Genomic DNA, 57,671 nt, shown 5'->3' with positions numbered 1-57,671 from the left:
CCGCCGTGATGTGTCTGACGACGCTTTTGACGGCATCGAGGTTTACCAGTGCCCTGGTATCCCTGAGAACGCGCTCATCGAACATGGTACCGATCTTCTTGGTTGGATATAAGTTTCTTCAGTCTCTGTATGTAATGAGGTATACGCCGTTATCCGCGGTACCCGCCCACACGGAGAGTCCGGGGCCGGGGGAGAGGCAGGTAAACGCGCCCTCCAGGGGGGCGTCGCCGTAAAAAGCGATATCGACGGCGGCGGCGCCCGCGTCTCCGATATAGAGGCCGTTATCCGCCGCCACGTAGAGACGTCCCTCGTCGACCATGATGTCGTTGATCCGCCCGGGGTGAAGCGACCGGAAGATCTCGGGTGAAAGATATATGCGGGTGACGCCCGTCCGGTCGATGTGGAGAAGTTCGCCGTCTCTCGTTCCGACATACAGCGTGTCAGGGGTCAAGAAAAGCGAGGTGATCTCGTGATCCGAGCATTCCGGCACCCATCCAATCCTCCCGAACAGCTCTCCGCCGAGTATGACAAGGCCCGGCTTCCTGCTCTCGGTATCGGTCGTCGCAAGGGCCAGCGTTCCATCCGGTGCGAAGGTCATGGCGGTGACGGGGCCGGAGTTTGTCAATACCGGGTGGTAGGAGTCCTCCGTGTCCGACGTATAGAAAAGGCCCGTGTCCGTCGCGATGAAGAGAGACCCGTCAAAAGATGTCATTGAGGTGACCTTTGTCGTTTCCTCCGGCTGTGTGATGCGCTCGGCGTACCACATGTCGTCATCCGTCCTGACCCGGTAGAGAGACGCCTCATCTATGAGCGCCCAGAGGGTGCTCCCTGAGCCGCCGGTGATCATGAGCGCATCCATTCGCTGAAAGATGGGCAGGTAGACGTAATCCGAAAAGACGTGAAGGCCGCCGTTCGTGGCGATGAAAATCCCGAATCCCACATCCGGGGCGAGGCCGTAGACGCGGTTTCCCGCAAGCCCCGAGTCGGTGTTCAGCAGTGTCAACACCTCCGCTTCTCCGGCCAGGGATACGGGGGCGATACATATCATAATGACGGCGAAAAGCGCCGCGAAGCGGATATATCGAAGAAAGGTCGTATGCTTCATGTGACAGCCGTGCGATGAATGTTTTGTGGATGCGCCCGTTCGATGTGCCGGTGCGGTCGGTGTGTCCGTCATAATCGAAAAAGCGTATGTAATCAACACATTTATAGCGTCATTTAAACGGTTTGTAAAGGATAAAGCCGGAGTTTCTGTACCGATCGTCTTCCATCGAAGATCCCTCACGGTCCGTGATGAGGGATCGGAAAGCGTCTCGGGTGGATCGGTGACGGTTCAAAGGCGGGTCGATCCGGTCGTGAAACCGTAATCCTTCCGTCTTCGCCTCTGCGGATGAGCCTCTCCAATAGTCTTGACATTTTCATTACAAGTTGGTATTGTTCCCATTTATGTCATAATGTTATTGTCAAAAAATGCCGACGAGGAGCGAAGAAAAGTGACACTGACATTTCAGGAGTTGATTCTGGCTCTGGAGCGCTACTGGGCGGAGCGGGGATGTATTATCCAGCAGCCCTATGATATTGAAGTGGGCGCGGGGACCTTCAACCCGGCCACGTTTCTCAGGGTGCTGGGTCCTGAGCCCTGGAATGTGGCGTATGTGGAGCCGAGCCGCCGCCCCACGGACGGGCGCTACGGCGAAAATCCGAATCGCCTGTGCCATTACTACCAATACCAGGTGATTCTGAAACCCTCCCCCCAAAACGTGCAGGAGCTGTATCTGGACAGCCTCAAGAGCTTCGGCATCGATCCCTTGGCCCACGATATCCGATTCGTTGAGGACGACTGGGAATCCCCCACCCTGGGGGCGTGGGGCCTGGGATGGGAGGTCTGGCTTGACGGGATGGAGATCACCCAGTTCACCTATTTTCAGCAGGCGGGCGGGGTGGACCTGAAGCCGGTGTCGGTGGAGCTGACCTACGGCATCGAGCGCATCGCCATGTACCTGCAGGGGGTGGATTCGATCTATGACCTCCAGTGGGCCCACGGCGTCACCTATGGAGACGTGCACCACAAAGGCGAGGTGGAGAACTCCACCTACAATTTCGATGAGTCCGACCAGGACATGCTCTTTTCCATGTTTGACATGTGCGAGGCGGAGTCGAAACGAATGATCGAGCGGGGGCTGGTACTCCCGGCGTATGACTACTGCCTCAAGTGCTCCCATTTGTTCAACCTGCTGGACGCACGGGGTGCCATCAGCGTGACCGAGCGGGTTCGGTTCATCGGCCGGGTCCGGGACCTCGCCCGGGGGGCCGCGGAAGGATACGTGGCCCAGCGCGAAGAGTTGGGGCATCCCCTGATGAATCGCTGGAGCGACCTGGTCTGGGAATAACAGTAATTTCAGACATTTTCCCCGCGACCCCGGAGAAGAAGGAGATTTGCTGCCGTGGTGAAAGAGCTGCTGTTTGAAATAGGAACCGAGGAAATCCCGGCGGGACTCACCCCCGTCGCCCTGGATGCCATGAAGAAAATCATGGGCGATCTGTGTGCCCAGCACCGCATCGATATCGGGGAGATCATCACCGATGGAACCCCCCGGAGGCTCATGGCGGCCGTGCGGGGCGTGTCGGAGTCACAAAAGCCTCAGAGAACCGAAAAGATCGGACCGCCGGTCTCCGTCTCTTTCGATGCCGACGGCACACCGAACCAGAAGGCCCTGGGCTTCGCCAAGGGACAGGGCATGAGCGTGGATGAGCTCTCCCGAGTGAAGACGGACAAGGGGGAATACCTGGCCGCCGTGAAGGAGGACCCGGGACGTCCCACTGTCGAGATACTTCCCGACATACTGTCTGTTCTCATCAACGATATCCCGTTCAAGAAGAGCATGCGCTGGATGGACCTGGACGTCAGGTTCGTCCGGCCGGTCCACTGGATCGTGGCCCTGTTCGACGGGAAGGTGGTGCCGGTCTCCTTCGGGAATATCAAAAGCGGAGACAGAACTCGTGGCCATCGCTTCATGCACAACGAGGAGATCACCGTCTCCGGATACGACGACTACGTGAAAAAGCTGCGGGACGCCCGGGTCATCGTCAGCCGTGACGAGCGACGGGGCATCATCGAAAAAGAGATAGGGGATGTCGCCCGCTCCTTCGGCGGGGAGGTGCTGGAGGATCGGGAGCTGATCGATGAGATCGTGGACCTGGTGGAGTTTCCCGATGCTGTCGGCGGCACGTTCGACACGGCGTATCTTACGCTCCCCAGAGATATTCCGGTCATCGCCATGAGAAAACACCAGCGGTATTTCAGCGTGGTGGACAAAAAGAACGACCTCATGCCCCACTTCATCACCGTCTCCAATACCGTCGCGAAGGATCAAAAACTCGTGGCGAAGGGAAACGAGCGGGTCCTGGCCGCCCGCCTCGAGGACGCCCGCTTCTACTATGAGGACGACATGACGGTGTCCCTGGAGAGCCGGGTGGAGGACCTCAAAAACGTGGTTTTTCATTCGAAGCTGGGAACATCCTATGAGAAGGTCATGCGTTTCAAGGCCCTGGCGGTGTGGCTTTCCGAGACGCTCTTCCCTGAACATACACGCGATGTGGCACAGGCCGCGCTTCTTGCCAAGGCGGATCTCGATACCGGCGTCGTGCAGGAGTTCCCCGACCTGCAGGGAATCATCGGGCGCGAATACGCCCTGAAAGAGGGGATCAAGAAGGAAGTGGCACAGGCGATTAGCGAACATTACCTTCCGGTGTCCGCCACGGGGCGGCTCCCCGAGGGAGTGGAGGGGACCCTTGTCTCTCTGGCGGACAAGATGGATACCATCACGGGCTTCTTCGGAGTGGGGATGCCCCCCACCGGAACCGCGGACCCCTACGCCCTTCGCAGAAATACCATAGCGATTGTGAATATTCTCCTGGTAAAGGAGATCCGCCTTTCGCTCAATGCATTCATCGACCGTTCCCTTGAGCTTCTGGACGGTGTCATCTCAAAAAGCACGGATGAAACCAAGGCCGACGTCACGGCGTTTTTCACGGGGCGATTTTCCGGCATCCTCACCGCGGAAGGCTATCCCCAGGACGCGGTGGACGCGGTGCTGGAGGCTGGCTTTGACGACGTGGTGGGGGCGAGGAATCTCGTCAAGACCCTCACCAGGTGGAAGGAGCGGGCCGAGTTCTCCGATGTGGCCGCCGCTATAAAAAGAGTGGGAAACATCCTCAAGGACCACACGGCGGGCGATGTCGACGAATCGCTGCTGAGTGAGAAAGAGGAGCGAGAGCTCTTCGATGCGTATAGCAAGAAGAAGTCCGAGATTCAAAAAATGATTGAAAAAGAGGATTACGAGGCGGCGCTCACGGAGCTGGTGGGTTTTCGAAAGCCGATCGACGCCTTTTTTGAAGGAGTGATGGTGATGGCCAAGGACGAGAAGGTAAAGAACAACCGCCTCGCTCTCCTTTCGGCCGTGCGGGATCTGTTTGTGGGCCTGTGTGATTTTTCACGGATAGAGGCGGCGGGGGAGCGCTGAGGTGATTGTGTGATAACTACAATCTCCTGTATTTATTGATATATTGAGATATGTTGCTGAATATTTTATTTGCAGCAAAAAGCTCATCAATCCGCTTTTAGAAGTCGAGGAAATATTTTCGTGCATCCGGGAGGTGCCCTGGATGCCGGAATTCAGAATTGAGGTGGATGGGAAAGAGTACATTCACCAGACCGGATACAACAAGGCGTTCGACAGAATATTTCAAAAGATGGGCTGGGAGCATCGGCCCGTTCTTCATAAAAGGCCGGGATTGACAGGAGTTTTTTAAAAACGACGTATTCGTCGAGGTACAGTTCGGGAACAGCTCGACCATCTATAGTGATTACTACAAGTTCCATTACGGCCTGACGCATCATCTGCTCTCGCTGGCGGTATTGGTTGCGCCCGAAAAGCCGGAAACCTTTTTCCCCACCCGCCCCGCCGGCGTGCACAACATGGCGGCGTTTGATACAGCCAAAGGCCTGTTTGATCTGCTGCCTATCCCGGTCCCGATCCTGTTGATCGGGCTTCTGTCGGGGGAGTGACGGGAAGGGCGGTGGCGGTGATGGTGATGACAGCGACACGAGAGAAGATGCAACCACGAAAAAAATATATGCACGATCATTCGATCTGTAGAGATCTAAGATATGAAAGGAAAGATGCAATAAGGGGGAGTTAACAATGGCAAATAAGTATGTCTATTTTTTCGGGGATAAAAAGGCCGAGGGCGACGCCACCATGAAGCTGCTTCTGGGCGGAAAGGGGGCGAACCTCGCCGAGATGATCAATATCGGTGTTCCCGTCCCCGCGGGGTTCACCATCTCCACGGATGTCTGTGCCTACTATTATAATAACGATCGTAAATATCCTCCGGAACTTGAAAAAGAGGTCGGCAAAAACATCACAAAGGTCGAAAAGGCGATGAAGGCCGTCTTCGGCGATCCGAAGAACCCCCTGCTCTTCTCGGTAAGAAGCGGAGCGCCCGCCTCCATGCCCGGCATGATGGATACGGTCCTGAACCTGGGGTTGAACGAAAAGACCCTTACGGGACTGATCGAAAAAACCGGCAACGAGCGGTTCGTCTACGATTCCTACCGACGCCTCATCCAGATGTACGGGGACGTGGTGATGGGCCTCAAGCCAGAGACGGAAGAGGATGAAGACCCGTTCGAGGTGATCATCGAGAAGAAGAAAAAAGAGGTGGGTGCGAAGACGGACATGGATCTGTCCGCAGACGATCTGAAGGATTTGGCCGAGCGCTTCAAGAAGGCCATCAAGGATAAACTGAACAAGGAATTTCCGGAAGACCCGATGGATCAGCTGTGGGGCTCCATCGGGGCGGTTTTCGGCTCCTGGAACAATCCCCGGGCGGTGACGTACCGCAAGCTCAACAACATCCCCGCTCATTGGGGAACGGCGGTAAACGTCCAGGCGATGGTATTCGGCAATATGGGCGATGACTGCGCCACAGGCGTCGCCTTTACGAGGGACCCCTCCAACGGGGAGAACGTCTTTTACGGCGAGTACCTGAAAAACGCTCAGGGGGAGGACGTGGTGGCGGGCATTCGTACCCCGCAGCCCATCAATGTCTCCGGAAAGAGGGAAGACGCATTGATTTCCCTCGAGGAGGAAATGCCGGGCCAGTACGGGGAGCTTGTGGATATCTACAAAAGGCTCGAGGGTCACTACAGGGATATGCAGGACATCGAATTCACCATCCAGAACGAGAAGCTCTGGATGCTCCAGACCAGAACCGGCAAGCGCACCGCCCACGCCGCTGTGAAGATCGCCGTGGACATGGTGAATGAGGGCCTCATCGGCAAGGAAGAGGCGGTTATGCGCCTCGATGCGGCCCAGGTGGATCAGCTCCTGCACCCGATGATAGATCCGAACGCGCGAAGAAAAGTCATCGCCAAGGGGCTTCCGGCCTCACCTGGCGCCGGGGTGGGACGGGTTGTCTTTACCGCCAACGACGCGGAAAAAGAGGCGAAGAACGGTGTGAAGGTGGTTTTGGTTCGCATCGAGACGTCGCCCGAGGACATACACGGCATGAACGCCGCCGAGGGCATCCTGACCGCCCGGGGCGGCATGACCTCCCACGCGGCGGTGGTCGCCCGTGGTATGGGCAAGCCCTGTGTGGCCGGGGCAGGGGACGTGCGCGTCAGCTATGAAAAGCAGCAGCTCAGCGTCGGTGATGTGGTCATCAAACGGGGCGATTTCATCACCCTTGACGGCAGTAGGGGCGAGGTGATCGCCGGCGAGATGCCCCTGGTGGAGCCGGAGCTTTCCGGGGATTTCGGCACCATCATGGAATGGGTGGACGACATCAGGACCATGAAGGTCCGCACAAACGCCGATACCCCCCACGATTCCCAGGTGGCGGTGGATTTCGGCGCCGAGGGGATCGGCCTGTGCCGTACCGAGCATATGTTTTTCGAGGGGGACCGCATCGATGCGGTGCGGGAGATGATCCTTGCCGACGACCGGGGGGCGAGGGAAAAGGCGCTCCAAAAGATCGAGCCGATGCAGCAGGGGGACTTCGAGGGGATATTTCGGGCCATGGCACAGCGCCCGGTCACCATCCGGCTGTTGGACCCGCCGCTCCACGAGTTTTTGCCCCACACCGATAAGGAAATCGCAGATCTTTCGAAAAAGATGGGCGTTACCAGCGATAAAATCAAGCAGAAGGTGGAGGAGCTTCACGAGTTCAACCCGATGCTGGGCCATCGCGGTTGTCGCCTGGGCATCATCTACCCGGAGATATCCCGGATGCAGGCGAGGGCCGTCATGAAGGCCGCCGTTACCGTGAAAAAGGAGGGCGTGGACGTGCACCCGGAGATCATGATCCCGCTGGTGGGACATGTCCGGGAGCTGGAGCTCCAGCGCGAGGCGGTGGTTGAGGAGGTGGAAACGGTCCTGGCGGATTCCGGCGTGACGGTGGAATATCTCGTAGGCACCATGATCGAGCTGCCCCGGGCCTGTGTGACCGCGGACGAGATTGCGAAGGTCGCCCAGTTCTTCTCCTTCGGCACAAACGACCTGACCCAGACCACCTTCGGCCTCTCCCGGGACGACGCGGGATCGTTCCTGCCGGACTATGTCGAGATGGGCATTCTTCCCGAGGATCCCTTCGTCTCCCTGGATCAGGGGGGGGTGGGGAAACTGGTGAAGATGGCCGTAGAGCTGGGTCGGGGAGAACGGGGTGACCTGAAGATCGGCATCTGCGGCGAGCACGGCGGAGATCCCAAGAGCGTGGAGTTCTGTTTCAACACCGGACTCGATTACGTTAGCTGTTCTCCGTATCGTGTGCCCATCGCCCGTCTGGCGGCGGCCCAGGCCCTTATCAGGCTAAAGAAAGAAAAATAAATAAAGGTGCGGCGAATGGATGATTTCGTTGTACGGAGATTTCTGTTATTGCATGTGTACGGGGCGGCCCTGTGTGTCGCCCCGTTTTTTATCGTATCCACCAAACCAAAAGATGCGTCATGAGCGGGGGTGATGAGATGACGGAAGAAAAGAGGGACACCGGCAATACGACCGTTAAGAAAGAGGAGACGGGAAAGGAGACCGCCGACAAGAAAACCACCGCGAAAAATCAGTCCAGAGGCGGGAAGCCGGAGGCGACGGTGCGCTTTGAGGGCACCTTGACTTCAGCCTATGGCAATACCGCTTTGTTTCTTCTGACCGCATTGTTTCTGTTTGTACCCCTTCCCCTGGCATACGCCGCCGCCCGCCGGTGGTTTTTTCGCTCCCTGGTCGTTGAATCGAAGGAGGCCGAGGTATCCGTGCAATACACAGGGAAAGGGCTTCCACTGATGAAATACTGGCCGCTGGTCCTCCCCCTGGTGTTGGGGCTCTGTTTCGCCGTTCTCATGCTGGTGTTCGATTATCGAGGAGTAGACTGGTGGTACGTGGGATTGGCTGTGGGTGTCGGTATCTTTACCGCTCCCTTCGGATGGGTGCGAAAACGAAAGTACGTGATGGAGCATACAGAAATAACGATCGATGGAAAGACGGTCGTCCTAGGATTTGTCGGCTCCTCGGGAGCGCTTTTGAAGCACATGTTCTTGTGTATTCTTTCTCTCGTCCCCCTGAGCATCCCCCTTCCCTGGGCGATGGCGTCGGCGCTCAGGTGGTATATCGGGAGTCATACGGTGGAGTACGACGCCGAGACGTATAAACCGGTGTTTTCCGGCCCGGGAAAGGGACTGCTCGGCTGGTACTTGGGACTTCTCGTCTCCCCGTGTATCCTGTTTCTCCCCATGGGGCCGGTGATCAGAGGTCTGGTCAGGTGGTTGGAACGCTATGTGAACGTCATCGGCCTTGAAAAGAGTATTGAGTTCGAGTTTGGGGGGGAAAACGGACCCGTCTTCGGTGCGGTGTTCCTGGAAGTCTTCGTTGCGGCCGTTGCGGTGATAACGGGTCTTATCCTTGCCGAGATCACAGGTTCCGGCGCGGTGATCGGCGCCGTGGTGCTTTTTCTGTGTGTGCTTGCTTTCCAGCCGTTGATTCTGTGGATTGTGGCAAAATGGCTTGTGAGCGGCACGGAAATCCAGGTGAGATAAACGGCGCATTTTCCACCGCAGACGAGAGTTGCTCCATTTTTGAAAACCACCCATGTCGCAACAGGCGAGTCTGTATCCAATACACAAAACGATCATACAAATTCACCCATTCCGCAGGGAAGACGGCCCTGTTTTTTTTCATCGATTTGGGATTCATTTTTCAATTTTTATTTGGTGTATATGCGTGTCTTGTATTAGATTTTCTTAATTTTTTCCTTGACATTATAATTTTCTAATGGTAGATATTAATCCTGATGATTTTTTATATTTTTTGAGTGATATCAGATTATTAATGAATTTTCGGAGAGCGGTTGACAGGTGCTGACGGATCGTCTTTATCGATCCGAAGACGTGTTATCCGCTCTTACGTCACATGAAGGGGGGTGATATGGAGGAACATCGGCCGCATGGACTTCTTCATGGAAAGTGAAATAATAATGAAGATATCTGGTTCATGCAATAGAGTTGATGTGAAAAACTATTTAGGAGGAAATGTTTTTAGGTTTTTGAGGTTTGCGATTGGCTCATCTTCGAATAAGCATTGTATCCAATCGCTTCGAGAACGATTTAGGAGGTAACGAATGAGGAAAATTTCCATAGTGGCATTGGCCGTACTACTTGTTGCGGTCTTTGCTGTTTCCTCTTTTGCCGCCGAAACCACTTTCTCCGGGAACTATCGCATTCGTTCCGTCATGGAGTACAATTTCGACAAGGAAAATGTCGGAAATGCACCCAGCGATGCTGCTCTGTACACTCATTACTTCGATCAGAGATTTCGCTTGACGGTTACGCATAAGCAGAGCGAGTTCCTGGAAGCTGGTTTTTCTCTGGATATCGCAGAGGATATCTGGGGAAGAGGCGCGGCGATGCGGATCAACGAGGATGATAGCGCATATATTGCGTATGCGTACATTCGCGCGTTGACCCCCATCGGCCTATTCACGGTTGGAACCAAATCTCCCGATTGGGGGAAGCCGGGCTGGGGCGCCGGTCTCGACGGTGACAACTTTTATGGCCCCGGTGAGGCTGACTGGAATGCGACCTGGGCGGTGAAGTTCGGCGATGTGGCCCTCGGTTTGGTCTATACCAAGTACGCGGATCACATCACGCTTGCCACCCGTGGCGCATTAACCACCTGGCCTGGCGGTCTGATGTATGATGTCGGAGGCACCTATTCTCAGAATCTGGATGCCGATATCGACTGCGGCACCTTTTTTGTAGCCTATCTGCACGAGAACTACAAATTTGGCGCCCGCTTCGATTACTACGCCGTACCGCACACTGGTGTGGGCGTCGGTCGTCTCGTCAAGGGTATCTATGGGTTCGATATTGCGCAGCGCGGAGTAACGTTCCTTGGTGAAACCCCGGATGCGTCACCGACCATTCAGACGATCTGGCCGTATCCGGCAGCTGCGGGTACTCCAGAAGAGGGCCTCGGTCGTACGGGTCTGTATGATTCGTATCTGACCAAGAGTTATTTCTTCTGGGCCCTGAATTTCTTTGACGGCATGCTGGTCGCCAAGGGTGACGTCATTGCCTGTTACGGTGAGGGCGAACTCAGAACGATGGGTAAGGCCTACAACAACAGGCTTGATACGTACTGGACCACGGGATTTGGTGGTGCGGTCATTCTGCCTGTTGTCTTGGGTCTCTCCACGCCGCTGCCCGGCAAGAGACTGCCGGACGATATCACCATTGAAGGTCTCGGTATCTATGCGGACGTGACCTTTAATTACGACGTCTTCAGTGTCGGCCTGTCGTTCCTGTATGGTTCCGGTGAGAAGCACTTCCACGGCATTACCCAGGATCACTTCCCGTACATTGATGATTCGACCACATTCCATTATGGAAACATCATCATGAACGGTGATCCATTCTATGGCCATATGTTGAATCTCACGACCGGTGGCATGTCGGGTAAGGTCGCTCCTTTGGGACTCGGACCGAGCTATGAGAACTTGACGGCCTTAAAGCTGCATTTCTCGGTGTGCCCGTTCGATAGTCTTGACATTCACGGTGCGGTCATCTGGGCGAAGTACACGCAGCCTGTCGGCAGGTACGCGCGGGATGCGTCGGGAGCCCTGATTCAGGACTGGCATGCGTTTTACGGCCATCCGATGAACTACGGCGCCAGCAACTATACGTACATCCCCGCGGATGTGGATGACGATCTTGGTTGGGAGATCGACTTCGGCCTGACATGGACCATCATGGAAGGACTGAGTCTGAACTCCGAGTTTGGCGTACTGTTCGCCGGCGATGCGTTTGACTATCGTGATCCGGTTACCTTTGAGCGCGAAGAATGGGGTGAGATCTATTCATGGACCAATACCCTCATGTACGAGTTCTAAGGTGTGTTTCAAAAAGTTTCCACATAGTTTTGTGTTAACAAAACTTGGTAGGAGGTAATTAAATGAAGAAGCTTGTAGCTTTAACCCTTGCGGCTCTGCTCGTGGTTGGCGTCGTCGGCACGGTGTTCGCCGCCGATACGACCTTTGAGGGAGCCTATCGGGTGCGGGCATGGACCGAGTGGAACTTCGATAAGGAATGGGAAGATGCAGGAAATGCTTTCCCGAGCCACGAGGACGGCCTGTACACCGGTTTTTTTGATCAGCGGTTTCGCTTGACCGTTACCCACACCAGAAGCGAATATCTGAAAGCGGTTATCCGCCTGGATATCGCCGAGGATATGTGGGGTACGGGAAGTGCGATGCGGATTAACGGCAATGCTGCCAACTATATTGATCGTGCGTACATTGAGTTCACCGTTCCTCCGGTGGGAACCTTCACCGTTGGTCGGTTTGCCGAAATATACGGCAATGGCTTTACGTTTGACACCGCCGGCGACGGCGCCCGCTGGAGCAATGCCTGGGGTCCCGTGGCCGTGTCTCTGTCGTACTTCAAACTCATTGATCGCGTGAATGCTAACGTTATTAACCCCCTCACCGGCGCAGTCGTAACCAGAGCTCAATCTAGAGATATGTACAACTGGGACGCCGACGTGGTAAGCCTCGATATCCTGGTCACCCCCGTTGAGGGGCATGTAGTTGAAGTCTACGGCGGTATTGCGTGGGATGAAGACGCATCCGGCGACAGCGGTCTTGGCGGTGGACTGTGGGATCGCGTTGCATGGGCTTGGACCGGAAACGGCGGTTACTATGATGCGTGGGTCGGCTTCGTGGGTGTCGGCTATACCGGCAACTTCGCCGATATGATCGACCTCAACGTCGAGGCCTCCTGGCTGTTCGGTGACGCGGATGCACACTTCATTCGCGGCGGCGGCAATCCCTACAACACCGGCGTGCCCGCGAACAACGCGCGTACGAGCCTGGATATCTCCGGCTGGAACGTCTATGCTGATCTGTCCTACTACAACGACCTGTTCAGGGTTGGCGTGGCCTTTGGCATGGGCAGCGGCATGAAGCATTGGTGGGGAAACAATTCCTCGCTTAGCCATGTGAACATGAACTTCGTCACCAACGACGGTGACTTTGCAATGGCTCACATCATCACCGGCGGCCACAACGACGGTCGCGGCTCCGTATGGGGCGGCGGTCAGGTGTACGCCAATAACAGCCTGGAAAACATCACGGCCATCAAGGGATACTTCGAGGTATGCCCGATTGACAAGCTGACGATTTCCGGTGCGGTTATCTGGGCGAAGTGGACCGAGGATATCGGTTGGAACGTCGACGGCGCACGTGCCGGTGTGTTCGCGGCTGATATGCCGTTTTATGCGCATCCTGCGTGCTGGTACGGTAACTACGGTTACCGATCCTGGGAAGTGTCCGACGATCTGGGATGGGAAATCGACCTGGCGGTCTCCTATGAGATCATGGAAGGTCTGACCTACACCCTGGAAGGCGGCGTGCTGTTCACCGGCGACTCCTGGGATTACGAGAAGGCCGATGGAACCCGAGGCGAATGGGGAGAAATCTGGTCTATCGTAAACACCCTGCAGTACGAGTTCTAAGAACTCATCTGTCTGGATGTGAATCCGAAGCCCCTGAAGGAAACTTCAGGGGCTTTTTTGTTCCTTTTGCGGGTAAAATGCCTTGACTTGACGGGCAAATCTCATTATAACAACGACAAAGGAGAAAAAAGGAGCATCTCTTATGCTTGAAAAGTTTTTGTATCTCTGTCCGAAATGCGAAACAATAGATTCAATACACACCGCCAAAAACGGAGATGTAACGTGCGAACACTGCGGTGCGAGATTCCGGTTCGATACGGACTTCAACCTGGTTGTTGAAAGTGGCGGAAAGAGCGAAACGAAGACGCTTCATCAAGTATACTGCTCCATTCGGGGAAAGGGGCTTGGGAACGTTCAAACGAGCAATATCGATGTGAGCGGGGGTGAAACGGTCCTGGCCGTCAGCGATACGGCGGAGCTCTTTCAGGAGACGCCGGCGAAGATGTTTCGCGGGTATAAAACCATCAGTGCGAAGCTCTATACCTTCAAAAAGATTGACACCGGTCTTCTCTACCTGACGAGCAGGAGGCTGGTTTTTGTCGGCGAAATGATGACGGACATTGATCTTTTGGAATTGACGTCGGCCACGATAGAATCACACATGGTCATCACCAATACGAGCCGCGGGCATGCCTATGCATTTGAATTCCTCACGGAAAGCGGTAAGAAGTGGGAGGATTTTATCAGGGAAGCACTCAAGGGGGTGTATCCGAACAAAGAGATCGATGAATTTCAACCCAGAATCACATTTATGCCCCAATCATAACACAAGGAGCGCACCGTGCTGCTGGATATCATTCATTCAATAATATTGTATCTGGTAAAGGCCGGACTCGTCCTTTCCTATGATGTGGAACACACCGGACTCGAAAACATTCCGAAAGAAGGACCGGCCGTGTTCGTCAGCAATCATACCACCATTGTGGATTCCTTCCTCATCGGCTGTTATCTGCCGAGAAAGATATATTTCATGACGAAGAGCACTGAGTTTGAGTCACCACTGCGTCGGGTGTTCTTCTATCTATCACGGACATTCCCGGTAAGGAGATATGACATTGATCCGATTGCGCTCAGGAATGCCTATCGTATTCTGAATTTCGGGGGCATGGTGGGAATATATCCCGAAGGCGAACGCACGTGGGACGGTGAGATGCAGCCGTTCAGGAAGGGGACGGTCAGGTTCCTGTTGGCGTCCGGTGTCCCCGTTATCCCCGCCGCCATTCACCATGCCTTTCAGCATCAGCCCCGTTTCGGCGGAAAAATCGGGAAGCCGAAAATATACGTACGGGTAGGGGAGCCGATTCTCCTGGAAAGGAAAAAAGGGAGTGAGCAGACCCGTGCCGATGTCGAGTCCTTTCGGAAGAAAATCGAGAATACCATCTGTGAATTGAGCGGTACGGAGTAGGATGCCCAGGGAAAGAGAATCGTCGATCGGTAAAGAGTAAAACAATAATATATATGATTATTGAGTATAATGTTCTTATTAATATTGTCTCTTCTATTGACACGACACCGCGTACTGCGTATAATATGTTCAATATAACAACATGAGGATTCCTGTGCCGTTTTTTGTGGTTCTGATACTCGGCATCATGCAGGGGCTGACGGAATTTCTACCGGTGAGTTCGTCCGGACATCTTGTGGTGGCTCAGTCGTATCTTCCGGGCTTTTCCGGACCGCCCCTTCCGTTTGATGTGCTGCTTCACCTGGGTACCCTGGTATCTCTGACCGTCTATTTTTATAAGGATATCTGGCGTATCATAAAATCATTTTTTGTACCTTCCGCTCATGAATCCACCGGATTTCGACGCCTGGGATTATTGATCGTTGTCGGAAGTATACCCACAGCCGTTATCGGCATCGGGCTTGAGGATGTTTTCGAGAGGATGTTTGCGGATCCGAAGATGGTTCCAATCATGTTCCTGATAACGGCTCTGGTGCTCGTCTGTGCGGAGATGTATATGAGGCGGAAAGGTGATGGGCGTGATGGAAACAACCTTTCGGCTGAGGATAACTCCCTTGATCACCGGACGGCGAAAAGCGTACACGTGTGGCAGGCGCTGCTGATCGGTCTTGTACAGGGCTGCGCCATTGTGCCGGGAATATCACGAAGCGGTACGACAATCGCCGCGGGGATCATCTCGGGTGTACAGAAGGAGGAGTCGGCGCGTTTTTCCTTTCTGCTCTCGATTCCGGCGATCTTCGGGGCGTTTTTGCTTCATGTGAAGGAGCTTGCCTGTGCGGATATCATGTATGTTGCGGGGGCGGTCGCCGCGACACTTGTGGGCCTTGTGGCCATTCGACTGACGATCAATGCCGTGATCGGCAACAAGCTCTGGATATTTTCGGTGTATCTGTTTGTAGTCGCAATACTGGTATATGCTCTGAATTTTTTCCTGTAAAATGGTGATGGGACGTCGTATCATGCCGAAAAAGAAAGACAGGAAAATGAAGAGATCTGCCGGTGTGGCCTGGGAAGTCTTCGGGGTCATCATTCTGGCGGCTGCTGTATATATATGTATTAGTCTGATATCCTATTATCACGGGGATCCGTCGTTTAACCGGGTCTCCGACACCACGGTCGTTGTCAATAGAGGCGGTGTTGTGGGTGCGTATACCGCGGATATCCTTCTGGTATCGATGGGTATCGGCGCATACGTTCTGCCGATCCTGCTTTTCATCCTGGGGCTTCATCTCATCCTGCCCGGCGGCATTCGGAGTATCGCGAGAATACTCATCTCCAGTATCGGGATTCTTGTCGCCACGACGGCGTTTCTCGGGGTCGTGCCGGGACCGGTAAAGGTGCTCTACGGAGAGTCCATTTTCGCGGGCGGGCTCGTGGGCGTCATGGCGGGGAAGCTTCTTATCTCATGGTTGAACGAGACAGGTACCGTTCTCATTTCCGGTCTTGTATGGATTCTGTGTGTGCTGGCGCTCTTTCGCGTATCGATTTCCGATGTCGTGGGAAAAACTGCAAAGGGGACTGGGAAGGTCTTTTCGTTGCTGTCTCGGGGAGGCGGGTCGTTGATACAAAGGAGCATGACGGCGCTTGGGGAAAGCGGTCGTCGGGAAAAAGTCCCGTATGTCCCCTTCGATCCCATGGCCGAGGATGTGCCTGCCTCCACCGAGAGGTCGGCAGGCAAAAAATCCGCAAAGAAAGAGAAGGTCACGCCCCGGGTGATAGAGGAGGTCGGGAGAGATCGTGCCGCGTCGAGTGAGTCAATTACGATTCATCAGCCCCGCATCTCACACTCGTCGGAATATGTGCTTCCTCCCGTCGACCTGCTCAGCAGGAGCGATGGAAAAATCACGGAGATAGATCGTGATGACTTGATTCGACGGGCGGGCATTCTTGAAGAAAAGCTGTCGGTTTTTGGCGTCAGGGGAACGGTCACTGAGGTGCGCCCCGGTCCCATCGTCACTCTTTTCGAGATGGAGCCGGCTCCGGGGGAGCGCATCAGCAAGATTGCAGGGCTGTCCGACGATCTTGCCATGGCGCTGTCGGCGCTGTCGGTGAGGATAATCGCACCGATTCCGGGGAAATCGGTCATCGGATTTGAGATTCCCAATCCGAAGAGGGAAACCGTCAACCTCAGGGAGATTATCGAGTCCGAGGCGTTTTCCCGGAGTGAGTCACCGGTAACCTTCGCCCTGGGCAAGGACATCTTCGGCGCCTCTGTGGTCTCCGATCTCAACAAGATGCCCCATCTGCTGGTGGCCGGTGCCACGGGGGCCGGAAAAAGCGTGTGCATCAATACCATCATCCTGAGCATCCTGTATAAATCCGGGCCGAGTGATGTGCGTTTCATCATGATCGATCCCAAAATGCTTGAGCTGTCTCTCTATCAGGGAATTCCCCACCTGATGCTTCCGGTGGTGACTGATCCGAAGGAGGCCCAAGTGGCGTTGAAGTGGGTTGTGCAGGAGATGGAGCGTCGCTATCGCGTTATGGCACAGATGGGCGTCAAGAACATCACACGATATAACGATAAGGTTAAATTGTCGGAACAAAAAGAGAAAACACGTGTCCCTGATATCGAAGGGGAGGAGTTTCATGAGAAGATGCCCTTTATCGTCGTAATAATCGACGAACTGGCGGACCTGATGATGATCTCCGGTCGGGATGTGGAGGAATCCATCGCACGGCTGGCCCAGATGGCCAGGGCGTCCGGCATACACCTGATCGTGGCGACACAAAGACCATCGGTCAACGTGCTGACAGGCATTATCAAGGCGAACTTCCCGGCCAGGATATCGTTTCAGGTGTCATCCCGGGTCGATTCACGGACCATCATCGACACCTCCGGCGCGGAGCACCTTCTCGGCAGGGGGGATATGCTGTTTATGCCGCCGGCCTCTTCAAGGCTGGTGAGGGTTCACGGTGCGTATGTTTCCGAAGAAGAGATAGTTCGGGTAACCGATTTCATCAGAGACCAGGGTGAGCCGGAGTATGAGGTGATAGACCTGACGGCGATCGAAGAGGTGATGCATCACTCTGATGACGAATATGACGATAAATACGACGATGCGGTGGCCCTTGTGGCCGAGTCGGGCAAGGCATCGATTTCGCTGGTGCAGAGACACCTTCGAATCGGCTACAATCGGGCCGCAAGGATAATAGAGAAGATGGAAGAAGAGGGTATCGTGGGGCCCGCGGACGGTGTTAAACCGCGGGAGGTATTGATCAATAAACTATAAGAAAAGGAGCCGTGCGTAGATGAAAACGCGAGCCATAATGGTTATCTGTGTTGCCGTACTACTGTCGATGTGTGCGACGGCGGCGTTGGCGGAAGAATCACTCGATACAGTAATAGAGAATCTTCAGAAGCAGTACGATCAGACCAAGGATTTTTCGGCGCTTTTTACCCAAGAAACGATGACGAAGTCCCTGGGAGCCCCGGCAATCGCCAACGGGAAACTCTATTTTAAAAAGCCGGGCATGATGAAATGGGAATATTCGGATCCGATCAACAACCAGATCATCAGCGACGGTGTGACCCTGTGGTACTATATACCCGACGAAAAACAGGTGCGGGTGTATAATGCCCTGGAGGCCTTTGAGCAGGAGTTTTTCCTGGCGTATCTGTTCGGGGAGGGGAGCCTGGAGGATAATTTCGAGGTCGCCCTGGCGGAGCTCGATCCGGAGCAGGCCAAAGAATACTATCTTGTCGCCCTGGCGCCGAAGGACGTGAATTCCACCGTGGAGCGGATACTGCTTCTGGTTAACAAGGAGACGTACAACATCCATCAGTTTAACACCTATGACATCCTGGGAAATGTCACGAGGATCGCCTTTGAGAACATCAAGGTGAATTCCGGACTCAAGGATTCGCTCTTTCACTTTATCGTTCCCTCCGGGGTTGAAACCATCAAAATAGAGAGTGAGCCGGCGGGTCCTCCGGAGATCGATGTGGAGGTGGAGATCATCGAAAAGAACGAATGACGGTGGGCGGTTTGCTTTTTAAATGAGAAATTTCGGGTCTCGAAATCGAGACCCTTTTTCATTTCTGTATGTCGGGAACCTATGAAAACGTACTGGCTTCTCGCCCTGGGATGCGATAAGAACATCATCGATGCGGAGGTGATGGCGCATTACCTGATCTCGTCCGGGTATGTCCCGGTTGATGATCCGGACGGGGCGGATGTATTGATCGTTCATACCTGCGGGTTTATCACGCCGGCGATCGAGGAGTCGATCGACGCCATTTTGGGGGCCGCAGAACACAAAGGTCCCTCCACGAAGCTGGTGGTGTCCGGCTGCCTGGCGCAGCGATACGGCCGGGAATTGGCCGACGAAATAGAGGAAATCGATCTTCTGGTGGGGGTCGGGAGGCACGGCGAGATTACAGGCCTCATCGAATCGACGGACAGAATCGCCGTTTCCGCCCCTGAAGCGGGTGTGTACGACAGCACCCGGCGTATTCCCTCCACCCCTCCCTATTACGCCTTCGTGAAGGTGTCCGAAGGGTGCGACAATCGATGCGCTTACTGCACCATCCCTGATATCCGGGGCAGACATATCAGCAGGAGACCTGAGGATATCGTCAGGGAGATACAATTTCTGGAGGAGGGCGGATTGTTCGAGCTCAATCTCATCGCCCAGGATTTGGCGGCGTACGGGAGGGACCTTCCGGACGGATCGGGCTTGCCGGGACTCCTCCGTACGATAATGGACGAGACCACTGTACCGTGGATTCGGCTCCTGTATCTCCATCCTGCTTCGATACGAGATGAATTGATTACATTGATGGCGACAAGCGAACGCCTCATCGACTATTTGGACATGCCGATTCAGCACATCAGCGACCGGATACTCTCATCTATGGGCCGAAAGCTGGACCGGGCGGGTCATCACGACCTGATCCAACGGCTCAGAAAGGCGATGCCTGATCTAATCCTGCGGACCACCGTGATGGTCGGCTACCCGGGCGAGGGGGAATCGGAATTTACAGAACTTCTGGATTATATCGAGGAAGTCCGGTTTGACCGGCTCGGTGCCTTTGTCTATTCACCGGAACCGGAAACCAGGGCGGGGAAGCTGGGGCCGATGGTTCCGGAAGAAGAGGGGCAGCGGAGATTTGATATCCTCATGGAGACTCAGCGAAAGATCTCAAGGAGTCATCTTTCGGGCTATATCGGGAAGGAGCTCTCGGTTCTTGTCTGCGGTGCGTATGCCGACCCGCCGGACCTGTATGTGGGGAGGTTTTTCGGTCAGGCGCCGGATATAGACGGGCAGGTGCTGTTTACGGGAGAGGGGTGTGAACTGGGAGACCTGGTCAGGGTACGTATTACCGATTCGGATGATTATGATCTGACGGGAATCGTGGTTGAGGATACACTCGATATCTGATTGATATCGTGAGAAAAAGAATTATTCGTTTTAGCTTGACAAACCGTTCTAATGTTGTATATTTTGCCCTCTGATTGATACCTCATGCGTCCGGGTGGACATACACCTTGGATTTTCAATGAATTTGTCTTCGATTTGAGGAGACCCGACATGCCAGAGGAGATCAAGGAACTTCTTGTGAAGATGCGAAGGGAGTTGATCGGAGAAATCAAGGAGAAGACCAGATCGGAATCCGAGGCGGATCGCAAGGACGATGTGGGTGATATCTATGATCTTGCGACGAATGAACGGGATCGGGAATTGAATCTCCTGATGTCGGATCGAGAGCGCGAAAAACTGAATGAAATCAACGACGCCCTTGTGAAAATCGACGAGGGGACGTATGGAATCTGTGAAGAATGCGGCACGGACATCCCGAAAAAGCGATTGATAATAATGCCCTTTGCCCGCCTCTGCGTAAACTGCAAGTCCGAGATGGAAAAGACAGAGAGTGTGGAGCGGGATTTCAAGCAGGAGCGGGAGTACCGGAAGCTTGCGTTTACCGCCACAGAGGATGAAGAGAATTAACATCGTGCGAAACCGAAAGATCCTCATCCCGGCTCTCATATCCATTCTTTGTATCTTACTCCTCTTTCTCTATTACGAAAATAACAGGATCAGGAGTTCAGGCGACGTTCGTCTGATGCTGGGCACTGTGGTGGAGATCACCGTCCTGGGGAAGGATGAAGACGTTTTGGAGAGGGCCGTGGACGCCGCGTTCGACCGGATGGGCGAGATAGAGATGGTGGCCGATCGATACACCGGAGAGAGCGAAATCTCACGGATGAACCGAACCGCCGCCGACGGACAGGTAGATGTTTCGGACGAGATGATCGAGATGCTCCGTGTGTCCGAAACCCTGGCGGCGGAGACGGAAGGGGCGTTTGACGTCACCATCGCTCCGCTTTCAGACTTATGGGGATTTACCGGCGAGCCGCGTCTGCCCGCACCGGAGGAGATCGAAGCGCTGCTTTCCGTGGTCTGTCACGATTGTGTCGTCGTGGATTATGATAAAAAAACGGTGTATTACAGCAATCCCGACGTCGCCGTCGACCTGGGGGGCATCGCCAAGGGGTACGCCGTGGACGAGGCGGTGAAGGTACTTGAGTCGTTGGACGTTGTGAGCGGAGTAATAAACGCCGGCGGGGATATGGCGGTTATCGGGAAAAAAGGGGACGATCCGTGGCGCATCGGCATTCAGCACCCCAGGGACTCTCAGGAGTTGATCGCGGTCCTCGATATCGTTGACAGAAGCGTGGTGACCTCCGGGGATTATGAGCGGTTTTTCTTTTCGGACGACGTCAGATATCATCATATCATCGATCCGCATACCGGGTATCCCGCGCGCATGACCATGTCGATTACGGTCGTCGCCGAGAATACCGCCGTCGCCGACGCCCTCGCAACGGCATACTTCGTGATGGGGCCGAAGAAGGCGCTGGACGCCGCAGAACACACCGACGGCGTCGATGTGTTGATTGTGGATGCCGACGGCAACATGACGCATTCCGACGGCCTTTCATCCATCCTCACATTGATGCGGTAATCGTACGATGTTCACCCGGGCGGACAAAATAGTCATCGTGGTGCTGGTGCTCCTTTCACTGGCCTCGTATCCAATTATCAAGCTGTACGGCACGGGCGGCGGTGCGATGCTGGAGATCGAATCGATGGGAGCATCCTATGCCGTCGTGGAGATGAACCAGCGAAAGACGGTGACGGTCCCCGGAGCTCTGGGGGATTCGGTCATCGAGATAGACGAAAACGGCGCCCGATTCATCGAGACCGCCGGAGACGATACAAGCTGCATCGAGCAGGGATACATCACGGACGCAGGGGAGATGGCGGTCTGTGTTCCGAATCGAGTGCTGATTCGGGTTGTCGTAAAAAGCGATATTGACACCGATTTTATTTCAAGGTAGCCGGTGGAACGAGTAAGAAAAACGGTTATGATCTCACTGTTGGCCGGGATCGCCGTCGTCATCTACATCGTCGAATCGATGATCCCCACCCCCTCGCCCTGGCTGCGTTACGGCTTCTCTCACATCATCTCGTTGTTTACCCTTGTCTTTTACGGCGTCTGGGTTACATACGGGATCTTCTTTGTCCGTTCCGTGTTGGGTGCGCTGCTCGTGGGAAAGCTCTTCTCTCCCACGTTCATCATCGGCATCTCCGGCGGGTGCGTGGCCATCGCCGTCATGGTCGTGATCGTCTATGGGCTAAGGGGACGGGGTCTGGGGCTTGTGGGGATCAGCGTGTGCGGCGCGTGGATAAACAGCCTGGTGCAGGTCGTTGTGGCGTTTTTGATCTTCATCCAACACCCGGAGATCTTCATGATTCTGCCGGTGTTTCTTCTATTCGCGGTGATAACCGGAATGGTAAACGGCATCGCCGTCGTTTCCCTGAATCGATACGGACAGCGGGCGCTCGGGCTCGAAAACCGGTTCTTCCCGGTGGAGGATTCCGGAGGCGCTCAGCCGGCGGGGTAGGTGTCCAGAAACGACCGGAGGCGGTCCATGGCGAGAACGATGTTTTCCAGGGAATTCGCGTAGCAAAAGCGGATGTATCCTTCGGCGTTTTTCCCGAAGTCTATGCCGGGGGTCACCCCCACATGCGACCCCTCGAGGATCTCGAAGGCGAATTTATATGAATCCTCCGAAAAGCGCTTCGCGTTCGCCAGGACGTAGAACGCGCCCTGGGGGTCGGTCGTGATGCCGAATCCCATCTCCCTGAGCTTGGGGATGATATATGTGCGGCGTTCGTTGTAGGTGTCTCTCATCCTGATCACGTCGTCTTCCGCCCGGGTCAGGGCGGCGACCCCCGCCCACTGGACGAAATCTCCCGCCGATATAAAGAAATTCTGCTGCATCTTCTGCATGGGGCGGATGAATTCCCGCGGTGCGATGACGTATCCCAGACGCCATCCGGTCATGGCGTACCGCTTTGAAAAGCCGTTGAGGACGAAGGCGCGGTCGGTGAACTCAAAAATGGAATGCTCCTTCTCCCCGTACACCAGCCCGTGATATATTTCATCGGAAATGATAAACGGAGAAAGCTGTGCCAGTCGCTTCATCCGATCGGGAGACAGGAGGTTCCCGGTGGGGTTCGAGGGGGAATTGATGAGGATGGCCTTGGTCTTCGTGTCGATCCGATCAGCCACCCGCTCGGGGTCGAACTGGAATCCCTCATCTTCGTTGACGGCGACGAAATCCGGGATACCGTCCACGAAATTAATGAAATTGGGATAACACGCGTAGCCGGGATCCGAAAGGATGACCTTTTCCCCCGGATTCAGAAGTGCCGAGAAGGTAAGGAGCATGGCGGGAGAGGTGCCGCTGGTGATGATAATCTGATCCGGTGAGACGTCCACCCCGTATCTCTTCCGGTAGTCGTCCGCGATCGCCTCCCTCAGCTCCAGGATTCCCAGGCTGTGGGTATATTGGGTCTTCCCCTCCCGCAGGGCGTCCATGCCGGCCTCATTGATGACGGACGGCGTTTCGAAGTCCGGCTCCCCCACCTCCAGGTGTATGACCTCGACGCCTGTTCGCTCAAGTTCCTTGCAGCGTTCCAAGACGTCCATGACGATGAAGGGATTGATTTTGTCGGTACGGTCTGCCTTCATGGTGATCCAGGTGTTTGGGTTTGTTCTTTACTGAGAATCCGACAGATCAAGGCCCATGCGAAAATACGGGCCGTAATGGAGGCTTGAGCCGCTGGGGATAAAGTTGACAGCCGTCACCTTCCAGCCCTGACCGATATATTCCTCGATGTTGTCTGTCAGGCGGTCATTGACGATGATGATCTTGTATATCCACATGGTGTGTTGTCATCCCCGGTGGAAAGAGGGTTACTTTTTCATCTCGATGTTTTGTTCTCCCTCGAAATCGACGATCGCCCGTCTGAAGTCTTCGGGCATTGGAATTGATTTGCTCGTCTTCGGGTCGAAGAATACGGTAACGGTTTTCCCCCGGGCGGACACCACGTCTCTCTCGGGTACGACGATCAGGTAATCCATCTCGAAGCTTGAGCGGCCCAGGCGGTTTACCCGGGTGTAGACGTCGATGACGTCGTCGAAGTAAAGGGGGGAGAAAAATCGGCATGATGCGTCCACCAGGGCGGATGCGGCACCGAACTTCGTAAGATCGGTGTAGCTCATGCCGATATTCGTGAAATAGTCGAATCTCCCGATTTCTATATAGCTGAAAAAGTAAATGTTGTTCGCGATTCCGGCGATGTCCGTATGAGACATCCTGACCTTGGTCGATGCCTTGAATTTGAATTGTGTCAGGTCGTGTGTTTCAGTCATGGTTACACGGGTGCTGCTATTTCAAGTTGAAGAAGACATCTTTGCCGATAAACTGCGCCGAGGCGCCCAGGGTCTCCTCGATACGAAGAAGCTGGTTGTATTTTGAGACACGATCGGTCCGGGACGCCGAGCCGGTCTTAATCAGGCCGGTGTTTGCGGCCACCGTGAGATCTGCGATGGTGGTGTCCTCGGTTTCTCCGGACCTGTGGGATACGACGCTGGTGAATCCGGCCGCACGGGCCATTTCCATGGCGGCGAAGGTCTCCGTCAGGCTGCCGATCTGGTTGACCTTGATGAGAATCGAATTGGACGCCTTCATCTCGATGCCCCTTTTCAAACGTTTGGTATTGGTTACGAAGAGGTCATCGCCGACGATCTGAATTCTGTCTCCCAGGCGTTTTGTCATCTCCACGAATCCGTCCCAGTCGTTTTCATCGAGCCCGTCCTCGATGGAGATGATCGGATAGGCGCCGATCAGCGTTTCGTAGTAGTCTATGAGGGATGAGGAGTCGAGGGTCTTCCCCTCCGCCTCCAGAACATACGAGCCGTCTTTGAAAAACGAGCTGGCGGCGGCGTCCAGGGTGATGGAGACCTCGTCTCCCGGTTTGTATCCCGCCCGCTCGATGGCGGTCACGATAAGATCCAGTGCCTCGCGGTTGGAGGTGAGGTTCGGGGCGAAGCCGCCCTCGTCTCCCACTGCGGTGTTGTAGCCCTTGTCTTTGAGAACCGACTTGAGGCTGTGAAAGACCTCCGCACCCATGCGTATGGATTGTGCAAAGGAATCGGCACCGTGAGGAAGGATCATGAACTCCTGGATATCCACGTTGTTGTCGGCATGCTGTCCGCCGTTTAAGATGTTCAACATCGGCACCGGCAGAAGCCTGGCGCTCACGCCGCCCAGGTATTGATAGAGCGGCAGCGCCAGCTCCTCGGCGGATGCCTTGGCCACAGCCACGGAAACCCCCATGACGGCGTTTGCCCCCAACTTTGATTTGTTCTCCGTGCCGTCCAGGGCGATCATGGTCTCGTCGATCAGTATCTGATCGGTGGCGTCAAAACCGATAATCTCCGGTGCGATGATGTTGGTGACGTTGTCTCGAGCAGTGAGCACACCCTTGCCGAGGTAGCGTTTCTTGTCGCCGTCTCTCAGCTCCACGGCTTCGTGCTCACCGGTAGAGGCGCCGGAGGGGACAGACGCCCGACCCAGTACTCCCGATTCCAGGACCACGTCCACTTCCAACGTCGGATTTCCCCGGGAGTCCAAAATCTCTCTTGCGTATATATCTGTTATCGTCGTCATATCTAAACACTTCATTGTATTGTCAAAAGAAGGTTCGGCCGGATGGATGCATCCGGCCGTGTACGGATTATTTCTCTTCAATGGGCACACAGGCGTCGACGGGGCACACGTCGGCGCACGATCCGCATTCGGTGCAGATACTTGCGTCGATAACGTATTTGTCGTCGCCTTCGCTGATGGCCTCAACGGGGCATTCCGGTTCACAGGAACCACACATAATGCAATCGTCGGTTATTTTGTATGCCATCTTTCGTGTCCTCCTTTCATGCGTTATCCGTTGTGTTCAACAGTGATCACACTAAATGCGATATTATAGCCGAAATCGAAACGCCTTTCAACAATAATATTAAAAAATGATGAAACAGGAAATACACACGGTACCCCGAAAAGACATATATGGACATTCGAAAGGGATTATGCGGCGGCGAACACGTATCCCGTTCGTTTTACACAGCGGTCAAAACAGGGTTTATGTGGCGAAAACACCCCGGAAAAACCTGTTCGTTTGTCATTGAAAAACTACTATTCCGGGAGTACAATATTTTATAAGGGAGACGGTGGATGAACAGGCGTTTTTCAAAGATGTTCGGGTCATGTATCATCCCGCTTTTGCTTTTTGTGTGTCTATGCACATATGCCCAGGAGGGGGTCGTCTATCACGGAAGACATGTCGACATCAATATCGTAGAGGCCGATGTAGTTGATGTGCTGCTGATGCTGGCGGAGGCGTCTGACCAGAATATCGTGATCGACGGCAGCGTGAACGGCGTGTTGACCCTTAACCTGATCGACGTTCCCGTGGATCAGGCCATATATATCATCCTGCAGCTCTCCGATCTTGAAGCCGTCTCCCGGGACGGGGTGGTGGTTATCAGGCCGATCGCGGGAGCGCGTGAGAGCACACCAGCGGAGGAGTAAAATGAAACGTAACCTTCCCGGAATGACGAAAAGAGAATACGACCTGATTGTCGTGGGGGCCGGCATTACCGGCGCATCGGTTGCCTGGGATGCCAGCCTGAGGGGTATCTCCGTCGCACTGGTCGACAAAGACGACTTCTCCAATGCCACCAGTGCGGCGACGTCGAAGCTCATTCACGGAGGACTTCGATACCTGAAAAACTTTGAGATCGGTCTCGTGCGGGAGTCTCTGAGCGAAAGACGCATCCTGGAGATAATCACTCCTCAGTTCGTCTATCCTTTCCCCTTTGTCCTGCCACTCTACGGACACGGTATTGACGGGAGGCTCCCCATTCAGGCCGCCCTGACGGTGTATGACCTTCTGGCCTACGATAAATCCGACCTGGAGGATATGGACAAACGGATCGACAACCACAAGATTCTCTCCACAGAGGATATGCTTCATTTGTTTCCGGGAATTCACGAAGAGAACCTGAGCGGCGGCGCCCTGTATTACGATTGCCAGATGCACACCCCGGAGCGTCACGTGCTCGAGTTCATCATGTCCTCAGCGGACTACCGGGCGGACGTGGCGAATTATGCAGAGGTGGTTGATTTTTTGAAGGACGGCCGCCGAGTGGCCGGCGTGAAGGTGAAAGACTTTCAGGACGGATCGGTGTATGAGATACGGGGAAAGGTCACCACCAACGTGACTGGGCCCTGGGGGGACATCACGCTGGGGATGCTCCACGATAAGGCGGTGGACCACAAGCTGATTCGATCGAAGGGAATTCACCTGGTTACCCGGCAGATCACAAAGGATTATGCTATCGTTCTGAGGACGAAGACGGGTCGGCATTTCTTCATCATCCCGTGGAAGGGATACTCCCTCATCGGCACCACCGACCGGGTGTACGAGGGAAGCCCCGACAATTTTAAGGTATCCGAAGACGACATCATGGGACTGGTGGAGGATACCAACGATAATTTCCCCGGGGCGAAGCTCACAAGGGAAGATGTGCTCTATTTTTACGGGGGACTTCGGCCCATCGTGGAAAAGGACACCGATGTGGACGTGTACGACGCGTCCAGAAAATATGAGATCTACGATCACACGAAGGACGACGATATCGACGGGTTCATCACCGTGATCGGGGGGAAGTATACCACGTCCCGGAACTTGGCACGGCAGGTGGTGGATATGGTCTACAATAAAATTGGAAAACCCTCTCCGGAATGTCAGACCGACACGACACACACATACGGCGGGGCAACCGGCCCCTTTCGGCGATATGTGGAAAAGGAGCTGGCAAAACACTCGCCCGAGTATTCGAAAGACATCGTCGAGAACCTGATCCTCATGTACGGCACCGAGCATGGGCGGGTCATGTCGCTGGCCGAGAAGAACCCGGCCCTGAAGGAGCGAATCGCAGAGGGCGCTCCGGACATCCTTGCCCAGGTGGCCTATGCCGTGAAAGAAGAGATGGCCCTCCATATGGACGACGTGTTGTTTCGCCGAACCAACGCGGGATATTTCGGGCTGCTGTCGGAGGCGTCCCTCAAGAGGGTCGCGGACCTGATGGGGGAGAGCCTGGGGTGGACGGAAGAGGACAAGAAGCGGGAGATCGATTGGGTGAAAACCTATTATGTGCCGATTAAAAAGGACGGGGACATTCCTCCCAAAAAAACGGTGGTCGTCGATTGAGAGCTCGGGGTAAGGAGTGATATTTACGGGCCGCCCGCCGTGAAAGCGGGCAGCCTTTTTTTATCTGTGGATGTCAGGCGGTCAGGTCGTCGGGCGTGAAGTGCTTGAGCTGCTCCAGGACCCGAGTCCGTATCTCCCGGGGTGTCGGAAGGTTTGTGAGGTCTCGTGCGGGCTTATAGGTTTTCAACATCGGCATGTATGTGCCGCCGCATGTGCAGCGTTTCGGCTTTTCCCCGTACGCCGTTACCAGGGATGACCCGCATCCGTTGCAGCGAAAGAGATCCTTCCTGCCGGATTTTTTGCCCCGTTTCCCCACGGATTCTCCCTCTATCTCGACGATATCGAAGGAAAAATCCACGGTTACCGCACTCGAGATAGAGGTCCCCACGCCGAAGGCGTCGCAGAAGGGGAGGAGTTCCTGGATGGAGTATTCGTTCAGGCCGCCGCTGGTGAGGAGCTTGACATGGGAGTGTCCCTTCAGGTTCAGTTCCCAGCGCACCTCCTTGAGGATTTCCACAAAATCGCCCCGGCGGGAGCCGGGAGTGTCCAGCCGGACGCCGAAGAGTCGATCGCCCAGGGCCTCCGCCACGTTGACGGCCTCGAATTTCTCGTCGTTGAAGGTGTCGATGAGGACGATGCGGTTGACCTCCTTCTCGATGAATCGGTCAAAGGTCTGTGCCGCCTCAACCGTATTGCCCAGGATCAATATCAGGGCGTGGGGCATGGTGCCTATGGGCTCCTCGCCGAGCTGTTTGGCGCTGGCGACGGAGCTGACGCCGTCGCACCCCCCGATGAAGGCCGAACGGTCGATCATCGGGGCGATGGCCGGGTGCATCCTCCGCGCGCCGAAGGATATGAGGGGTTTCTCGCCCGCGGCGACGCGGCACCGGGCGGCCTTGGTGGCGATTCCGGATGCCTGGCACAGGCATCCCAGTATCGCCGTTTCGTGGATGCCGAAGTCGGTATATTCGCCCTCTATTTCCAGAACCGGCTCCCCGGCGCGGAAGATCGTTCCCTCGGGCAAACTCCTCACCGTCACGTCATGACCGGAAAGCAGAGTCAGGACCTCCTCCAGGCCGCAGAAGACCGCCCAGGGCCACCCTTCCGGCAACTTTCTGATATAGGTCTCGGCGACGACGTTTCTGGTGATGCCGAGGCCCGAAAGTATCTCCTTCGTTCTGACAAAGTAGATATCGGTGACCGCCCCTTCCTTTATGTCCGCATCGGACAGAATATGAAACATATCATGTACCTCTCGATTTTCACGTGTGTCCGTATTTTTTTGCAGGATGGACGTACCATAGTATGACTTGTTCCGCTTGTCAACGGGAAACGGCTTCGCGCGTATCGTTGGGTGATGTGTATCAGGACCCCGGCCGGTTTTGTAACAGCATCAACGAGCCTTTGGGGACCTTCAGATAATCGGAAACAACGTCACACTTTGCTTTGAAGATGAAATAGAGGGTACGCCCCACGCCCTCCAGCACCTCGAAATTACCCTGACCCTTGGAAATAACCACATCGCTTTCGTGAAATATCTCCAAAAACTCATCGGACGCACGACTGAGAAGCGCCCCCGGAACAGAGGCGCCGGTATCGATCAGGTTGATGTGATCGTCGACCTTTGATTCCAGGGCGTCCTTTTTGGTCGCGTCGTTGATGATGGGGCCGCCACGCACGGCGAGGGTGATCCGGGCGGGGAGGTGGGCTGTGGCGTAGTCGAAAAAGAGTCGGTCGAAGACCAGCTCGCCGGCGTTGTCCGCGAGGTAGAGTATCGTTCGGGCGGACCGGAGCTCTTCTTCCAGCAGCGGGAGGTCGTCGTGATGAAACCTGAGATCGTCGATCTCTTCGAGAATCGCCCAGGGAGAGACGACAAGCGAGGGAACGCCGAAATCGATGATGTTTCCCGCCGCTGCGGACAGGAGAGACAGCCTGAGGGGGTCGGGGCTCTTTCGAACCATCTCCTGAATTTGGGGTAGAACGGCCAGCGCCTCTTTCGTGCTCTTTCTTTTTCGTGAGCGGTACGGGTCCGGATTCCCGGTGAGTTCCATAATCGTCCGATGGATATCGGCGGCGACTTCCGGGGCGGTGGCGCCGTCCCCTGCTGTGTCCAGTATTTCACGTGATCGGGTCAGGATGCGTGAGAGGAGGGCGTCTGTGGCGCCGGATATCTTCGCGGCGGTGACCGCCTGTTCGAGAATGCAGGTTCTGCATGCGGGTGCCATCTTCATGGGAATGTTTCCTGTATTACGCCTTGAGGAGGTTTCCTCAGCTCTTGAAAATGAAAAAACGGCGGGGATGCCGCGTAACGGCGATCCCCGCGGTGAAACGCGTCTATACGTGCGGCGGTCGGAGCGCTATCTCATGATGATGAAGTTAAACCGGAACTCGCTTCGTGTGCCGTCTGAAAATTCCGGCGTGATCGATACCGTCAGGCGCTGGGCGATCGGATCCGGCTCCTGGAAGTAGACGAATCCCATCACCCGTGCTCCCGGTGCAACAAGTCCGTACCGAAAGGACTTGGGAATCACCCGAGAGGTGTAATAGTCGTGGGGGTAAATATAATAGGGATAGCCGGAGCTCAAGCCCCACGCCCAGTCGTCCCACCCCCAGTAATATCCCGCCCCACCCCAGAAGACGACCGGAGGATATTCGTACAGGGGGGTGACCGCCCGATCCACTTCTTCCGGCGTCAGTGCGCCATACTGGGTGTTGTACTCATCGAAGAGCAGCGTCGTGGCCCGGCTGATGAGGATCTCTTCGTCGGTGTTGTTTTGAACCTGTACATACAGCGGCGTAAACAGGTACTTGACATCCGCCGGTTCGTACCGCCATGCATCGCTGACGACGGTGATGGTGATCCCGTCTTGTGTTATGGAGGCGGTTTTGTCGTCCACGTTGAGGACGGCCCCCGGCGTGGACGCCGGTATCATCGAGGGTGCGCATGCCGTGAGGGTCAATAAAAGCACCGCCACTATAAGCAGTGTGTATGTGCGAGAAGCTTTCATCGTGTATCTCCCGTATATTTCCAAAATATCTATCGTATGGTCATATCGCCGTGTTGACGACATATCTCCAAGAGCGACGTCTCAATCCACCTCCGCCGCGGCGTCCGTCGTCTCCTCCGGAGCGTCGCCTTCGGTGTCGGGAGGCGATGATGAATTCTTTTCGGTGGATTCCGTATCGTCCGCCGGTGTCGGTTTCGTCAGAGAGTCCAACATTTTTTTCGCCGACTCGTTTTCGGGATCGTATTTCAGGGCCTTTTTCAGTTCCGCCTTCCCCTCCGTCGTTTTGCCCATGGCGAGGTAAATTTTTCCCCTGACCTCGTGGCCCCTGCTGTTGCCGCTGTATGCCTTCAGGGCGGTGTTGACCATGTCAAGCGCCTCACCCAGCTGTTCGTCGTCTCCGGATTCCAGGTTAATTTCGGCGATATCGATATACACTTCGTACAAATCGGGCTTAATGTCCACGACGTTCAGGAAGGCCTCCCGGGCCATGGCATAATCTCCCAGCTCCTTGTACATGTTTCCCATGCTGATGTAGGCTTCAAACAGTCCCGGATCGATCTCTATCGCCTTGAAATACGCCCCTTCCGCCTCGTCTATGTCTTCCATGGCAAGATACGTGTCACCGATGCCCACGTAGGCCAGGGCGTAGTTTTCATCCAGTTTCAGGCATTCTTCATACATATCAATGGCTTCGATGTATTTCCCGGTCTCGCCGTATATATCCGCCAGGGCATAGTAGAGATCCGCATCGTTGGGACTGACCTCGATGGCGTTCTTCAGTATCGATGCCGCACTGTCTGTTTTCCCCTGTAAGATGCGGGCCGTACCCAGAAGCTTCAGGACCTCGGTATTGTCCGGATCCAGCCTGACGGCCTTCGAGAGCATCCTTTCCGCCGATGAGGGTTTTTCCTGATCCAGGTAGAGCTTTCCGAGGTTCAGGTAGGGATCAAAATAATCGGAATTGATTTCCAGGGCGTCCTTGAAATCTTCTTCCGCCTCGTCGAAGATGCCGGTCTCCATATGAATGACGCCCAGGTCGTTGTACGCCTGGTAGAGTCCCGGCTCCATTTCCAGAGCGGTGTTGTACCAGGCCTCCGCCTCGTCGTATATCTCCATCAAAAGCATCGACCTGGCCATTGCGTAATAGGCCTCCACCCGATCCGGATTTATTTTAATGGCGCGGTTGAAAAACCCGATGGCCTCATCATACCTCTCCAGGTGAAAATAGGTGAGCGCGAGGTTGTAATTTGCATCAAAGCTTGTGGGCTTTGATTTGACCGCGCTCAGAAAATAATCACAGGCTTCATCGTATGCTTCGCTGTTGAATCGAATTTTGCCCATATTATAGCAGGAAGTATAATGATTTGATTTCAGCTTGATGGCCTTGTTGAAGTACTTTTCAGCCTTTTCCATATCGCCTGTGATGTAGTAGATCTCCCCGATCATCCCCAGGGCGTCGTAGTTGTGCTGGTCGAAGGAGAGGATGTTTTCGTAACAGCCGATGGCCTCGTTCCACTGTTCTTGGATTATGTATATCTCCCCCATGTGCGAATACGCCGGGATATATTCCTTCTCTATCTTGATGGCTTTTTTATAGTAATCGAGCGCCTCATCATAATTTCCCATGTATGAGTTGATCTGCCCGAGTCTGACCATGGCCTCGTAATGTTTCGAATCGAGGGCGAGGGTCTCCTCAAAGAGATCTCGGGCTTCGATATAGTTTTCTTCTTCAAAAAGGCGTTCCGCTTCGGAAAATACCGTGGACGCTTTCGGATTCGCTTCCTCGCCGGGAAGGCCGCAGGACATCGTTACAGAGAGACAAAGGATCGTCCCCATTAGAAATCCGGCGGTATTGTATGTGGAGTGTTTCATGCGTCGAAGGTATTAAAATTTATGATATTTTATGATACATTTGCTACGATTTACAAGTCAAGTGAAAAGCTTTCGGAGGGATGGAGTGTGAGTTCTTTTGTCTTGCACAGTAGTGGGTGATTGACTATCATAGAGACGATATGATCACGGGAGGGGTAACATGGTGAGAAAACCCGCGGTGGCGGGACGGTTCTACCCCGGAAACCGCTCGAGACTTGAGGCCGAAGTTCGCTCCTATTTTGATGAAGGAACGCCCCGGGTGAAGTCGATCGGTGTGGTATCCCCCCACGCCGGGTATGTCTATTCCGGGAAGGTGGCGGGTCGGGTGTTCAGCAGGGTGGAGGTTCCTCGACGGGTGGTGGTGATGGGCCCGAATCATCGGGGTGTCGGGGGAAGGATTGCGCTGATGTCCGAGGGGGCATGGGAAACGCCCCTGGGCGATGTATCCCTTGACGGTGAGCTGGCGGCGAAACTGACGACGGTGTTGGATATCGCCACGGAAGATTCCCGGGCCCACACCCTGGAACATTCTCTGGAGGTCCAGTTGCCGTTTCTTCAGGCGGTTCGTACCGATATCCTGCTATTGCCCATCGCCCTGGGCGGATTGAACCTGGAGTTGTGCCTGGCCCTGGGAGACGCCCTGGCCGAGGTGATCGACGATGTGGGGGAGGATGTCCTGATGGTGGCGAGTTCCGACATGACACACTACGAGCCGGATAAGGACGCCCGGGCGAAGGACCGGGAGGTGATCGATCAGATGCTGGCCCTGGATCCCGAGGGTGTCTTTCGAACCGTGAAGGAAAAAGGGATTACCATGTGCGGGGTCATACCGGTTACGGCAATGCTGAGGGCCGCCCAAACGTTGGGGGCGGCACACGCAGAACTCGTCGACTACATGACGTCGGGCGACACCTCCGGGGATTACTCCAGCGTGGTGGGCTATGCGGGTCTGATCGTACGGTAGAACACCGGCGGCGGTGAGGGCCTCTTGAGGATCGCCGGGAAGGGGGGTGGTGGGCGTGTGGGTCACTCCCTTACCGCGCACGGCGGCGGTGTGGGAGTTTCTTGTGCGATTTCTTCGAGGGTTTTACCGGATTTGATCGAATCCGGGGCGGCGGCGAGGATATCTTCCTCCGTCTCAAGACCGTCCTTCATTTTTATCAACAGCCAGTTTTCCTCTCCCCTTCCCTTCATCCTGATGAGGGCGAATTTGCCCGAGAGCTTCCCGCCCGAGAGCGACACCTCTATCTTGCCCCGTTCGTACCCCCCCGGAGCCAGGTCTTCGTACCGACCGGTGTCCCACACCATAACCGGCCCCGCGCCGTAACTGTCCGGGGGAATGACTCCCTCGTAATCCGCGTAGACCAGGTCGTGATCGTCGACCGCCACGGCGAGGCGCTTGTCCGCCGGGTTCATCGAGGGTCCCTTGGGGACGGCCCAGGATTTGAGAACGCCGTCCATTTCCAGACGAAAATCATAGTGAAGTCTGGTCCCCCGATGTTTCTGTACCACAAAGAGAGGCATATCGGTATAACCTGTATCCTATTTTTGTTCGAAACGCTTGAGAACCAGCTTCAACGCCTCCCGCTTGATGCTGTCCTTGACGTGCTGGCTTTTCGCCAGGGCGGAGATGTCTTTCGGCGGCAAAAAGGGAAGCTGGCGCAGCGCCAGGGGGGTGGGGGTGCGGGGATTCTTGACGATTGCCAGGCGTACCTCCTGGTTCTGCATCCATTTCCTGTTCTTCGTGATTTTATCCAATACATCCGCCGGTGTTGAGACGTCCCTGGCGATGCGGGCTATTTCGCTGTCCCCGATGCGCGGGTTTCTGATGATCATGCGCATAACCGAGGAGTTTCCGTCCCGTATCAGTATGGCGCGCTCGTTCTTTTTGGCCTTGGGAGCCAGAATCATCTTATCCTTTACCGACATGGCCCTGATTTTTGAGGCCAGTATCTCCGGCTCATGATCATCGTCATCTTCCTCGAGATCGCTGTCGCCTTGTTGATCATCGTCCCGAGTCGTCTCGGTTTCAGGTGGCTCGGGTGTGTTCTCGGCGGCAAGCGGCGCGGATATCAGACGATCCATTTCCATTTTCGCGTCGTTAAAATCGGTGAAAGCGACGGAAAACCCCCGGGAGGCGCCGTTTTCAAAAGACTCTTCCGAGACCGCCCGGGACACCTTCCCCGTGATGATGAGGGGATCGGCCCTGTTCGGAATCGTCAGGACGACTTCAACAAGGCTTCCATCCGGGAGGGGACGGGAGGCCTTGACAAACAGACGCCCGGTTGAGAGGTGACGATCGTATTCGGATTTGAATTTGTCGAAGGTTTTATAGGTGATCTTTATCCGATGGGGTTTCATCGTTTTCGTTCTTGCCCGATCAGTGATGTGGGAGGTGTTCGTTGTGCGTGGTCGACGCTTCCCGTATAAACTCACGCTTGCTTAAATTGTATCATCATCACGGCTTCCCTGTCAAAGGCATCTCGTTTATGATGGAACGATTCATTCGTAATCAGTTGACAGCTTTATAGGGAGTTGCTACAATGCCCTTTAGAGCGCTGTTATGTTGGACGAACAGAAGGAGCCCATATGCCGAAGGTGCTTATCGTTGACGACGATAAAAACATCGGGATGCTCTATCGTGAGGAGCTGATCGAGGCGGGATATGATGTGGAGATCGTCCAGAACGGCAAGGAATGTATTGAGAGGCTGGAGTCATATACGCCCGACCTCATCATTATGGATATCCGTATGCCGGAAATGGACGGCATCGAAGCGTTGGGAAGGATAATCGCCCAGAGAAAGGATATCCCGGTCATTCTCAATTCCGCCTATTCATCATACAAGGACGACTTCAGAAGCTGGGGAGCCGATGCCTACCTGGTGAAATCCTCCGATCTGAGCGAGCTGAAGAAGACCATCGCCGAAATGATAGATAAAAAACAGGCCCAATAGGGGACGACCTTATGAATGTGTTGGCCGTTGTCCTTGCTGGAGGGAAGGGCGAGCGATTGTATCCCCTTACCCGGGATCGGGCCAAGCCTGGAGTCCCCTTCGGCGGTTGTTATCGAATAATAGATTTTACCCTCTCCAACTGCGCCAACTCCGGCGTACGCAACATCGTCATCCTCACCCAGTACAAGTCCTTTTCCCTGGACCGGCACATACAACTCGGGTGGAACTTCTTCTCCCACGAGTTGAATGAGTATGTGTATATCATTCCCGCCCAGCAGCGGGTCAGCGAAGAGTGGTACCTGGGGACCGCCGACGCGGTGTATCAGAACATCTATACCCTGGAGCAGGCCCGGCCCCGTCTCACCCTTATTCTCTCGGGCGATCATGTATACAGCATGGATTACCGGGGAATGATCGGTTTTCATCAGCTTGCCGGGGCGGATCTGACGGTGGCGGCCATACCGATGCCGAAGGAAACCTCCCGGATGTTCGGCGTTATGGTGGTGGATAAGAACTATCGCATCATAGGTTTTCAGGAAAAACCGAAAAACCCCGACAGCATACCGGGGAAGCCGGATATGATCCTCGCCTCTATGGGCATTTACGTCTTCAATACCGATGTGTTGGTTCGCGGCGTCACCGATGACGCCAAGGATAGAAACAGCAGTCATGACTTCGGCAAGGATATTATTCCGTCGATGATCGGCGAAAAAAAAGTGTTCGCCTATCCGTTTATTGACGAAAAGAACGGCGCCCCCGGATACTGGAGGGATGTGGGGACCGTTGAGGCGTACTGGGAGGCGCACATGGACCTCATCAGTCGCAATTCGGAGTTTTCCCTTATGAATCGCGATTGGCCCATTTATACCTACGAGCCTCCCACGCCGCCGGCCAAAATCGTCTCCACAGGTATGCAGGGTGAAGGGATGAAAAACTGCATTATCGCCGGCGGGAGCTTTATCGCCGGCTCCCGGGTGGCGAACTCCGTGGTGGGCCGAAACGTCACAATCAAGGAAGGGGCGATCGTGGAGGAATCCATCATTATGGATCGCGTGACCGTCGGCACCGATGCGAGGCTGAAGCGGGTCATCGTCGACAAGAACGTGATCATTCCCCCGGAGACGATCATAGATCCTGAAATTATAACGGGTGTCTCTCCGTATGACACCCGCCCGTCCGGCATCACCATCATCCCCAAGGGTATGCGGTTTGATTGACGGCCCGGTTTCCCGGGCACGAACAAAGTAAAAAACGAAAACGACGCGTGATTACGATCCGATGAACCGGGCCGGCCGCCGTTCGATCTTCGCGGCGACGCCCTCGCCGGCGTCTTTTGTTTGCATGAGGGTCGTTTGGGCCAACGCCTCAAGCATCATATAGGTACGGTTGTCTTCTTTCCCGTATCGATTGATGAGGGTCTTTGCTATTCCCACTGCAAGGGGGGCGTTTTTTGCGATCTCGTCCGCCAGGGCCAGGGAGCGCTCCATCTCGTCGGGCACCACGTAGGAGACAAGGCCCATTGTAAGGGCGGCCTCGGCGTCGACGACTCGTGCGGTATAGATGAGTTCCTTGGCCCGGGTAGGTCCCACCAGCTCCACAAGCCGGGTGACACCCCCCATGTCCGGCACGAAGCCCACGGACGTTTCCTGGATGCCGATGCTTGTTCCCTTCCTGGCGATGCGGAAGTCCCCTGTCAGGGCCAGCTCCAGTCCGAATCCATAGCAGAATTCATGGAGCGCGAAGATAACCGGTTTTTCAAAATCGGCGATGAGGTTGATGATCCGCTGACCCTCATCGATCTTTGCCCGGACGTACGGGCCGGTGCCGCCGGCCAGACCCAGGCCGGCAAGGAATGTGAAGTCTATCCCGGCGCAGAATCCTTTTCCCGCACCCCGGACGATGACGCACCGGGCGTCCGTGTCTCTGGCGATTTCTTCGAATGCCTCTTTCAGGGCGTATAACATCGGCTCATTGAGGGCGTTTCGTTTTTCGTCCCGATTGATGGTGACGATTCTCGTCGATCCTTCGCGGTCGGTGAGCACCAGACAGTCTGACATGATGATCCTCTCGAAAAGTAGGTTATTGAACGCACTGCTTATGGCCCTTTTCACCTATCATGTCGCGGCTTCTGTTGTCAACCGGTTTCCGATATTTTTCCCTTTATGTACATTTCGTAGGAAATTGGTTGACAGGTGATGCGGATTTTGTTAAAGCTTAAAGCGATACTTTCTACTTTGTCCTTTGACGCGTTACATCCCGCATTCCGGACACCTGTGTCTCCCACCCTTTGGGAATGCATGCTCTTCATACCTGGGCAAAGGAGCTGCTCGCATCCCTGATACTCACAGCATAGCATATATGGGTTGATCGAAATAGATTGGAAGCGGTTCCTGAAGGGCGTGTTTTCCTGAACGACAACATATCTATTTCTATGTGACGTATCATAACGGAGGCGTAATTATGCGTGTTGGAGACATGGTGACCCGGGCGGCGCGCTGGTACCCGGATAAGGAGGCGGTGGTCTTTGAGGAAACCCGGCTGACCTACAGGGAGTTCAACGAGCGGGTCAACAGGCTGGCCCACGCGTTATTGAAACTGGGAGTGAAGTCCCAGGATCGTGTGGTGTTAATCTGCCACAATTCCAACCACTATGCCGAGTCGGTGTTCGCCATCGCAAAAATCGGCGCCGTATCCACGAATCTGAACTGGCGACTCTCCGCGAAGGAACTTGCCTTTCTGGTGAACGACTCCGGGGCGAAGATATGCCTGTTTTCAAACCGATTTGCCCACCTGTTCGAACCCATGCGTGAACAGCTCAAGAAGAAGCTGACGTTCATCGCCATAGACGGCGCTGCGGGCGAGGACATGGAAGACTACGAAAAGCTGATCGTAGAGCAACCCACGGATGAGCCGGAGGTTTCGGTGAGCATGAAGGATGTGGTGCTGCAGCTCTACACCAGCGGGACGACGGGACGGCCCAAGGGGGTGATGCTGACCCACGAAAACATGTTCGCCAACGCCATATCCACGCTTATCGAGATGGAGATGACCCGGGATATCAATGTGCTGGGATTGCTGCCGATCTTTCACGTTGCCGTATTCGTGCTTATTAACCTGGTACTGATAGGTGGGAAGGTGACGTTCGTTCACAGCTTCGACCCGGCGGAGATCTTGGCTCTCATCGATCGGGAGAAGATAACGGCTGTGGGATTCACCCCGGTCATCTTCAAGTTTCTCCTGGATCATCCGGATATCGACAAGTATAGTCTTAAGAGTCTCACACAGGTTATTTATGCCACCGCGCCCATGCCGGTGGAGCTGCTCAAGCGGTCTTTAAAAAAGTTTCAGTGTGATTTTCTCCAGTTCTTCGGCATGACCGAGACCAGCCCCACGTTAACGATGCTGCTCCCCGAAGACCATATCCTCGACGGGCCGGAACACCTGGTCCGGCGTCTCGGCTCCGCGGGAAGGCCGGTCATCAATGTAGAGGTGCGGGTGGTGGACCCGGAGGGAAATGACTGCGAGCCGGGAGTCGTCGGGGAGATCATCGGGACCGGTAAAAACGTCATGAAGGGGTATCATAAGATGCCCGAGGAAACGAAGGCGGCCATCCGGGACGGCTGGTATTATACCGGAGACATGGGCTACTTCGATGAATACGGGTATCTCTACATCGCCGACAGGAAAAAAGACATGATCATCTCCGGGGGGGAGAACATCTATCCTCGGGAGGTGGAGGAGGCGATTCTTCTGATGGACGGAGTCCACGAGGTTGCGGTCATCGGCGTGCCGGACGACGCTTGGGGGGAAGCGGTCAAGGCGATCGTCGTGAAAATGCCGGATGCGAATCTGACCGAGGAGATGGTCATTGATCACTGCAAGGAAAATATCGCAAGCTATAAGAAGCCAAAGAGCGTCGAATTCGTAGACATGCTTCCCAGGAGCGCCCTGGGCAAGGTCCTCAAGCACGAGCTTCGGGCGGCGTACTGGGAGGGACGCGACCGTAAGGTCTGATGTATACGATTCGCCGTATCACACAACACTGAACCGCATGTACAGGGAGCATCACATGGAGTATGGTATCTTTTCCAGCGAACACAATCAATTTCGCGATCAGCTCAGGAAGTTTTTTGCCGACAAGGTGGCCCCCCACTACGAGGAATGGGACGCCAAACGGGAAATACCCCGTTCAATCTGGAAGGAAATGGGCAAAATGGGATTTCTCGGTTTCTGTTACGATCCGGCGTACGGCGGCGTGGGCGCGGACCATCTGTTTCGGGTGGTGATGGCCGAGGAGTTGGCGCGGTGCGGTGTATCCGGATTCGGTGTCGCCGTGGCGGGACACAACGACATGGGAACCGCGTATATCAACCTTCTGGGGACAGACGAGCAGAAAAAACGATGGCTCACTCCCTGTACCACGGGTGATGCGGTGTGCGCCATCGCCGTCACCGAGCCGGGGGCGGGGTCGGACGTGGCGGCCATTTCGACCAGGGCGGAAAAAAAGGGGGACAGCTATGTCATAAACGGCCAGAAGACATTTATCACCAACGGATATTACGGTGACATAATGGTGGTGGCGGTCAAGACCGACCCGAAGGCCGAGCCGCCCTTCAAAGGCATCTCCCTGATTATAGTGGAGAAGGGAACCCCCGGTTTTACCGCCAGCAAGCTTGAGAAGATCGGCGCCCACTGCTCGGACACCGCGGAGCTTTTCTTCGAGGATGTGACCGTCCCCAAGGAGAATCTGCTCGGCGAGGAGGGATCGGGATTTTACGCCATCATGCAGAACTTTCAGCTTGAGCGGTTGGTGATCGGAGCTCTCTCCGTCGAAACGGCGCAGCTCGTTTTGGAACAGACCATCGAGTACACCAAAGAGCGATCCGCATTCGGCAAGCCCCTGTCGAAGTTTCAGGCGGTGCGGCATAAGCTTGTTGACATGGCGACGGAAATCGAGTTGAACCGGGCGCTGGTATATCAGTGCGCACATGCCTATTCACGGGGCGAGGATGTCACCCGGGAGATATCGATGGCGAAGGCCGCATCCGGTGAAATGGTCAATCGGGTCGTGTATCAGGGAACGCAGCTTTTCGGCGGGTACGGATACATGAGCGAATATCAGGTGGCCCGGATGTATACGGATGTGCGTGCCGTCAGCATTGCGGGCGGGGCCACGGAGATCATGAAGGAGATCATCGCCCGGTTGATGGGAATATAACGGAACGAACAGAAAATAAACAGCAAACGGGCGGCCGTCGAAATCGACGGCCGCCCTCTTTTCATTTCAGCCTATATATGCGTGAGCCAGTCTGTATACTGAGGAATCTTCCCGGAGAACATATCCGTTAAGCGCTCCTTGAGGTCGCAGGTAACGGGGCCGGGACATGCCTTCCCGATCGCCTTGCCATCGATGGATTTGATGGGTAAAATCTTCGCCAGGCTGCCGCAGAAAAACGCCTCGTCCATGTCGGACAGATCCTCGGGCGATATGTCTGTTTCCGAAACATTGTATCCAGTGTCCCGTGCGATAGTCAACACCGCCCGTCGGGTGACTCCCGGCAGGATATTATCCAGGGTCGGCGTTACGAGTTTTCCACCCCTCACGAAAAAGACGTTCGATGTGGCGCCCTCGGCAATGTATCCCCTGGTATCGAGCATGATCACGTCGTCATACCCTGCCTTTTTCATCTCCATCTTCGCCAGGAAGAAGCTGACGTAGTTTCCCACCACCTTCGCGTGCACCGGGACGGTGTCGGGGTGGAGCTTTCGAAACGACGAGATTCCCACGGTCACAGGCTTTGAGAGCTCCTCCTGTTTGATATTGTACGCATCGTAATCGACGCAGAACACCGCCACATCCACCTGGGGGTTCTGGGGCACGGCGTTGAACTCGATGAGGGGGTAGTAGGCGAAAAACTTACACACGCCGCTCTTAACGTTGTTTTCTCTGGCGGTTGAGAGGATCGCCTCGGTCAGCTCGTCCTTCGTCAGGGGGAGCGTCATGAATGTCAGATCGGCGGTGTTGTACATGCGGTCGATATGTTCCGTCAGCCCGAAAAACGCCGGTCCCGAGGCGGTCGTCACGATGTCCACCACCTCGAAAATGGCCGATCCCCGGCCGAAGCTGTGTGAGAGTATCGGGACCGTCGCATTGTCCCATCCTGTGAATTCACCGTTTATCCACGCTTTCATGTCGGATGTTCCTTGTGAGAGATCAATCAAGTGGTATGTACATCGTCGGGTCACGCGTACAGGGGAAGAATCCTAACACATCACAGCCGCCGTTTCAAGGAGATATCACGGAGAAGGGGGGGGAGGTGTTGAAATCGGTCGCGGCCCGTGCGGGGGCGGGGTCCGTCAGGGGGAGGCGCCTTCCTGTTCCGGGATGGCGTCGCCGAATTCCCGGAGGCGGTCCCTGGTATCGTCGACGGAATCACGGTACTCGGAGGGGAGTATGTCGGTGACCAGGTCGACGGCCCGGGCTACGTATGGGACAAGCTGGGAGTTGGCCGCCGCCCGGGGCATGATCGATATTGCGACAACCACGACGACCGCGACGATGAGAAATCCCTTCAGCAGGCCGAAGGCGAAACCGGCGAGACGGTCATAGAACGTCAGCTCCACCGATTTGATGAGCTTCGAGACCAGGATGCCCGCAATCGATACGGCGACGGCGACGACGAGAAAAATTACGGCGAAGCTGAGGGTGTTTCTGATCTCTTCCGAAGCGATGACGTCTTCCAGGAGCTGGGCGCTCATGCGGTAAAAAACCAGAGCGGCGACGATCCCAAGGATCACCGCCAACAGCGAAAAGATATCCTTGACGAATCCCTTGACGGTGCTGTATATGGCGCTGGCGCCGAGTACGATGATGATGACGATGTCAATGCCGTTCAGCTCCATACCGAATGATTTCGCCTCCGATGTGGGTGTTCTTTGTCCGTTTCGGCTACTGGAGGAACCACGCCATTTGCGTAAACAGGTCGTCTTCTATATCGGCGTGGAGGATGATCTTGTCCTCCCGGGTCGCGCCCAGGCCCAACTCCTCCGCCCGGATAAACGTGGGCATTTCCCAGATCGGGGTATTCCGTATGCTCGATGCCGCCCGCCTGTGGGATTTCAGAAGCGCCACCCCGGCGGCGTCCGTGGCCACGATGTCCCTGCCCGCAATCATGATGCCGGTATAGGGATTCTTCTTGATGGACGGAAGCAGCTGGATCGGGCCGTTGGAGTCCGGGCCGCCGGTAATCATGGATTCCCTGCCGTCGAGGATGATCAACTTGGGATGAGGAATAACGGTGAAGAGCTCCGGTATCCTCCGCTGGATGTTCTCTTTGTTCACGGGTGAGATACTCTTCAGACGCAGGTTCTTTTTGTATGGTTTTTTATACAAGAGACACCTGCTTTCGGTGTCGAGAAAACCGGTATAGCTGTTCATTCCCAGGGCAAAACGTGATAGGACATGGGTTCTGACCGTACCCAGGACGATGATATGATCCACCTTCGGCGCCAGGTTCATATTCTTGAGGAAGGGATCGTCCTCGAACAGCATCTTGGGGGCGCGGATGAAGTGTCTTCCCGGATTGATCTCCCAGTTCTCCTTGAAATCGTCGGGCAGGTAGCGATCACGGTAGACGAAATCGTCGAAATCCAAGAGCTTGATGCGTGTCGTCACATGAAAGAGGGAGGCCTTCTTGACGACCGGCGTCAATCCAGTCTTGTCGAAAACCTTTTTGGTGTTTCTATATAGGTTTGATTTATCCGCGATGTACACGGATGACGGCTTCTTGGAAACGACGGCATCCAACAGGTACGAGACGACCATTGGATCAACGGTGGCGGGATAGGGTCGGGGTGAGTTCATGGCGATCTTGATGAGCACCGATTCCTTCGGTTGGATAAAATCCAGGCCTCCTGATATCTCGATAAGCTCGGACAGCTTTGTCTTCAACAGGGCCTCGTTATCCCGCTCCTGCTCGGGTATTTTTACCATTCCCACTTCGATTTCCCGCATGTCTCTTGTGTCCTCTCATTTAAAAAAGGTGCTCACTCATTCTGAGCACATGTACAGATATAACGCATTTTACTTTTACTGTCAAAACTTTTCCAAACACGGAAAGAGTATCAATAGCGATCTCCTCTCCATGAGATCAGTGATCGGGGAGACATTCACCGCTCCCGGACGGCAGAATCGGGGGCCGGTCTCTCAATCGACCACCGTATCCGGGGATACCTCCCGCTTTTCCCTGTTCGATATCTCGGCGGACATCGTGAATTGAAGGACCTTGAGGCCGTCCTCCCCCGAGAGAATCGGTTTCTTACCTTCTTGAATGCAGGTGAAGAAGTGACGGCCGCTGTCGATAAAAGAATCGATCCAGTTGTCCCTGAGGTTGTGAAAGCTCCTGGTTTCACCGTCCCGAAGCAGCACCACCGGCGGCTCCTCCAGGGGATTTGCCGTGGTGCGGTTGACGTATATGATTCCCTCGGTACCCACCAGCTCCATACGGTCGTCGGCGGCGTAGTAATCCGAGTGAATGTAGAGGTTCGGGGCGAACGTGAGGTCGTACTGTCCGTAGCGCGCCCGGGCGCCCTCCTTGTACTTCCACATCACAAACGCGGGGGCGTCCACCACCTCCATGGTCCTGTCGATCCAGGCGTAGACCTTCTCGACCTCGCCCCCGATATTGTAGGCCAGGGAAAATTTGTGGTACCCGTCGTCGAACACCTGGGTGCCCCCTCCGCCCTTGACCTCGTCTATGCGCCATTGCCAGGCCTCCCGGGGCACGTCCCAGCCGCCGCTCATTGAGCAGGTCATGCGCATCCTGACCGTGATGAGGTCGCCGATGGCCCCGTCAAGGAGGAGCTGTCGCGCCTTGACGTAGGGGGGATAGAAGACGAAGTTCTCGAATATCTTCAAGAGCACCCCCTCCTCTTTCGCCGCGTCCACCATTTTCTGCGCGTCCGAAGCCTTTGTGGCCATCGGCTTCTGACAGCTGATGTGCTTTTTCGCCTGAGCGGCGGCAACGGTCATCGGCATATGCAGATGATGCGGGGTGAGAAGCTCCACCATATCGATATCCGCATCCGCGAGGAGCTTCTCGTAATCGGTGTATACTTTTTTTGCCCCCCATGCCTCCTTCTTTTGTTTCGCTGTGTCCTTGTTGATGTCGCATACGGCGAATATTTCGGCACTGTCACTCCCCGTGTACGCCGCAGCATGCAGATCGCTGATCCTCCCGCATCCGACGATCGCCGCTCGTATTTTATCCATGAGACCGACTCCTTTTATGACGTGTCTCTTATGTTTCGCTGTGAGATTATAATGCAAAAACTGTATAAAAAAAAGGGATTTTTAACGTGCATCCGAGGAGCAAATTCGATTCATTGGTTTTTCAGTGTGTGAAGGAACAGGCCGAAAGTGTGATCGGGAAAGTGCAGGGGAAACTCATTGTGAACATGACAGGCGGGCGGGGAAGGTAAATTTGGGATCGCGGTATCTGGATGTCGCATGCAGGGTAAGCGCCTTGAGGGTCCTTTTTTATATCCCATGCCCGACGGTGACCGATCCCCGCCCGGATATGACCGCAACGACGCTCCGGTCTTTGTTCAGGACGTATTCTCACGCCGCATACACGACCCCCGCCGTGGCGCTTGCAATGTCATTATTTTTGTATTAGTATGCGTGCTATGAAAATTCAGGTGGATGTGGCAAGTTCCGCGACCCGTCGGGCGGGCGTTCAATCATTGCAGGAGACAGACCCGACACAGCGCTTTGCACCCGCCCCGGGTGATGTGGTTATCGCCCGGGTGGAGAGCCTGGGGTTTCACCAGGTCATCGAGCTTGCCAGCGGGGTGGAGCATCCGATCTCTCCCGGGGAGACCGCGGCTGTGGTTCTGGGCCGCCGGTACGCCACCAGCGAGTTCGACGGAGACATTCCCCGCGTCCTCGTCGAGGGTGACGAACTGCACCTCTTGAACGTGGGGGGGGTGGCGGGTCATGTCAAGAGGGTCACCAGCACTCTCACCAATCCGACCACTCTCAGGTACCTCGGGCGTGCGGTGGACGAGGCCGGTCGGGGACTCTCCACCTTCACCGGGGCGCTCACGCCCCGGGAAAACAGCCGCCTCGATGTGATGCTGGTCATCGGCTCCGCCATGGATTCAGGAAAGACGACCCTTGCCTCCCTGGCCATCGAGCTGCTTTTTGAGGCCGGATTCCGAGTGGGGGGGGCGAAGCTGACCGGTACATCCCGCATGAAGGATATCTACCGCATGCGGCGGGCGGGAGCGGTTGCGGTGTGTGATTTTCTGGATGCCGGGTATCCCTCCACCTACGGCGCGACCACCGACGATCTTGAGCGAATATTCACGGTCCTCATGACGTATCTGGAGGATCAGGGCGCCGATATGATGGTGTTGGAAGTGGCCGACGGCGTATTCCAGCCGGAGACGGAGGCGGTGTTGTCGTCTCCGGTGATTAGGAGTCGGATACAGATGATCATCGGTGCGGCGTCCGACAGCATGGCGGCCTACGGAATGTATACATACCTGAAGGATGCCCACGGCGTCGTCCCGGATTTTATCTCCGGTATCATTATTTCCCGGCCGTTATGCGTTCGGGAGCTCAAGCGGCGCATCGTGACGCCGCTTTTGGAAAATCGCCCTCAATCAAAACATCGTTTTATACGTATGGCGAAGGAACGGTTTCCCTCATGTTCGAACAGTTGAAATATATCCGGGGCGAAAAGGTGACGGGATCGATCACCATCGCCGAAAACGCCAACCGTCAGATGATCGCCCTTCACTATTTCGGTCTGTGGGGCGCGTACGACGGACCAACCCTCCTTTTAAACGCGGCGGTTCACGGCAACGAGGTGGTGGGCGTGGAGGTGCTGCGTACCATCGTCGATCAAATCGACCCGGGCACGCTCAAGGGAAATCTCCTCGCCGTGCCCATCGTCAATCCAATGGCGTTCAATTCCGGTCATCGGTGGGATCCATACGACAACCTTGATATGAACAGGGTCTTCCCCGGTGATCCTGACGGCACCATGACCGAGCGGATCGCCCACCGCTTTTTCTCCATTTTCGTCAAAAGCGCGGATTACATCCTCGATCTCCATTCGGCGGAATTCCCCGATGAGTTGATTCCTCATATCCGCATCAGGGTGGAGAATCCCTCCAAGAAGTATCTGAACCTTGTGGCGTCCACCGGTATCAACGCCGTGTGGGTGGGACCGTCGCTGAAGGGGATGCTCCAGACCGAGGCGTATCGGGAGAAGATCCCCACCAGCACCATCGAGATCGGGGCGGCGGGGATTATCACCGACAGAAACGTGGATATCGGCACAGGTGCCGTGATGAATGTCATGCATGTGTTGGGAATGATCGAGGGAGAGGCGATTGTGCCGGATCATCAGATCATCCTGGCCTCAAACGAGTCCTGGGTGCGAAGCCCCATCGGGGGCATCTTCAAACCGGCCATTCACCTCGGGCAGTTCGTCCGCGTGGGCGACAATATCGGGGATATCATCGATCCTACAAGTTTCGAAACCCACGACCTCATCGCGCCGTTCCCCGGCATCGTTACCGGCATGACCCACCAGCCCATCGTCCGCTCCGGTACGCGGCTCTGCATGCTGGTGGATTTCGACAGCAGCGATCCGACCAGGCACCTGAAACAGACTCCGAAGCTTCCCAATACGACATACAGCCCCAATACCTACCTGCAAAGGCTGATGCGTCAGATGGATAAATGACGGGGGATTCATGATGAAAGAGACCGTATCCTATCCGAAGAAGGACATCCCGGTGCGGGCCGGAGCTGATGTGGTGGTGGTCGGCGGCGGCCCCTCCGGCTTTGCGGCCGCGGTTTGCGCCGCCAGAAAGGGACTCTCCGTGGTGCTGATCGAGCGCTACGGCTTTTTGGGCGGCATGGCCACCGCCGGGGCGGTGGGAACCGTCTGCGGATTGTATCTGTACCATCCGGAAAGGATACAGCATATCATCGAGGGATTTGCAAAAGAGGTGACCGACGCCCTGGTTACTGCGGGCGGCGCCTTCGGCCCCTTTATCCGCGAGGGATTTACGGCGCTGCTCTATAACCCCTGGCACGTAAAGAGGCTTCTCGACAGGATGGTGAAGGGAGATGAGCGCATTACCCTCATGCTGCACAGCCGGGTGGCGGACGTGGTGATTGAGGGCGGCGCGATGACGGCTGTTATTGTGGCGAGCCCCGAGGGGCTGTTTGCAGTGAGGGGGAAGGTCTTTGTGGACGCTACAGGCGACGCGGTGGTTGCCCTGGCGTGCGGCGCGGAAACCGTTAAAGGGGACGAAAACGGAAAAGTCATGACCCCCACGATGATGTTCTTCTGCCAGGGGATGGATATCGTCGCCTATCAGCAGGAGGGGATGGCCGTATTGAACGAGCGTATTCAAAAGGCCCTGGATGAGGGGACCTATCCCCTCACCGTCGGGCAGGGGCTGGTGATCCCGACCTTTCGCCCCGGTGAGGCGATGGTGAAGATGAGCTCCCTCACGTGCGAGGGGAGGGCTCTGGATGGGAGCGTTGTCGCCGATATCACCCTGGCTGAGCTTTCGGGCCGTGAGGGGGCTGAAGCCGCCATGGAGTTTCTCAAAAACGAGGTCCCGGGTTTCGCCGGCGCCTTTCTTTCCGATACCGCAGTGCAGGTCGGGATACGGGAGACCCGGCGCATCGTCGGCGAATACGTATTGTCCCGTGACGATGTGCTTTCCGGCAGGCAGTTCGACGACGCCGTGTGTCTGTCGTCCTGGCCCCTGGAGCTGTGGGATGAGGGGGCGTTGGAGCCTCGGCTTGTCTTCCTCGACGAAGGGTCCTATTACGGCATCCCCTATCGGTGCATGCTGCCCAAGGGCGTCTCCAACCTGCTGGTGACCGGGCGGGCCATTTCCACCGATCACGACGCCCTGGCCTCGTCCCGGGTGATGGGCCCCTGCATGGCGGAGGGCCAGGCCGCCGCCGCGGCCGCGGGGTGTGCCATACGGAAAAAGAGTTCTCTTATCGATGTAGATACCCAAGAGCTGCGATCGGAGCTGATCGCCGATGGAGCCAGGCTTGAGTAGGTCTGTTGTGTTCGTTTTCACACCCTGGGAGCACACCGCCGCATGTTCTTTTCAGATACGCCTCTCTTCCGAATCGCGCGACTGATACTAACGATATTCGTCGTTTTCCTCTTTTGGGGGGCCGGGGGATGCGTTACGATGTCGTCATTCATGATGCCGTCCACGAAGGGGATCTATCACACCGTTCTGCCGGGGGAGGATCTCTGGCGTATTACGACGACCTACGAAGTGGATCCCGGAATCGTCGCCGAGGTCAATCGACTCTATAATCCCGACGACCTGGAGAGTGGAGACGTCCTGTTCATCCCCGGCGCAAAAAAGATCCTCGAGATACCCCCGTTGTCACCCGAGGAACTGGCCGAGAAGTTGAAATCGGGTCTGTTTGCCTGGCCGGTGGAGGGGATGATCTATTCCGTGTATGGTCCGCGCTGGGGGCGAATGCATACCGGCATCGATATCTCGGCCTCCAGCGGGACACCGGTCGCCGCGGCAAGGAATGGGGATGTGGTGTTTGTGGGCAGGCGCGGCGGATACGGTATCATGATTGAAATCAAACACGACGATCACTATTCAACGGTGTATGCGCACCTCAGAGACACCTACGTGGTTGAGGGGAATCGGGTTCGCGAGGGGGAGGTGATCGGTGAGGTGGGTTGTACCGGCCGCTGCACCGGCCCCCACTGCCATTTTGAAATATTGTACGACGGCGAGCACCGGGACCCGCTGTTTTTCCTGCCGTGACGGTCGATATCGAAAGGACTGACCGGAAACGGGGGGAGGGGGGCAGTTTGTTTGGTGAATGACGTCGTGTGTGTTTGACAGATAAAGAAAAAGACCATACAATAAATAAATACGGTAACTGATGAATTGTATATGGCAGATATAACGTCTCGAACAGTAGCAGTATTTATCACTTCCATGGGCGACTCCCCTGAATCGGTGCGGGAGTTTATCAAGAACTTCTCCGCCCGGTACAACATTCCCGCCCAGAAGATGCTCGCCCTGAGCAAAAAACTTCCCGCCAGGCTCGGCGTATACAGCGAGGAAAAGGCGAAGCGCCTGGGCCTCGAGATAAAAAAGCTTGGGGGGGATGTGCGCCTCAAGCGCGTCGCCCCGAAGGCGGACCCCCAATCCCAAACTCAAAAAGAACCTCCCCGGCCCGTGGAGCTGCCGGCGGACGATGGGGAGGCGGCGCCCTCGTGGCTGTCCCACGGCGCGTCGGAGTCCCAGGATGAGCTTTCCAATATGACCGACGGGCAGAACGAGGCCGCCCCGCCAGCGGAAGGCGTCGATTATTCCGGGGTCTATGACGATTCCAACGCACCGCTGTTTGAAAAAAAGGACCCCCGCAGCATCGGCAAATATGAGACGAAGACCGCCTATTCCGGCTCCGACACCAATGGTTTGAGCGATGAAAAGTTTGAAAAGGTCAAGCAGCTCTATGCGGGACGAAAGGCGAAACACGGAATTTTTGAAAGCCCCGTCGTCAAGGTCATCATTGTGCTCATGATCGCCGCGGCGGTGTACTTTGGCTATACCCAGCGGGAGATGATCATCAGCTTCCTGTTCGGGGATGAATGGCTGCTGGAGGAAACGTACGTACACAAGATAAATCCCGACCTCATCCTCGTGCGGGACTACTCCGGGTTGTACAGCGGTGACACAAAGTCTACGACGCCTTCGGGGGAAAAGGCCTTCGTCGATATAAACCTGATGGTAGAGGGATCCTACATATACAGCATCACCGCCGAGATTCGCTACACCGACCCCCAGGCGGGGCCCTGCCGAATAGATATGGAGTACGCCCCGCGGTTTTTTTATTACCGGCGAACGTCCGAAAAGGCAAGCAGAGAAGTGCTCTACAACGTGGAGACCACGTTTGCCTTTGAGGGTGACGCCGTGGCGACGATAGATGATGACGGCCGCTTTTTGATACTCCTGACGCCCGAAGACGTGGGGATCGACATCGCATCCGTGCCCGCCACGGAAAAGGACGAATTGGGAAACGTCGTCCTGCTGCGTGTGGAGGGGGTCTACGGCGATGAGTTGACCTTTTACGGCGGCGTGACCAACACGAAAACCGAGATCATGGAGTGGGAAGCCGTGATGGAGTGATCCCGAGTACCCGTATACATACCCCCTTTGACGTTTCGTATTTTCATCCTGACGTCATCTTCCACAATAAAAGCTTCTGATTTTTCGTTCGAATTTTTTTATTGCATTGATAGTGCAAATGCAATATAATGTCATTTGCATTCAGGGTGCGGGTCGGCTCCGAGAGGTCGTTTCGCACAAAAAACGATGACGGAGGCGGTATGACCGTCAAACGGGAGGGGGAAGAGGGGAGGATGAGGATAAAGGGGGGGAGGGTGCGAAAGGAATAAAGAAGGGCGAAAGAACTAAGGAAGGGGGAAAGGGGATGAATCCCGCGCTGATTCTGAAAAAGAGGGGATTGAAGCGGACCCTGGGAAGGGTGAAGGTGCTTGAAATTCTTATCGAATCCAAGCATCCCCGCACCGGGGGGGAGATCATCCGGCTTCTGGGGACCGACAGCATGGATCCGGCATCTGTCTATCGAATCCTCAATGCCTTCGTCTCGCACGATGTGGCCCATCGCTTGGTGGGAATGGACGATGTGGCGCGGTACGCTGTCAATCGGGGGGAGGAAGAGCACCCGCATTTTTACTGCCGGGTGTGCGGCGTCATCACCTGCATGAAGGATATCCGTCTTCCCCGGGTGGATGTGCCGGACGACGGATTTCTTGTGGAAGAAGAGCACCTGACGCTTCGGGGAGTCTGCCCCGGCTGTTCCGGGTGCGTTGAACAGGAGGAATAATGATCATGAGAAAGGTGCCGAGAGCGATATATGTACTGTGCGTTATCTGTGCGTTCATGATACCCCTCACGCTGGCGTCGTGCGGCGATACGGCGACACCGGAGGCCGACGGACCCGAGACGATCAGCGTGGTTGCAAGTTCCTTCCCTCTGTATGATTTCGCCCGAATTGTCGGCGGAGAGCAGGCGGATGTGGTGCTGCTGCCGCCGCCGGGGCTTTCGCCTCATTCATTCGAGCCGACGCCGAAACACATCGAGACCATCGAGTCCGCGGATATGTTTATCTACAGCGGCGCGGGACTGGAACCCTGGGTGGAGGACGTGTTGGCGGGGATTGAGAATCAAAAGCTTCTGGTGGTGAACGCCGCCGATGGGGCGGTATTGATGGAAATCGCCGATATGGAAGCTCACACACACGATGAACAGAACGGCGACGGCGATCATGACACCCATACGCCTGATGCGGACGAGGGGGAACACCATCACGGGTTATACGACCCCCACTACTGGCTGGACTTCGAAAACGCGAAAGTACAGGTTGACAACATTTTGGGGGGATACCTGCAGATCGACTCGGAGCATGCGGGCAGCTACCTGGAGCGGACCGACGGGTACACATCCACCCTCGAGCTCCTCGATCAGATGTATCGGGACACCCTGACGGTGTGTCCCGGGAAAGATCTCGTATCGGCTGGCCATTTCGCCTTCGGATACCTGGCTCACCGGTACGGATTGAACCATCGAGCGATCTACGGGGCGGCTCACAATGTAGAGCCGTCACCCAGGGAATTGACGGAAATGGTGGATTACATTGGACAACATGATATAAAATACATCGTCGCCGATGCGATGCTCGACGCGAAGGTGGCGCGAACCATCAGGGATGAAGCCGGTGTCGAGATCGTTACGCTGAATCCGGCGGGAAATGTCTCCAAAGATCAGTTGGAGAACGGCGTGACCTTTATCGATATCATGCAGGAAAACCTCAAGGGTCTCAAACTCATCTTGGGATGTGAATAAATGGAAACACGTGTGTCCAATGCGGTGCTGGAAATGCGCCGGGTCAGTTTCGGGTACAACGCCCATCCGGTAGTGGAGGAGATCACCTTCACACTTGAACAGGGGGATTACCTCTGGGTTATCGGCCCCAACGGATCGGGGAAGACCACCCTCATGAAGTTGGCCCTGGGCATCATTAAACCCCGGGAGGGGGAGGTTTTTCTCCTTGGGCGTCGTCTCGAGCACTTCCGGCGGTGGGAGAGGGTGGCCTATGTGCCCCAAACCGTCTCCCGGTTCGATCCGTTTTTCCCCGCGTCCGCCATGGAGGTGGTGGCGATGGGGCTCCTTTCGGAGAAGAAATTTCCCCGTCGGTTGGATGGTCGGGATAGAAGGCGCGTTGAGGAGGCGTTCGAACGGGTCGGTATCGTCGACATTATGAAGCAGCGCATCGGGGAGCTTTCCGGAGGTCAGGTTCAGCGGGTGTATCTGGCACGGGCGCTGGTGAGTACGCCGGATATCCTGTTTCTCGATGAGCCGACCTCCGCCGTGGAGCCGGGGGTGCGGGAGGGATTTTTTCGGGTGATAGATGAATTGAACCGAACGGGGACCGCGGTATTCCTCATTAATCATGACATCGCGGGGATGGGTATCAAGAACAACAAGATACTCTTTATCAACAGGACGCAGTTGTTTTTCGGCGACGGCGGGCAGTTCTGCATGTCTCCCAGCATGGGGGAATACTTCGGGAGCTCTCAGCATATTATCTGCCACCAACACATAGACAACTGAGCGCGCGGCGGCTTATCGAGGTATCTGATTCATGCATGCATTCGGTTTCGCGGGAGGATTCCCGGAGCTGTTTTCATTTCTCGAATACGGATTCATCCAGCGGGCGATATTCACGGGCATATTCGTGGGTGTGGCCTCGGGGGTGCTGGGGGTCTTCCTGGTGTTGCGCCGCTACGCCCTCATCGGCCACGGGCTGACCCATGTGGCCTTCGGCGGCGTGGCGGTGGGATTGTTGTTCAGCTCCCAGCCCTTCTGGTGGGCGCTGGTGGTGACGGTGCTGTCGTCGGTGGGCATCCTCAAGCTCCAGGAACGGGTGAAGATGCACGCGGACGTCGCCATCGGCATCGTGTCCGCCGTGGGGATGGCGGCGGGTCTCATTATCGCAAGCGTAGCCGGGGGATACAACGTCGACCTGATGAGTTATCTCTTCGGCAGCATCCTCTCCATCAGCATGGGCGAATTCTGGGTCTCCATTGTCGTATCGGCGGTGGTGATCGGTTTTATCGCGGCGGCCTATCACGACCTCTTCGCGGTAACGTTCGATGAGGAGTCGGCCCGTACCATGGGCGTGCGGGTGGGTTTCTACAACTATTTCTTCACGGTGATCTCCGCCGTCGTCGTGGTGGTGGGGATGCGGGTGGTGGGGCTGCTGTTGATATCGTCCCTGGTCATCCTCCCCGCCATCACCAGCCTCCAGCTTTCCCGCACGTTTTCGAGGTGTTTGATCCTTTCCGCCGTGGTCGCCGTCATCTCGGTGCTGGGGGGCGTTTTCCTGTCCTATCATCTGAGACTTCCCAGCGGCGGCGCCATCGTTGCGGTCAATTTCCTCCTGTTTCTTCTGGCATACATCTACCGGGCGGTTTCGGGACGGTGATCCGTCGGGGCGACCGGTTTGCCGAGTCGTCGATTCCTCGCAGGAAAGGGAAGAATCCGATGAGGCGCGGCGCGTGTCTTGCGGTTACCTGTCGGACTCATGCGGCGCCGTCTCCCGCACCAGTTCCGTCCCGCCGTCCGTAGACTCTGCGGACGTTCGGTCTTCTTCGGGATATCCTCACCGGTCAATGCGTTGCGGTGGATTCACGCGGTTTTGAGCCGACCCCGGGGATGCCCCCCCGTCTTTCTCGAATGTTCAGGATACACATCACACCCAAAAGCACCAGGACTCCGGCGCAGGGATACATGCTCCTCGGCCCGAAGGTCTCGACGAGGTATCCCCCCAGGGCGGGGCCGATGAGGATGGCTCCGTTCTGGCACGCCATGTAGACGCCCAGGAACCCGGCCGTGTTCTCCGGCGGGATGATGGTGATGAAGTAGGAATACGCCACCACCAGTATGATGGCGAATGCGGCGCCGGCTATAATCATCAGGGGGTAGACGGAGCGGAAATCCATGACGACGCCCGTGATGAAGAGAACCAGGGCCAAAAGCATGAGGCCCACGACGGTCAGCCGCTTTTGGCCCGCCCTGACGCCCAGGTAGCCCATCGGCAGGGCGAAAAGGACATATGAGACGGTAAAGAGAAACTGCACCAGCACCGCCTCCCGGACGGTGACCCCGAACATACCCCGCATGGCGATGACGAAAAAGTAATTCGCCATCCATATGCCGCTCCACCACAGTATCATGCCGCCGTAGAAGGAGACCGCCCGGCGCTCGCTCATGATGCGTCTTATCAGGTCTCCCGATTTTCGGACGACGGGCGGGTGCTTCGGCTCCCGGGTGCCGGCGCACATGACGGCGACGGCGAAGACGATTGACCCCGCCGCCCAGAAGAACGGGAACGCGTGGTTTGCCTCCCAGGCCCGGCCTCCGAAAAAGAGATAGGCGATGACCCCGATGCCCCCCACGAAAAACATCACGCCCGAGGCCGTTCCCTGCTGCTGGGGGGGCGCCAGGTCGGGCAGGAGGGCGAAGTAGGGCCCCATCGCCACGAAGAAGGCGGCGTATACAATCAGCGCCAGGAAGATGACCGCCGCCTTCGATGTGACGGACGGCATGATGAGGAGGATCGTCACCGTGACAATCCAGCCCGAGACGATAAAGGGCTTTCGCTTTCCAAAAGGGGTGGAGATGCGGTCGGAGAGCGCTCCGGCGACGATCGGCATGCTCATGCCGAAGATACCCGCGGCGGCGATGACGATGCCGGTTAGAGTTTCGGATCCGAGGATTTCCAGCAGGTGCACCGGCAGGGTGGCCATGGAAAACCCCCAGAACGTCTGCACGGCGTAGAGCCCCATCGAGAGGAGCAGCAGCCGTACGGGGGAGAGGAAGGATTTTTCTCGAGAGCTGTCGATGGCGGGTTCTCCGTGAGACAAACGTATATCTTCTACCAGCAATTGTGTGAAAAAGCAAGGAAATTCCAGTGGATGCACATATCACACCGACAAAGGACCGAAATGGCGATCAAAGAAGTATGCCGTGACGTCGACGGTCGATGTCACCCGCTCGGTATCGGAGACACCGGCGGGTGACACGCCTTCTCGCCCGTCACGGCATGTGCCGTGTACAGCGGATGATATCAGGCAAGTCCGAAGAGTCTCGCCGCGTTATGATAGAGCCACTTGTGTTTTACCTCCTCCTTCAGGGGCAATTCCATCACCCCGTCCGCCAGCTGTTTGATGGTCATGCCCATAAAGAGCCACGTGGAGCCGAACAGGACCCGGTCCTGGAGGATGGAGTTGCCGTAGCGAAGCAGCGGCTCCCAGCCGGTTCCGGGCATGCCGATGTATTTCGGGATGTAGGAGGCGATATCAATATATACGTTCTCGTTTCGCCAGGCGACGGCGACCATCTCCTCCACCCAGGGCCAGCCGCCGTGTCCTGCGATGATCTTCAACTCGGGAAAATCCTGGGCCACGATGTCCAGATATATGGGGCGTTCCACCTCCATGGTATTGGTGGAGTAATTGATGGACATGTGAAACCAGACCGGAATATCCAGGTCCACACACGCGGCGTATATGGGATACATTTTCGCGTGATGCGGCGGGATGCCGAACATGAACGGGCGCATGGCGATGCCCCGAAGACCCAGGTCGTAACAGCGCCGCACTTCCCGGAAGGCGTCCATCCCCTTGAGAGGATCTATACCGGCCACGCCGATGAATGTATCCGGGAAGCGGCGAACCAGGTCCGCGTAGTAGTCGTTGGGAAGGCCCGCCAGGCCGCTGGGGGTCTCCTCGTCCAGATTGAAAATCACCGCCCGCTCCACGCCCATTTCGTCGAGGCTCGCGATAAAGGTCTCGGGATCGGTGGCCAACACCTTCATCTTCGGGGCGAGGGCGGCCTTGAGTTCATCCTGGGTCAACTCCTTTTTCATGCGAAAGAGCTCATCGGCCTCTACTCCCAGGATCGGTGACACCCTGGGACCGAAGACGTTTTTCAGGTATCTGGCCATCTGTGGGGGAAGGGAGGCGATCATATCCAGGACCACCTCCTCTGTAGGGATGTAGCACAGGGAATCGATGATTTTATATGAGTTGCTCATGGTCTCCTCTCGGTATCGTTGGATTTCTGATCGAGGTTGTGAATGTGATCTCGGAAAATCATTCGTCGTTCGCGTGTCCTTCGGCGATCTTCGCAAACAATCGCCCGATCCGGGCGCCGATGGTCTCAATCTGCAGCTTCCTTCCCATGGAGATCTCGGGAGCAAACCGCCTGATGATGTCGAGCTCCTCGGGCGTGGGCAGCGGGGTTGTTTCCAGTGAATCCGCAATCTTCAGGTCCCAGGGAATATCCTTCGTTATCTCCTCCACCGTCATATTCGGATGGAGTCCGGCAAGATACATCTCCTTGGAATCGTCGTCGAATCGAAAGACTCCCTTGGTGGTGATGAGAATCTCGGGTCCCGATCCCTCGGGCATGCCCGCATCGTACCGGGAGGTGCCGCCCTCCACATAACCGGGCGAGGTGAAGTAATCGAGCTTTTCAACAAATTCTCCGCCCCGCATG

The 57,671-nt window shown here is 55.7% G+C and carries 54 protein-coding genes and 1 pseudogene (2 of these 55 cut by a window edge); 34 read left to right on the top strand and 21 right to left on the bottom strand.

Going from position 1 to position 57,671, the window contains the following annotated elements; translation table 11 throughout:
• Together alr and JW885_01835 are read right to left on the bottom strand one after the other, a co-directional pair.
• Positions 1 to 85 carry the 5' portion of an alanine racemase gene (alr, locus tag JW885_01840; protein ID MBN1880889.1) on the bottom strand. The gene continues 1,070 nt to the left of window position 1, outside the view, so 85 of the gene's 1,155 nt are visible here — the first part of the coding sequence; it begins with the start codon at positions 83 to 85; its stop codon lies beyond the left edge, outside the window.
• Positions 86 to 118: 33 nt separating this feature from the next.
• Positions 119 to 1,105, bottom strand: coding sequence for a hypothetical protein (locus tag JW885_01835; GenBank protein MBN1880888.1), 987 nt, complete (start codon positions 1,103 to 1,105; stop codon positions 119 to 121).
• Between the two features lie 394 nt (positions 1,106 to 1,499).
• Between JW885_01835 and glyQ the strand changes: the two genes are divergently transcribed.
• From glyQ to JW885_01745, 18 genes and pseudogenes are all read left to right on the top strand, one after another.
• Positions 1,500 to 2,390 (top strand): glycine--tRNA ligase subunit alpha, encoded by an 891-nt coding sequence (glyQ, locus tag JW885_01830; protein ID MBN1880887.1) that lies wholly within the window; start codon positions 1,500 to 1,502, stop codon positions 2,388 to 2,390.
• 54 nt (positions 2,391 to 2,444) lie between these two features.
• Positions 2,445 to 4,523: a glycine--tRNA ligase subunit beta gene (locus JW885_01825; GenBank protein ID MBN1880886.1), complete on the top strand. Its 2,079-nt coding sequence runs from the start codon at positions 2,445 to 2,447 to the stop codon at positions 4,521 to 4,523.
• Between the two features lie 142 nt (positions 4,524 to 4,665).
• On the top strand, positions 4,666 to 4,812 hold the full coding sequence (locus JW885_01820) for a hypothetical protein (protein MBN1880885.1): 147 nt from the start codon (positions 4,666 to 4,668) through the stop codon (positions 4,810 to 4,812).
• Positions 4,802 to 5,068: pseudogene (locus JW885_01815) on the top strand (hypothetical protein). Before JW885_01820 ends, JW885_01815 begins: the two are co-directional and overlap by 11 nt.
• A 136-nt stretch (positions 5,069 to 5,204) precedes the next feature.
• Complete coding sequence (locus tag JW885_01810) at positions 5,205 to 7,889, top strand: pyruvate, phosphate dikinase (protein ID MBN1880884.1); 2,685 nt, start codon at positions 5,205 to 5,207, stop codon at positions 7,887 to 7,889.
• A 137-nt stretch (positions 7,890 to 8,026) separates the two neighbouring features.
• Positions 8,027 to 9,088, top strand: coding sequence for a hypothetical protein (locus tag JW885_01805; protein ID MBN1880883.1), 1,062 nt, complete (start codon positions 8,027 to 8,029; stop codon positions 9,086 to 9,088).
• A gap of 581 nt (positions 9,089 to 9,669) precedes the next feature.
• Positions 9,670 to 11,439, top strand: coding sequence for a hypothetical protein (locus JW885_01800; protein ID MBN1880882.1), 1,770 nt, complete (start codon positions 9,670 to 9,672; stop codon positions 11,437 to 11,439).
• Between the two features lie 62 nt (positions 11,440 to 11,501).
• Entirely contained in the window at positions 11,502 to 13,061 is a 1,560-nt protein-coding gene (locus JW885_01795) for a hypothetical protein (protein ID MBN1880881.1), read from the top strand.
• Positions 13,062 to 13,203: 142 nt separating this feature from the next.
• The gene (locus JW885_01790; GenBank protein MBN1880880.1) at positions 13,204 to 13,827 is read left to right on the top strand and encodes a hypothetical protein; all 624 of its coding nucleotides are present in this window, start codon (positions 13,204 to 13,206) and stop codon (positions 13,825 to 13,827) included.
• A 15-nt stretch (positions 13,828 to 13,842) separates the two neighbouring features.
• Positions 13,843 to 14,466, top strand: a complete 624-nt coding sequence (locus JW885_01785) for a 1-acyl-sn-glycerol-3-phosphate acyltransferase (GenBank protein MBN1880879.1) — start codon at positions 13,843 to 13,845, stop codon at positions 14,464 to 14,466.
• Positions 14,467 to 14,620: 154 nt separating this feature from the next.
• A complete protein-coding gene (locus JW885_01780; GenBank protein ID MBN1880878.1) occupies positions 14,621 to 15,463 on the top strand; it encodes an undecaprenyl-diphosphate phosphatase in 843 nt (280 codons plus the stop codon).
• A gap of 46 nt (positions 15,464 to 15,509) precedes the next feature.
• Positions 15,510 to 17,759: a DNA translocase FtsK 4TM domain-containing protein gene (locus tag JW885_01775; protein MBN1880877.1), complete on the top strand. Its 2,250-nt coding sequence runs from the start codon at positions 15,510 to 15,512 to the stop codon at positions 17,757 to 17,759.
• 19 nt (positions 17,760 to 17,778) lie between these two features.
• Positions 17,779 to 18,504, top strand: a complete 726-nt coding sequence (gene lolA, locus JW885_01770) for an outer membrane lipoprotein chaperone LolA (GenBank protein ID MBN1880876.1) — start codon at positions 17,779 to 17,781, stop codon at positions 18,502 to 18,504.
• An 81-nt stretch (positions 18,505 to 18,585) separates the two neighbouring features.
• Entirely contained in the window at positions 18,586 to 19,911 is a 1,326-nt protein-coding gene (gene rimO / locus JW885_01765) for a 30S ribosomal protein S12 methylthiotransferase RimO (protein MBN1880875.1), read from the top strand.
• Between the two features lie 150 nt (positions 19,912 to 20,061).
• Positions 20,062 to 20,478, top strand: a complete 417-nt coding sequence (locus JW885_01760) for a TraR/DksA family transcriptional regulator (protein MBN1880874.1) — start codon at positions 20,062 to 20,064, stop codon at positions 20,476 to 20,478.
• A gap of 4 nt (positions 20,479 to 20,482) precedes the next feature.
• The gene (locus JW885_01755) at positions 20,483 to 21,496 is read left to right on the top strand and encodes an FAD:protein FMN transferase (protein ID MBN1880873.1); all 1,014 of its coding nucleotides are present in this window, start codon (positions 20,483 to 20,485) and stop codon (positions 21,494 to 21,496) included.
• A gap of 7 nt (positions 21,497 to 21,503) precedes the next feature.
• Positions 21,504 to 21,872 carry a NusG domain II-containing protein gene (locus JW885_01750; protein MBN1880872.1) on the top strand — a complete coding sequence of 123 codons (369 nt, stop codon included), beginning with the start codon at positions 21,504 to 21,506 and terminating at the stop codon, positions 21,870 to 21,872.
• A gap of 27 nt (positions 21,873 to 21,899) precedes the next feature.
• Positions 21,900 to 22,439, top strand: a complete 540-nt coding sequence (locus JW885_01745; GenBank protein MBN1880871.1) for a Gx transporter family protein — start codon at positions 21,900 to 21,902, stop codon at positions 22,437 to 22,439.
• Here JW885_01745 and JW885_01740 read toward each other — a convergent pair.
• From JW885_01740 to JW885_01720, 5 genes are all read right to left on the bottom strand, one after another.
• Positions 22,424 to 23,572, bottom strand: coding sequence for a pyridoxal phosphate-dependent aminotransferase (locus JW885_01740; protein MBN1880870.1), 1,149 nt, complete (start codon positions 23,570 to 23,572; stop codon positions 22,424 to 22,426). The genes JW885_01745 and JW885_01740 overlap by 16 nt on opposite strands.
• A 27-nt stretch (positions 23,573 to 23,599) precedes the next feature.
• A complete protein-coding gene (locus JW885_01735; protein MBN1880869.1) occupies positions 23,600 to 23,767 on the bottom strand; it encodes a hypothetical protein in 168 nt (55 codons plus the stop codon).
• Positions 23,768 to 23,797: 30 nt separating this feature from the next.
• Positions 23,798 to 24,256 carry an acyl-CoA thioesterase gene (locus tag JW885_01730; protein ID MBN1880868.1) on the bottom strand — a complete coding sequence of 153 codons (459 nt, stop codon included), beginning with the start codon at positions 24,254 to 24,256 and terminating at the stop codon, positions 23,798 to 23,800.
• 16 nt (positions 24,257 to 24,272) lie between these two features.
• Positions 24,273 to 25,556 carry a phosphopyruvate hydratase gene (eno, locus tag JW885_01725; GenBank protein MBN1880867.1) on the bottom strand — a complete coding sequence of 428 codons (1,284 nt, stop codon included), beginning with the start codon at positions 25,554 to 25,556 and terminating at the stop codon, positions 24,273 to 24,275.
• A 67-nt stretch (positions 25,557 to 25,623) separates the two neighbouring features.
• The gene (locus JW885_01720) at positions 25,624 to 25,803 is read right to left on the bottom strand and encodes a 4Fe-4S binding protein (protein MBN1880866.1); all 180 of its coding nucleotides are present in this window, start codon (positions 25,801 to 25,803) and stop codon (positions 25,624 to 25,626) included.
• A 314-nt stretch (positions 25,804 to 26,117) separates the two neighbouring features.
• Between JW885_01720 and JW885_01715 the strand changes: the two genes are divergently transcribed.
• Both JW885_01715 and JW885_01710 read left to right on the top strand, forming a co-directional pair.
• Entirely contained in the window at positions 26,118 to 26,474 is a 357-nt protein-coding gene (locus JW885_01715; GenBank protein MBN1880865.1) for a hypothetical protein, read from the top strand.
• A 1-nt stretch (position 26,475) separates the two neighbouring features.
• A complete protein-coding gene (locus JW885_01710) occupies positions 26,476 to 28,158 on the top strand; it encodes a glycerol-3-phosphate dehydrogenase/oxidase (protein ID MBN1880864.1) in 1,683 nt (560 codons plus the stop codon).
• A 73-nt stretch (positions 28,159 to 28,231) separates the two neighbouring features.
• On the opposite strand, the gene JW885_01705 is transcribed toward JW885_01710, so the two are convergent.
• The 4 genes from JW885_01705 to JW885_01690 form a co-directional block, all read right to left on the bottom strand.
• Positions 28,232 to 29,401 carry a nicotinate phosphoribosyltransferase gene (locus JW885_01705; protein ID MBN1880863.1) on the bottom strand — a complete coding sequence of 390 codons (1,170 nt, stop codon included), beginning with the start codon at positions 29,399 to 29,401 and terminating at the stop codon, positions 28,232 to 28,234.
• Positions 29,402 to 29,522: 121 nt separating this feature from the next.
• Positions 29,523 to 30,389 carry a DUF89 family protein gene (locus JW885_01700; GenBank protein ID MBN1880862.1) on the bottom strand — a complete coding sequence of 289 codons (867 nt, stop codon included), beginning with the start codon at positions 30,387 to 30,389 and terminating at the stop codon, positions 29,523 to 29,525.
• A gap of 126 nt (positions 30,390 to 30,515) precedes the next feature.
• On the bottom strand, positions 30,516 to 31,166 hold the full coding sequence (locus JW885_01695) for a hypothetical protein (protein MBN1880861.1): 651 nt from the start codon (positions 31,164 to 31,166) through the stop codon (positions 30,516 to 30,518).
• Positions 31,167 to 31,247: 81 nt separating this feature from the next.
• Positions 31,248 to 33,038 (bottom strand): tetratricopeptide repeat protein, encoded by a 1,791-nt coding sequence (locus JW885_01690; protein ID MBN1880860.1) that lies wholly within the window; start codon positions 33,036 to 33,038, stop codon positions 31,248 to 31,250.
• 160 nt (positions 33,039 to 33,198) lie between these two features.
• Between JW885_01690 and amrB the strand changes: the two genes are divergently transcribed.
• Positions 33,199 to 34,002 carry an AmmeMemoRadiSam system protein B gene (gene amrB / locus JW885_01685; GenBank protein MBN1880859.1) on the top strand — a complete coding sequence of 268 codons (804 nt, stop codon included), beginning with the start codon at positions 33,199 to 33,201 and terminating at the stop codon, positions 34,000 to 34,002.
• A 62-nt stretch (positions 34,003 to 34,064) separates the two neighbouring features.
• Here the strand turns inward: amrB and JW885_01680 are convergent, their stop codons facing one another.
• A complete protein-coding gene (locus tag JW885_01680; protein ID MBN1880858.1) occupies positions 34,065 to 34,562 on the bottom strand; it encodes a DNA ligase in 498 nt (165 codons plus the stop codon).
• Between the two features lie 18 nt (positions 34,563 to 34,580).
• Positions 34,581 to 35,399 (bottom strand): hypothetical protein, encoded by an 819-nt coding sequence (locus tag JW885_01675; protein ID MBN1880857.1) that lies wholly within the window; start codon positions 35,397 to 35,399, stop codon positions 34,581 to 34,583.
• Between the two features lie 228 nt (positions 35,400 to 35,627).
• Between JW885_01675 and JW885_01670 the strand changes: the two genes are divergently transcribed.
• Positions 35,628 to 35,993, top strand: a complete 366-nt coding sequence (locus JW885_01670) for a response regulator (GenBank protein MBN1880856.1) — start codon at positions 35,628 to 35,630, stop codon at positions 35,991 to 35,993.
• Positions 35,994 to 36,004: 11 nt separating this feature from the next.
• On the top strand, positions 36,005 to 37,210 hold the full coding sequence (gene glgC, locus JW885_01665; protein ID MBN1880855.1) for a glucose-1-phosphate adenylyltransferase: 1,206 nt from the start codon (positions 36,005 to 36,007) through the stop codon (positions 37,208 to 37,210).
• A 51-nt stretch (positions 37,211 to 37,261) separates the two neighbouring features.
• On the opposite strand, the gene JW885_01660 is transcribed toward glgC, so the two are convergent.
• Positions 37,262 to 38,050 carry an enoyl-CoA hydratase/isomerase family protein gene (locus JW885_01660; GenBank protein MBN1880854.1) on the bottom strand — a complete coding sequence of 263 codons (789 nt, stop codon included), beginning with the start codon at positions 38,048 to 38,050 and terminating at the stop codon, positions 37,262 to 37,264.
• A 403-nt stretch (positions 38,051 to 38,453) separates the two neighbouring features.
• Here JW885_01660 and JW885_01655 point away from each other — a divergent pair, with 403 nt between their 5' ends.
• Positions 38,454 to 40,007, top strand: a complete 1,554-nt coding sequence (locus JW885_01655; protein MBN1880853.1) for a long-chain-fatty-acid--CoA ligase — start codon at positions 38,454 to 38,456, stop codon at positions 40,005 to 40,007.
• Between the two features lie 55 nt (positions 40,008 to 40,062).
• Entirely contained in the window at positions 40,063 to 41,211 is a 1,149-nt protein-coding gene (locus JW885_01650) for an acyl-CoA dehydrogenase family protein (GenBank protein MBN1880852.1), read from the top strand.
• Between the two features lie 71 nt (positions 41,212 to 41,282).
• Here JW885_01650 and ilvE read toward each other — a convergent pair whose 3' ends face one another.
• From ilvE to JW885_01630, 4 genes are all read right to left on the bottom strand, one after another.
• Entirely contained in the window at positions 41,283 to 42,185 is a 903-nt protein-coding gene (gene ilvE / locus JW885_01645; protein ID MBN1880851.1) for a branched-chain-amino-acid transaminase, read from the bottom strand.
• A 165-nt stretch (positions 42,186 to 42,350) separates the two neighbouring features.
• On the bottom strand, positions 42,351 to 42,896 hold the full coding sequence (locus JW885_01640; protein ID MBN1880850.1) for a CvpA family protein: 546 nt from the start codon (positions 42,894 to 42,896) through the stop codon (positions 42,351 to 42,353).
• A 46-nt stretch (positions 42,897 to 42,942) separates the two neighbouring features.
• Complete coding sequence (locus JW885_01635; protein ID MBN1880849.1) at positions 42,943 to 44,007, bottom strand: DUF362 domain-containing protein; 1,065 nt, start codon at positions 44,005 to 44,007, stop codon at positions 42,943 to 42,945.
• Positions 44,008 to 44,199: 192 nt separating this feature from the next.
• A complete protein-coding gene (locus JW885_01630) occupies positions 44,200 to 45,264 on the bottom strand; it encodes a Gfo/Idh/MocA family oxidoreductase (GenBank protein MBN1880848.1) in 1,065 nt (354 codons plus the stop codon).
• Between the two features lie 416 nt (positions 45,265 to 45,680).
• Here JW885_01630 and JW885_01625 point away from each other — a divergent pair, with 416 nt between their 5' ends.
• The 9 genes from JW885_01625 to JW885_01585 all read left to right on the top strand — a co-directional run bounded on the left by JW885_01625 (position 45,681) and on the right by JW885_01585 (position 54,594).
• A complete protein-coding gene (locus tag JW885_01625; GenBank protein MBN1880847.1) occupies positions 45,681 to 46,721 on the top strand; it encodes a hypothetical protein in 1,041 nt (346 codons plus the stop codon).
• Positions 46,706 to 47,752: a succinylglutamate desuccinylase/aspartoacylase family protein gene (locus tag JW885_01620; protein ID MBN1880846.1), complete on the top strand. Its 1,047-nt coding sequence runs from the start codon at positions 46,706 to 46,708 to the stop codon at positions 47,750 to 47,752. The genes JW885_01625 and JW885_01620 overlap by 16 nt, the downstream gene beginning before the upstream one ends.
• 10 nt (positions 47,753 to 47,762) lie before the next feature.
• A complete protein-coding gene (locus tag JW885_01615) occupies positions 47,763 to 49,097 on the top strand; it encodes an FAD-dependent oxidoreductase (GenBank protein MBN1880845.1) in 1,335 nt (444 codons plus the stop codon).
• Positions 49,098 to 49,235: 138 nt separating this feature from the next.
• Positions 49,236 to 49,838, top strand: coding sequence for a LysM peptidoglycan-binding domain-containing M23 family metallopeptidase (locus tag JW885_01610; GenBank protein MBN1880844.1), 603 nt, complete (start codon positions 49,236 to 49,238; stop codon positions 49,836 to 49,838).
• 132 nt (positions 49,839 to 49,970) lie between these two features.
• Positions 49,971 to 51,212, top strand: coding sequence for a hypothetical protein (locus tag JW885_01605; GenBank protein MBN1880843.1), 1,242 nt, complete (start codon positions 49,971 to 49,973; stop codon positions 51,210 to 51,212).
• A 304-nt stretch (positions 51,213 to 51,516) separates the two neighbouring features.
• Positions 51,517 to 51,933 (top strand): transcriptional repressor, encoded by a 417-nt coding sequence (locus JW885_01600; protein ID MBN1880842.1) that lies wholly within the window; start codon positions 51,517 to 51,519, stop codon positions 51,931 to 51,933.
• A 5-nt stretch (positions 51,934 to 51,938) separates the two neighbouring features.
• Positions 51,939 to 52,952 carry a zinc ABC transporter substrate-binding protein gene (locus JW885_01595; GenBank protein MBN1880841.1) on the top strand — a complete coding sequence of 338 codons (1,014 nt, stop codon included), beginning with the start codon at positions 51,939 to 51,941 and terminating at the stop codon, positions 52,950 to 52,952.
• Positions 52,953 to 53,720 carry a metal ABC transporter ATP-binding protein gene (locus JW885_01590; GenBank protein MBN1880840.1) on the top strand — a complete coding sequence of 256 codons (768 nt, stop codon included), beginning with the start codon at positions 52,953 to 52,955 and terminating at the stop codon, positions 53,718 to 53,720.
• A 31-nt stretch (positions 53,721 to 53,751) separates the two neighbouring features.
• Positions 53,752 to 54,594 carry a metal ABC transporter permease gene (locus tag JW885_01585; GenBank protein ID MBN1880839.1) on the top strand — a complete coding sequence of 281 codons (843 nt, stop codon included), beginning with the start codon at positions 53,752 to 53,754 and terminating at the stop codon, positions 54,592 to 54,594.
• A 184-nt stretch (positions 54,595 to 54,778) separates the two neighbouring features.
• Here the strand turns inward: JW885_01585 and JW885_01580 are convergent, their stop codons facing one another.
• The 3 genes from JW885_01580 to JW885_01570 form a co-directional block, all read right to left on the bottom strand.
• A complete protein-coding gene (locus JW885_01580) occupies positions 54,779 to 56,035 on the bottom strand; it encodes an MFS transporter (GenBank protein MBN1880838.1) in 1,257 nt (418 codons plus the stop codon).
• A gap of 203 nt (positions 56,036 to 56,238) precedes the next feature.
• On the bottom strand, positions 56,239 to 57,207 hold the full coding sequence (locus JW885_01575) for an amidohydrolase (GenBank protein MBN1880837.1): 969 nt from the start codon (positions 57,205 to 57,207) through the stop codon (positions 56,239 to 56,241).
• A 58-nt stretch (positions 57,208 to 57,265) separates the two neighbouring features.
• Positions 57,266 to 57,671, bottom strand: partial view of a hypothetical protein gene (locus JW885_01570; protein ID MBN1880836.1) — the 3' portion only. It continues 434 nt past the right edge of the window; 406 of the gene's 840 nt are visible here — the last part of the coding sequence; its start codon lies off the right edge, out of view; the stop codon is at positions 57,266 to 57,268.

It is taken from the genome of Candidatus Zymogenaceae bacterium (genome assembly GCA_016931225.1).
Classification (GTDB): Bacteria; Desulfobacterota; Zymogenia; order Zymogenales; family Zymogenaceae; genus JAFGFE01.
Note: the sequence above shows the minus strand (reverse complement) of the source record. Positions and strands in the feature narration are given on the sequence as shown.

Coding starts and splice junctions, on each gene's coding strand:
- JW885_01635 (MBN1880849.1), bottom strand. CDS start 44,007: ATGCGGGAAATCGAAGTGGGAATGGTAAAAATACCCGAGCAGGAGCGG.
- JW885_01650 (MBN1880852.1), top strand. CDS start 40,063: ATGGAGTATGGTATCTTTTCCAGCGAACACAATCAATTTCGCGATCAG.
- JW885_01610 (MBN1880844.1), top strand. CDS start 49,236: ATGTCGTCATTCATGATGCCGTCCACGAAGGGGATCTATCACACCGTT.
- JW885_01590 (MBN1880840.1), top strand. CDS start 52,953: ATGGAAACACGTGTGTCCAATGCGGTGCTGGAAATGCGCCGGGTCAGT.
- JW885_01820 (MBN1880885.1), top strand. CDS start 4,666: ATGCCGGAATTCAGAATTGAGGTGGATGGGAAAGAGTACATTCACCAG.
- JW885_01615 (MBN1880845.1), top strand. CDS start 47,763: ATGATGAAAGAGACCGTATCCTATCCGAAGAAGGACATCCCGGTGCGG.
- JW885_01810 (MBN1880884.1), top strand. CDS start 5,205: ATGGCAAATAAGTATGTCTATTTTTTCGGGGATAAAAAGGCCGAGGGC.
- JW885_01695 (MBN1880861.1), bottom strand. CDS start 31,166: ATGAAAGCTTCTCGCACATACACACTGCTTATAGTGGCGGTGCTTTTA.
- eno (MBN1880867.1), bottom strand. CDS start 25,556: ATGACGACGATAACAGATATATACGCAAGAGAGATTTTGGACTCCCGG.
- JW885_01670 (MBN1880856.1), top strand. CDS start 35,628: ATGCCGAAGGTGCTTATCGTTGACGACGATAAAAACATCGGGATGCTC.
- rimO (MBN1880875.1), top strand. CDS start 18,586: ATGAAAACGTACTGGCTTCTCGCCCTGGGATGCGATAAGAACATCATC.
- JW885_01690 (MBN1880860.1), bottom strand. CDS start 33,038: ATGAAACACTCCACATACAATACCGCCGGATTTCTAATGGGGACGATC.
- JW885_01630 (MBN1880848.1), bottom strand. CDS start 45,264: ATGGATAAAATACGAGCGGCGATCGTCGGATGCGGGAGGATCAGCGAT.
- JW885_01700 (MBN1880862.1), bottom strand. CDS start 30,389: ATGAAGATGGCACCCGCATGCAGAACCTGCATTCTCGAACAGGCGGTC.
- amrB (MBN1880859.1), top strand. CDS start 33,199: ATGGTGAGAAAACCCGCGGTGGCGGGACGGTTCTACCCCGGAAACCGC.
- JW885_01795 (MBN1880881.1), top strand. CDS start 11,502: ATGAAGAAGCTTGTAGCTTTAACCCTTGCGGCTCTGCTCGTGGTTGGC.
- JW885_01595 (MBN1880841.1), top strand. CDS start 51,939: ATGAGAAAGGTGCCGAGAGCGATATATGTACTGTGCGTTATCTGTGCG.
- JW885_01750 (MBN1880872.1), top strand. CDS start 21,504: ATGTTCACCCGGGCGGACAAAATAGTCATCGTGGTGCTGGTGCTCCTT.
- glgC (MBN1880855.1), top strand. CDS start 36,005: ATGAATGTGTTGGCCGTTGTCCTTGCTGGAGGGAAGGGCGAGCGATTG.
- JW885_01740 (MBN1880870.1), bottom strand. CDS start 23,572: ATGAAGGCAGACCGTACCGACAAAATCAATCCCTTCATCGTCATGGAC.
- JW885_01640 (MBN1880850.1), bottom strand. CDS start 42,896: ATGGAGCTGAACGGCATTGACATCGTCATCATCATCGTACTCGGCGCC.
- JW885_01760 (MBN1880874.1), top strand. CDS start 20,062: ATGCCAGAGGAGATCAAGGAACTTCTTGTGAAGATGCGAAGGGAGTTG.
- JW885_01605 (MBN1880843.1), top strand. CDS start 49,971: ATGGCAGATATAACGTCTCGAACAGTAGCAGTATTTATCACTTCCATG.
- JW885_01575 (MBN1880837.1), bottom strand. CDS start 57,207: ATGAGCAACTCATATAAAATCATCGATTCCCTGTGCTACATCCCTACA.
- JW885_01835 (MBN1880888.1), bottom strand. CDS start 1,105: ATGAAGCATACGACCTTTCTTCGATATATCCGCTTCGCGGCGCTTTTC.
- JW885_01600 (MBN1880842.1), top strand. CDS start 51,517: ATGAATCCCGCGCTGATTCTGAAAAAGAGGGGATTGAAGCGGACCCTG.
- JW885_01680 (MBN1880858.1), bottom strand. CDS start 34,562: ATGCCTCTCTTTGTGGTACAGAAACATCGGGGGACCAGACTTCACTAT.
- JW885_01745 (MBN1880871.1), top strand. CDS start 21,900: ATGATCTCACTGTTGGCCGGGATCGCCGTCGTCATCTACATCGTCGAA.
- JW885_01660 (MBN1880854.1), bottom strand. CDS start 38,050: ATGTCAGACTGTCTGGTGCTCACCGACCGCGAAGGATCGACGAGAATC.
- JW885_01735 (MBN1880869.1), bottom strand. CDS start 23,767: ATGTGGATATACAAGATCATCATCGTCAATGACCGCCTGACAGACAAC.
- ilvE (MBN1880851.1), bottom strand. CDS start 42,185: ATGAAAGCGTGGATAAACGGTGAATTCACAGGATGGGACAATGCGACG.
- JW885_01790 (MBN1880880.1), top strand. CDS start 13,204: ATGCTTGAAAAGTTTTTGTATCTCTGTCCGAAATGCGAAACAATAGAT.
- JW885_01720 (MBN1880866.1), bottom strand. CDS start 25,803: ATGGCATACAAAATAACCGACGATTGCATTATGTGTGGTTCCTGTGAA.
- JW885_01775 (MBN1880877.1), top strand. CDS start 15,510: ATGAAGAGATCTGCCGGTGTGGCCTGGGAAGTCTTCGGGGTCATCATT.
- JW885_01625 (MBN1880847.1), top strand. CDS start 45,681: ATGAAAATTCAGGTGGATGTGGCAAGTTCCGCGACCCGTCGGGCGGGC.
- JW885_01705 (MBN1880863.1), bottom strand. CDS start 29,401: ATGTTTCATATTCTGTCCGATGCGGACATAAAGGAAGGGGCGGTCACC.
- JW885_01715 (MBN1880865.1), top strand. CDS start 26,118: ATGAACAGGCGTTTTTCAAAGATGTTCGGGTCATGTATCATCCCGCTT.
- JW885_01585 (MBN1880839.1), top strand. CDS start 53,752: ATGCATGCATTCGGTTTCGCGGGAGGATTCCCGGAGCTGTTTTCATTT.
- JW885_01620 (MBN1880846.1), top strand. CDS start 46,706: ATGTTCGAACAGTTGAAATATATCCGGGGCGAAAAGGTGACGGGATCG.
- JW885_01710 (MBN1880864.1), top strand. CDS start 26,476: ATGAAACGTAACCTTCCCGGAATGACGAAAAGAGAATACGACCTGATT.
- JW885_01675 (MBN1880857.1), bottom strand. CDS start 35,399: ATGAAACCCCATCGGATAAAGATCACCTATAAAACCTTCGACAAATTC.
- JW885_01730 (MBN1880868.1), bottom strand. CDS start 24,256: ATGACTGAAACACACGACCTGACACAATTCAAATTCAAGGCATCGACC.
- JW885_01805 (MBN1880883.1), top strand. CDS start 8,027: ATGACGGAAGAAAAGAGGGACACCGGCAATACGACCGTTAAGAAAGAG.
- JW885_01655 (MBN1880853.1), top strand. CDS start 38,454: ATGCGTGTTGGAGACATGGTGACCCGGGCGGCGCGCTGGTACCCGGAT.
- JW885_01800 (MBN1880882.1), top strand. CDS start 9,670: ATGAGGAAAATTTCCATAGTGGCATTGGCCGTACTACTTGTTGCGGTC.
- lolA (MBN1880876.1), top strand. CDS start 17,779: ATGAAAACGCGAGCCATAATGGTTATCTGTGTTGCCGTACTACTGTCG.